The sequence below is a fragment of the Duganella callida genome (assembly GCF_004614165.1).
Lineage (GTDB): Bacteria > Pseudomonadota > Gammaproteobacteria > Burkholderiales > Burkholderiaceae_D > Rugamonas > Rugamonas callida.
In genome coordinates this window covers 1-57671 of record NZ_SPVG01000076.1, presented here as the reverse complement: position 1 = coordinate 57671, position 57671 = coordinate 1, and the positions used below count along the sequence as shown (strand labels likewise).

Here is a 57671-nt window from a genome sequence, read left to right as displayed (position 1 = left end):
GAGATCCGATGGCACGCCGCCTGCTGGCGGCTGGTCATCAGGTCACAGCGTGGAACCGGACGCATGCAAAGGCACAGGCGCTGACGGGCGCGGGAGCGCAGGCGGTGGCGGATCTGGCGGAGGCGGTGCGCGATGCGCAGATTGTGATCTCCATGCTGGAGGCGGGGCCGACGGTAGCCAGCGTGCTGCAGCAAGCCATGCCGTCGCTGGCGCCGCATGCGCTGTGGATAGACATGAGCTCTACCCAACAGGCCGAGGCGCAGACATTCCATCAGCAGCTGACGGCGCAGGGTTGCCGTTTCATCGATGCGCCGGTATCCGGCGGCGTCGGCGGCGCGGCGGCGGGAACGCTGGCCATCATGGCTGGCGGCAGCGCCGGAGATTTCTCCGAGGCCGAGCCGGTGTTGTCGGCCATGGGCCGAGCGACGCTGGTCGGGCCGGCCGGCAGCGGCCAGGTCGCCAAGCTGTGCAATCAGCTGATCGTCGGCGCGACCATCAATATCGTGGCGGAAGCGATGCTGCTGGCGCAGGCGGCCGGCGCCGATCCGGCGGCGATGCGCGCGGCCATCCGCGGCGGGTTTGCTGAATCGAAAATCCTGGAAGTACACGGGCAGCGCATGCTGGACCGGCAATTCGTCGCCGGCGGCAAGGTCAGTACGCAGCTCAAGGATCAGCGCAACATCCTGGCGGCGGCGGAAGCGGCCGGCATCGTGCTGCCGCTGACCGAGCTGGTGACGGCGCGCTATCAGACACTGGCGCAGACCATCCCGCAGGCCGACCATTCAGCGGCACTGATCGGGCTGGAGCAGCTGAATCCGGGGCAGCGTGTGGGCACTGTCCCGGACCGCTTCGATTAAACGCGCGGCAGGCTGGCTTCGACCAGCTTGACCCAGAAGCTGGCGCCGACCGGCAGCAGGTTGTCGTTGAAGTCGTAGCTGCCGTTGTGCAGCACGCACGGTCCGAGGCCGTGGCCCTGAGTCCGGTGGTCACCCTCGCCGTTGCCGATGAAGATGTAGCAGCCCGGTTTGGCCTGCAGGAAATAGGCGAAGTCTTCCGCGGCCATCGATGGCTCGGCCTGGTCGTCCACCTTGTCGGCGCCGATCACGGTTTTCATCACCTCCACCGCGAAACGGGTCTGTTCGGGATGATTGATCAGCGGCGGGTAGTTGCGGCGGAAGCGGAATTCGACTTCCGCGTCGAAGGCGGCAGCGGTCTGTACCGCCACCTGCTCCATCTGCTGCTCGATCCGGTCCAGCACTTGCCACGACAGGGTGCGCACGGTGCCGGCCATCTTCGCCTCATCGGGAATGACGTTGGTGGCGGTGCCGGCCTGGATCTGCGTCAGCGACAGCACGGCCGTGTCCAGCGGGCTGGTGCGGCGGCTGATGATGGTCTGCCAGCTCTGCGCGATCTGCACCGCGATCATCACCGGGTCGATGCATTTGTGCGGCTGCGCCGCATGGCCGCCCTTGCCTTTGACCGTGACATAGAACTCGTTGCTGGACGCCATCAGCGGCCCGGCGGCCACGCTCATGTGGCCGGCCGGGATGCCGGGCCAGTTGTGCATGCCGTAGATGGCGTCCATCGGGCATTGCTCGAACAGTCCGTCTTCGATCATGCGCTTGGCGCCAGCGCCGCCTTCCTCGGCCGGCTGGAATACCAGGTAGACGGTGCCGTCGAAATTGCGGTTGTCGGCCAGGTGCTTGGCCGCGCCGAGCAGCATGGCGGTATGGCCGTCGTGGCCGCAGGCGTGCATCTTGCCCGGGTGGCGCGAGGCGTGTTCGAAGGTGTTTACTTCGTGCATGGGCAGCGCGTCCATGTCGGCGCGCAGGCCGATCGAGCGGGCCGAGGTGCCGTTTTTGATGACGCCGACCACACCGGTCACGCCCAGGCCGCGGATTACGGGGATGCCCCATTCGGTGAGCTTGGCGGCAACGACGTCGGAGGTACGCTGTTCTTCGTAGCACAGCTCGGGATGGGCGTGCAGGTCGCGCCTGATCTGCTGCAGTTCGGATTGAAATGCAATAATGGGATCTACCAGTTTCATGCTGCTTCTCCAGTATCGGGTTCGCTTGCTTTTTAAGCATCGAGAACAGTCATTGTAGCCCTTGTCGGACAAGTTAAGCCAGCGCCCCCGCAATGGTTTACGATACTGCTTTGCACAAATGCTTTTTGGATTTTTGACATGACGATCACACAAGTTCGCGCGGCCTGTCCGCTCGACTGTCCCGACACTTGCGCGCTGCTGGTGACGGTGGAAGATGGCGTGGCCACCGCGGTTAAAGGCGATCCCGACCATCCCACCACGGCCGGCGCGTTGTGCACCAAGGTGTCGCGCTACGCTGAGCGCACCTACCATGAAGACCGGTTGTTGTACCCGCTCAAGCGCGTCGGCAAAAAGGGCGAGGGCAAGTTCGAGCGCATCAGCTGGGATGAGGCGCTGGACACCATTGCGGCGCGTCTGAAGCCGATCGCCGCGCGCGCGCCGGAAGCGATCCTGCCGTACAGCTATTGCGGCACCATGGGGCTGATCCAGGGCGAGTCGATGTCATCGCGCTTCTTCAATCAGATCGGCGCCTCGCTGCTGGACCGCACCATCTGCGCGATGGCCGGCGCCACCGGCTACAAGTACACCATCGGCGGCTCGGTCGGCACCGACATGGAGCAGTTTCAGCATTCAAAATTGCTGATCATCTGGGGCGGCAATCCGATCGCCTCCAATCTGCATTTCTGGATGCGCGCGCAGGAAGCCAAGCGCAACGGCGCGAAGCTGATCGCCATCGATCCCTACCGCTCGCTGACGGCGGAAAAATGCCATCAGCACATCGCCCTGCTGCCGGGCACCGACGCGGCGCTGGCGCTGGGCCTGATGCATGTGCTGATCAAGGAGGATCTGCTCGATCACGAGTACATCGCCAGCTACACGCTGGGCTTCGAGCAGCTGAAGGAACGCGCGGCGGAATGGACGCCGGAGCGTACCGCCGCGACCTGCGGCATCAGCGTCGATGAGGTGGTGGACCTGGCGCGCCTGTACGGCGGCATGGCCAAGGCCGGCGAGCCGGTGGCCATCCGCACCAACTACGGCGTGCAGCGCGTGCGCGGCGGCGGCATGGCGGTGCGCAACATCGCCTGTCTGCCGGCGCTGGTCGGCGCCTGGCGTCATCCTGCCGGCGGCGTGCAGCTGTCGTCCAGTGGCTCGTTCCCGACCAATAAGCTGAAGTTGCAGCGCACCGATCTGCTGAAAAAGCTGCCGCGCACCATCAACATGAGCACCATCGGCGACGACCTGCTGCGGCCGGCCTCGCCCGAGTTCGGGCCGGCCATCGAGGCGGTGATCGTCTACAACTCCAACCCGCTGGCGGTCGCGCCGGATTCGGACAAGGTGATGCGCGGCTTCCTGCGCGAAGACCTGTTCACCGTGGTGCTGGAGCATTTCCAGACCGATACCGCCGACTATGCCGACATCGTGCTGCCGGCCACCACGCAGCTGGAGCACCTCGACGCGCACACTTCGTACGGTCACCTGTACATGATGGCCAACAACCCGGCGATCGCGCCCATGGGCGAAGCCAAGGCCAACACGGAAATCTTCCGCCTGCTGGCGGCCAGGATGGGCTTCGACGATCCCTGCTTCAAGGAGAGCGACGACGCGCTGGCCGCCATCGCCTTCAATGCGCAGGACGCGCGCGCGGTCGGTTTCGACTGGGACGCGCTCAAGCGGAAGGGCTGGCAACGGTTGAACATGCCGGCCGCGCCGTTCGCGCATGGCGGCTTCCTGACGCCTTCGGGCAAATGCGAGTTTTACTCCGCGCGCATGAAGGAAGACGGCCTCGATCCGCTGCCGGCGTATCTGCCGCCCTACGAGTCCGTGGCCAGCAATCCGGAACTGGCGGCGCGCTATCCGCTGGCGATGATTTCTCCGCCTGCACGCAACTTCCTGAATTCGACTTTCGTCAACGTGAAAAGCCTGCGTGCGTCGGAGGGCGAGCCGCATCTGGACATCCATCCGCACGACTGCGCATCGCGCGGTATTGCCGACGGCGACATGGTGCGCATCTTCAACGATCGCGGGTCGTTCATCGCCAAGGCGCGGGTGACGGACAAGGCCCGCGCCGGGCTGGTGGTCGGCCTGTCGGTGTGGTGGAAGAAGCTGGCGAAAGATGGCAAGAACGCCAATGAGGTTACCAGCCAACAGCTGACAGATATGGGCCGCGCGCCGACTTTTTACGATACACTGGTACAGGTCGAAAGAGTCGCTGCTTGAAGGTAATGTATGCGCAATATTGCACGCCGAATTTTCCGCACCAGATACTGGCTGGCGGCGGCGTGCGTGTCGGCCATGCTGGCCGGTTGCGCGCAGTTCAAGTATTACATGCAGGCGGCGCAGGGACAGTATTCGCTGTGGTCGGATGCCCGTCCGATCGATGACTGGCTCGGCGATCCCGGCACCGATCCCCGCCTCAAGGCGCGCCTGGAAAAGGCGCTATTGATACGCAAGTTCGCCGTCAAGGAACTGAATCTTCCCGATAACGCCAGCTACAAGAACTATGCCGCATTGTCGCGGCCGTTCGTGCTGTGGAACGTGGTGGCGACGCCGGAACTGTCGCTGCGGCCGATCCAGTGGTGCTTCCCGATTGCCGGCTGTGTCAGCTATCGCGGCTACTACAGCAAGGAGGACGCCCAGGCCTACGCCGACGAGTTGCGCAAGGAAGGCAACGACGTGCAGGTCGGCGGCGTGCCGGCCTATTCGACCCTGGGCTGGTTCAGCGACCCGCTGCTGTCCACCTTCATCAACTATTCCGACGCCGAACTGGCGCGCATGGTGTTCCACGAACTGGCGCACCAGGTCGTGTACGTGCCGGGCGATACGCAATTCAACGAAAGCTTCGCCACCGCGGTGGAGGAAGCCGGCGTGGCGCGCTGGCTGGAGCTGTACGGCACCGATCCCATGCGCGAGGCCTACGAGCGCTACAATGTGCGCCGCCAGGACTTTCTGGCGCTGCTGGTGCGGCACCGCAAGATGCTGGCCGATCTGTACGCCAGCAAGACCAGCACCCGCCACAAGCGCGCCGAGAAAGCCCGCATCTTCGCCCACCTGAAATCGGACTATCTGAAACTCAAGGAAAGCTGGGGCGGCTATGCCGGTTATGACCGCTGGTTTGCCGAGCCCTTGACCAACGCTCACCTCAGCGCGGTGGGAACTTACCACGATTATCTGCCGGCCTTCCGGGCCCTGCTACAGCGAGAACGAACGTTCGTACGTTTTTATGCTGCGGTGCAAGGTATCGCTACTCTTGATGTAGTTCAACGCCGGCAGCAGCTGGACGTGTTAGGCCGGCCCGCAATGCTGAACGCGGAGCGCGACAAGGATGCGCTACCAACCATCCAAGGCACGCACTGATGTTGCGTTGCGTCATAAAAAGCCGTTAGAACCCTCGTTCTAATTATGGTTAAATGCGCTTGCGCACGGGCCTGCTGCCCGATAGCATCGCATCATCAAGACCTCCCACCGGCACTGTGCGCCGGCCTTACAACGATAATATTTCGAGACAAGAGGCACAGCATGGAGAAAATCTGGTTGCAATCGTATCCGCCCGGCATGCAGACCGAGGTCGACGCGAGTCAGTACCGTTCGCTGGTGCAGTTGCTGGAAGAATCCTTCCACAAGTTCGCCAGCCGCAATGCGTATGTCTGCATGGACAAGTTCCTCACCTATGCCGAGGTCGACGCGTATTCGAAGCGGCTGGGCGCATGGCTGCAGAGCCGCGGCATGAAGCCGGGCGCGCGCGTGGCCATCATGCTGCCGAACGTGCTGCAGTATCCGATCGCGATTGCCGCCATCCTGCGCGCCGGCTACACGGTGGTCAACGTCAATCCGCTGTACACGCCGCGCGAGCTCGAGCACCAGCTGAACGATGCCGGCGCCGAGGCCATCCTCGTCCTGGAAAACTTCGCCGCCACCCTGGAACAGGTGTTGGGCAAGACCCAGGTCAAGCACATCGTGGTGGCCAGCATGGGCGAGATGCTGGGCGGCCTGAAGGGTATGCTGGTCAACTTCGTGGTGCGCAGCGTCAAGAAAATGGTGCCGGCGTTTTCGCTGCCGAACGCGGTGCGCTTCAAGGATGCGCTGTCGCAGGGCGGCGGCATGAAGCTGACCCCGGTCGAGATCAAGGACAGCGATCCGGCCTTCCTGCAGTACACGGGCGGCACCACCGGCGTCTCGAAGGGCGCGACGCTGACGCACCGGAACATCGTCGCCAATCTGCTGCAGAGCGAGGCGTGGTCGCATCCGGCGTTGGGCGGATCGGACGAGCAGATCAGCATCGTCTGCGCGCTGCCGCTGTACCATATCTTCGCGCTGACCTGCTGCGCGATGTGGGGCACGCGTGTGGGCGCGCTGAACATCCTGATCCCGAACCCGCGCGACATCGGCGGCTTCATCAAGGAGCTGGCCAAGTACAAGTTCAACATGCTGCCGGCGGTGAACACGCTGTACAACGCGCTGCTGAACCATCCGGATTTCGCCCACCTGGATTTCTCGGGGCTGAAGATTTGCAACGGCGGCGGCATGGCGGTGCAGCAGGCCGTCAACGACCGCTGGCTGAAGGCGACCGGCGTGTCCATCATCGAGGGGTATGGCTTGTCCGAGACCTCGCCGGTGGCCACCTGCAACCGTGCCGACAGCACCGCCTTCACCGGCACCATCGGCTTGCCGGTGCCATCGACCGATATCGCCATTCTCGACGATGACGGCAAGGAGGTGGCGCTGGGCACGGCTGGCGAGATCGCCATCCGCGGCCCGCAGGTGATGGTCGGCTACTGGAACCGCCCGGACGAGACGGCCAAGGTGATGACGCCCGACGGCTATTTCAAATCGGGCGACGTCGGCGTGATGGACGAGCGCGGCTACGTGAAGATCGTCGACCGCAAGAAGGACATGATTCTGGTGTCCGGCTTCAACGTCTACCCGAACGAGCTGGAAGCGGTGATCGCCGCGCATCCGGGCGTGCTGGAGTGCGCTGTCATCGGTGTACCGGACGAGCATTCGGGCGAGGCGGTCAAGGTGTTCGTGGTGCGCAAGGACCCGAACCTGACCGAGCAGGCGCTGATGGCCTACTGCAAAGAACAATTAACCGGCTATAAAAAGCCGAAATACATTGAGTTCCGCCAGGAGCTACCCAAAACCAATGTCGGGAAAATTCTGCGCCGTGTCCTGCGCGATGAACAACCCGCCGACAAGAAGAAGGCTGCATGAAGATGGAAAAGATTTGGCTCAAGTCGTACCCCGAAGGCGTCCCCGCGGAAATTGATTACACCCAGTTCCGTTCGATCACGCACTTGATGGAAGACGCCTTCCGCAAGTACGCCGACCGTAACGCTTACGTGTGCATGGACAAGTTCATGACGTACGCCGAGCTGGATCAACTGTCGCAGAAGGTCGGCGCCTGGCTGCAGAGCAAGAAGCTGTCGCCCGGCGCGCGCGTGGCCATCATGCTGCCCAACGTGCTGCAATACCCGGTGGTGATGGCGGCCATCCTGCGCGCCGGCTACACCGTGGTCAACGTCAACCCGCTGTACACGCCGCGCGAGCTGCAGCATCAACTGGTCGACTCGGGCGCCGAAGCCATCTTCGTGCTGGAAAACTTTGCCACCACCGTGCAGCAGGTGGTGGCGCAGACGCGCGTCAAGCACGTGGTGGTGGCGGCCATGGGCGACCTGCTGGGCGGTCTGAAGGGCTACATCGTCAACTTCGTGGTGCGCAATGTGAAGAAAATGGTGCCGGCGTTCTCGTTGCCGGGCTCGACCACGTTCAAGCAGGTGCTGGCCGAAGGCGGACGGCTGTCGCTGCAGCCGGTCAAGCAGGGGCAGGACGACATCGCCTTCCTGCAGTACACGGGCGGCACTACCGGCGTCTCCAAGGGGGCGATCCTGCTGCACCGTAACATCATCGCCAACGTGCTGCAGAACGAAGCGTGGCTGCAGTTCAAGCCGCAGTCCGAGCAACTGGTGTTCGTGTGCGCGCTGCCGCTGTACCACATCTATTCGCTGACGGTCAGCGCCTTCATGGGCATGCGCCTGGGCGGGCTGAACCTGCTGGTGCCGAATCCGCGCGACATCCCGGGCTTTGTGAAAGAGCTGGCCAAATACCGCGTGGCGGTGTTCCCGGCCGTAAACACGCTGTACAACGCGCTGCTGAACAATCCCGATTTCGCCAAGCTGGACTTCTCGTCCTACTCGATCTGCAACGGCGGTGGCATGGCGGTGCAGAAATCGGTGGCAGACCGCTGGCTGAAGCTGACCGGCGCGCCCATCATCGAAGGTTACGGTTTGTCCGAAACCTCGCCGGTGGTGACCGTCAACCGCCTGGACATCAAGGAATTCACCGGCACCATCGGCCTGCCGATCTCCTCGACCGAAGTGCAGATCCTGGACGACGATGGCAAGCCGCTGCCGCTGGGCCAGACCGGCGAGATCGCGATTCGCGGCCCGCAAGTGATGGCCGGCTACTGGAACCGTCCGGACGACACCGCCAAATCGATGACCGCCGACGGCTTCTTCAAGACCGGCGACATCGGCGTGATGGACGAGCGCGGCTACACCAAGATCGTCGACCGCAAGAAGGACATGATCATCGTCTCCGGCTTCAACGTGTATCCGAACGAAGTGGAAGAAGTGGTGGCCGCGCATCCGGGCGTGATGGAAGTGGCGTGCATCGGCGTGCCGGACAAGAACTCGGGCGAGGCGGTGAAACTGTTCGTGGTGCGCAAGGATCCGAACCTGACGGCCGAGCAACTGCTGGACTTCTGCAAGCACGAACTGACCGCCTACAAAAAACCGAAATACATCGAATTCCGCGACGAGCTGCCGAAGACCAACGTCGGCAAAATCCTGCGCCGCCAGCTGCGCGACGAGAAAACCGAAAAAGCCGCCGCGTGAAGATCGGGGTCAGAGCCGACATTCGGACACGAGCCCAGCCGTAGCTGCCGCTACGGCTGGGCTCGTGTCCGAATATCGGCTCTGACCCCTCCTTGGTGGACGGTGAAGTTGGCGATGCGGGCGATCGGACTGGCGGCGTCGTGGACGTCGTCCAGCGCGAGGAAGGCTGCGCTGGTGGCGGCCGGGGTGATGGTCAGCAGCATGTAGCCGCGCTTGTCGCTGCGGCCGTATTTGATGCCGGGGTTCATGCGCACGTATTGTTCGGTGCGCGTCTGCGGCCGCGACGGCGAGGTGATGGAGGTGCCGCAGAATTCCGTCGCCAGCACCGGGTTGGTCGGCGAACGCGGGCGCGAGGGGTGGCGCGTCAGCTCGCAGGCGAAGAAGCTGTGCACGTCCCCCGACAGGATCAGCGGATTGCTGGCGCGGCTGGCGTGCAGGGTGTCGAACAGCTGCTGGCGCGCCATCGGGTAGCCATCCCAGCCGTCGGTCCAGAAGCGGCCGTCGCCCTCCTTCATGATCGGCAGCTGGCTGTTCTGCGCCATCAGCGTCTGCTGCGCCAGGATGTTCCAGCGCGCCTGCGAGCTGCTCAGCCCCTGCGCCAGCCATTGTTCCTGTTCCTTGCCCAGCATGCTGCGGCTGCGGTCCAGCAGCGCCGGGCAGTCGCGCGGCGATACCGAACTGGAGCCGCCGCGTCCCTTCGGCGGGCAGGCGTGGTAGGCGCGGTACTGGCGGTCGTCCAGCACGTGGAAGCGCGCCAGTCTGCCCCAGTCGTAGCGCTGGTAGATGCGCAGGTGGGCGTACGAGCGTCCCGGCGCCAGTTGCAGGCGCAGCGGCATGTGTTCGTAAAATGCCTGATACGCGGCGGCGCGGCGTTCAATGAAGCGCGGGTTCAGGCGCTCGTCGCGGTCGTTGCCATAGTCGTTGGCGACTTCGTGATCGTCCCAGGTGACGATCCACGGGGCGGCCAGGTGGGCCGCCTGCAAATCGCGGTCGGTCTTGTACTGCGCATAGCGGGCACGGTAGTCGGCCAGCGTGAAGCCTTCCGCGATCCTGACCGCGCCCTGCGGATGCTTGAGCTGGTATGGCCCCCATTCGTAGATGTAGTCGCCGAGGAAGGCCACCAGGTCGGGCGCGGCCGCCGCGATGTGGCGGTGCGCGGCGTAAGTGCCGAATTCCCAGTGCTGACAGGAGGCGACGGCCAGTTTCAATGCTTGGGGCATGGCGCCGGCGTCTGGCGCGGTGCGCGTGCGGCCGACCGGGCTGACGGCGTCGCCCAGCATGAAGCGGTACCAGTACCAGCGGTCGGGCCGCAGCCCGGTGACGTCGACGTGCACGCTGTGCGCCAGCGCGGGCGATGCGCTGGCCGTGCCTTTGGCGACGATGCGGCGGAAGCCTTCATCTTCCGCCATTTCCCAGCGCACGCTGTAGGCCAGGCGCGGCATGGCGGCGGCAGCGAGCGGGTCGTACAGGATGCGGGTCCAGATGACGACGGCGTCCGGCAGCGGCGAGCCGGAGGCGACGCCGAGGCTGAAGGGATAGGCGCCGCCGCCTTCGCGCACGGCGGCGCGGCTTTGCGCGGGGCTGGTGGTGCTGGCGCTGCTGAGCGCGGCCAGCGCGCCGATGCGGCCGGCGGTGGCGAGAAAGATGCGGCGCTGTTCGTCCATGCGGTGAGCGAGCGGGCCGCCGCGGCTCAGCCGGTGATCAGTGTTTCGATCGGCGGCACCTTGCGCGGCTTGCGATCGGAGTCGGTGGCCACGTAGGTCAGCGTCGCCTCGGTCACCTTGACGGTATCGGCCTGCAGGCGGTTGCGTTCGGCGTAAACCTCGACCTGCACGGTGATGGACGTATTGCCAACCTTGACAATATCAGCATAGAACGACAGCAGGTCGCCGACGAACACCGGGTTCTTGAATACGAAGGAATTCACGGCGATGGTGGCCACGCGGCCGTTGGCGCGACGGGTGGCCGGCAGCGAGCCGGCGATGTCCACCTGGGCCATGATCCAGCCGCCGAACACGTCGCCGTAGACATTGGCGTCGGACGGCGCCGGCATCATGCGCAGTTCCGGCATTTTCCCGGCGGGCAGGCCACGGTTGACGGTGTTGACGGCGAGCGGGGCGGAAGTTTCGGACGTGGTCATCTTAAATTCTCTTCAGGGGCTACAATGAACGGGATTGAACCATAAAACGCCATTATCCGCCATGCGCCGCTACGCCAACTCCCCGCCCGCCACCGCCAGCACGACCGCTCCCACCCGCAGCGACACCGCCACCCTGAAAACATTGCTGCCCTACTTGTGGGTCTACAAGTGGCGCGTGCTGCTGGCGCTGGGCTGCCTGGTCGGCGCCAAGCTGGCCAACGTCGGCGTGCCGGTGGTGATGAAGCGGCTGATCGATTCGCTGACCATCTCGCCTTCGCATCCGCAGGCGCTGCTGGTGCTGCCGGTGACCGCGCTGGTGGCGTATGGCGTGCTGCGCGTCTCGACCACGCTGTTCACCGAGCTGCGCGAGTTCCTGTTTGCGCGCGTGACGCAGCGGGCGGTGCGCACCATCGCGTTGCAGGTGTTCCGCCATCTGCATTCGCTGTCGCTGCGCTTCCACCTGAACCGCCAGACCGGCGGCATGACGCGCGATATCGAACGCGGCACACGCGCGGTCGGTTCGCTGATTTCGTACACGCTGTTCAATATCCTGCCGACGCTGGTGGAGATCACGCTGGTGCTGGGCTATCTGGTGACGCATTACGACATCTGGTTCTCGGTGATCACCTTCGTGGCGCTGGTCTCCTACATCACGTTCACGGTGCTGGTCACCAACTGGCGCACGCACTTCCGCCGAACCATGAACGAGCTGGATTCCAAGGCCAACACCAAGGCCATCGATTCGCTGATCAATTACGAGACGGTGAAGTACTTCGGCAACGAGGAATACGAGGCTAAGCGCTACGACGAAGGTCTGCAGCATTACGAGAGCGCGGCGGTGAAGTCGCAGACCTCACTGTCGCTGCTGAACACCGGCCAGTCGATGATCATCGCGGTCGCAGTGACGCTGATCCTGTGGCGCGCCACGCTGGGCGTCATCGACGGCAAGATGACGCTGGGCGATCTGGTGCTGGTCAATTCCTTCATGATCCAGCTGTACATTCCGCTCAACTTCCTCGGCGTGATCTACCGCGAGATCAAGCAAAGCCTGGCCGACATGGAGAAGCTGTTCTCGCTGCTGGATCAGAACCGCGAGATCGACGACGCGCCCGGCGCGCAGACGCTGCACACGCGCGGCGCCGAGGTGCGCTTCAAGCACGTGGAGTTCAGCTACGATCCGAAGCGGCAGATCCTGTTCGATGTCGATTTCACCATCGCGCCCGGCACCACCACGGCGGTGGTGGGACACAGCGGTTCCGGCAAGTCCACATTGTCGCGCCTGCTGTTCCGTTTTTACGAGGTCAACGCCGGCAGCATCACTATCGACGGCCAGGACCTGCGCGCGCTGACGCAGGATTCGGTGCGCCACGCGATCGGCATCGTGCCGCAGGATACGGTGCTGTTCAACGACACCATCGAATACAACATCGCCTACGGCAAGCCGGGTGCGACGCACGAGGAAATCGTCGCCGCCGCGCGGGCCGCCTCGATACACGATTTCATCGACAGTCTGCCGGATGGCTATCAGACCATGGTCGGCGAGCGCGGACTGAAACTCTCGGGCGGCGAGAAGCAGCGCGTGGCCATCGCGCGCACGCTGCTGAAGAATCCCGCGATCCTGATCTTCGACGAAGCCACGTCGGCGCTGGACTCGCGTGCCGAACAGGCGATCCAGGCGCAGCTCAAGGAGATCTCGCGCACGCGCACGACGATGGTGATCGCGCACCGCCTGTCGACGGTGGCCGATGCGCAGCAGATCATCGTGCTGGATCACGGCCGCATCGTCGAACGCGGAACGCACCAGTCGCTATTGGCAGCGGACGGACTGTATGCTCAAATGTGGGAACGCCAGCAGGCCAGGGCGGATGAGGAAGAAACGATCAATATAGTTTAACTTTTTAAGGACTCGACCATGAAGTCTCGTTTTGTACTGGGTGCTGTTACCGCCATGCTGGCATGCGTGCAAAGTGCTTACGCTGCCGATCCATCCGAACAGCAGTTCCGCGCCCTGTACAAGGAGCTGGTCGAAACCAACACCACGCTGTCGTCCGGCAGCTGCACGCTGGCGGCCGAGCGCATCGCCGCGCGCCTGAAGAGCGCCGGCTTCCCGGAGTCCGATCTGCATATCTTCACCGCGCCGGACCATCCGAAGGAAGGCGGGCTGGTGGCCGTGCTGCCGGGGCGCGATCCGAAGGCGAAAGCCATCCTGCTGCTGGCCCACATCGACGTGGTGGAAGCCAAGCGCGAAGACTGGATACGCGATCCGTTCACGTTGGTGGAGGAGGACGGCAAGTTCTACGCGCGTGGCGCCCTGGACGACAAGGCGCAGGCGGCCATCTGGGCCGATTCCCTGGTGCGCTTCAAGCAGGAAGGCTATAAGCCGCGTCATACGCTGAAGATGGCGCTGACCTGCGGCGAGGAGACTGCCGGCGCCTTCAACGGCGCCGAGTGGCTGAGCAAGAACCGCCGTGACCTGATCGACGCCGGCTTCGCGCTGAACGAAGGCGCGGGCGGCGAGCTGAATGCGGCCGGCAAGCGCGTCTCGATGACGGTGCAGGCCGGCGAGAAGGTGGCGCAAAACTACCGCCTGGAAGTGGTCAACAAGGGCGGCCACAGTTCGCGTCCCGTGAAGGACAACGCCATCTATCATCTGGCCGGCGCGCTGAGCAAAATCCAGGGTTACGAATTCCCGATCCAGCTGACCGACGGCAGCAAGGGTTATCTGAACGCGATGTCGAAGATCCAGCTGGCGGCGGGCCACAAGGATATCGCCTATGCCATGCAGGCGGTGGTCAAGAATCCGGCCGATGCGCGAGCGGTTGCCACCGTGTCCAATGCGGACTCCAGCTGGGCGGCCATGCTGCACACTACCTGCGTCGCCACCATGCTGGACGCCGGTCATGCCACCAACGCGCTGCCGCAGCGCGCCCGTGCCAACATCAACTGCCGCATCTTCCCGGGCGTGACGCAGGAGACGGTGCGCCAGGCGCTGGTGAAGGCCATCGATGATCCCGCGGTGAAGGTGGAGACGCTGGAAATCCGCGGCGAGAATTCAGCGCCGCCGGTGCTGACGGCCGCCATCATGGAGCCGGTCGAAAAGCTGACCGCGAAGATGTGGCCGGGCGTGCCGGTGCTGCCCATCCTGCAGTCGGGCGCCACCGACGGCCAGTTCCTGAACGCGGCCGGGATTCCGACCTACGGCATCAGCGGCATCTTCCTGACGCCGGACCTGGGCAATATCCACGGCCTGAACGAGTACATCGGCGTGCAGTCGCTGATGGAGGGCCGCACCTTCCTGCACGAGCTGGTGAAGGTGTACGCCGAGCAGAATTAAGCCAGCGCGCGATACTGGAAATCGCGCATGGTCACCGTGCCTGTGCCCGCGCTGTAGATACCGGGCTGCAGGCTGGCGAAGCCGCCGAACACGTTGTGGTGCAGGCCGGAGACTTCCATCTGCCACGGGTGCTGTATCCAGTTTTTGCCGTCCAGCGAGTAGTGGAAGGTAACGATGTGGCGATCGTTGCGTACGCGGATGCGCACGGTGGTCATGTCCATTTTCTCGCGCATCCAGCTTTGCTCCTGTGAGTGCCGGAAGGTTTTCATCTGCGTGGGCGTGAAGCCGATGCCGACGTAGGCACGCTGGTTGTAGTGCAGCAGCAGGCCGCCTTCGGCATCGCTCCCCACTTGGGCTCTGCCGCCGCGCCAGCCAGCAAAGTCTTTAGCGCAGTGCGCCGGGAAGCAGTCATAAAGTCTCCATCTAAGCATGATTATTCCCAGATGGTGCCTCAGCGGGCGTGCCATCGCAATTGCGAAAAACACCAAGCAGAATAACAATTCCGCACCACAGCCGCGCTTGCTTGATATGCGTCGCCGCAAGGCGCATGCTGTGTGAGAAGCCAACCGTTAGGGAGGCGATCGGCGCCGGACTTCGGGGCGAAAAGCTGGCCATCATCGGGGCAATGAGTGCTTCCTATTACGTTGGGGCGGTGATTGGTAGTATCGCCGTGGCGACAGGCCGCAACCTCGCCGGAGGAACCTCTCTTTCCGAGGTATTGCGGAATGCGCAGATGAATCATTTGCATCGTCCCTGGCTGCCGTCGCTTATGGTGCGCCATCCCGAATTTATAAGCGGAGAAGCCGATGAAAGATGGACTCATGCTGTTATTGACGGGAGTCGCTTGCGCAGCGGGCGCTGCATTGTTTTTCAGGTTATTCGGCAGCGATGCGCTGAACATCATCATTCTGATCAGCTTGATAGCGGCGATGATCGATAACTTCCGTTTGCGGCGCAGGCTGCGTGAGCTGGAGGTCAAGCCGGAAGGTAAGCGCATCTGATTGCGACGAAAAAAAAGCCACCGCGCAGGTGGCTTTCCTGGTTGCTGCTTACAGCGTCTCTTTCGGCGTTTCCATCTCGCCTTCCCATTTGGCGACGACCGCGGTGGCGATGCCGTTGCCGATGACGTTGGTGGCGGAGCGCGCCATGTCGAGGAAGTGGTCGATGCCCAGCAGCAGCAGCATGCCGGCTTCCGGGATGTTGAACTGGCCCAGCGTGGCGGCTATCACCACCAGCGAGGCGCGCGGCACGCCGGCCATGCCCTTGGAGGTCAGCATCAGCACCGCCATCATGGTCATCTGCTGGCCCAGCGACATTTCAATGCCGTAGGCCTGGGCGATGAACACGGTGGCGAAGGTGCAGTACATCATCGAACCATCGAGGTTGAACGAGTAGCCGATCGGCAGGACGAACGAGGCGATGCGGTTGCGCACGCCGAAACGCTCCAGGCCTTCCAGCGTTTTCGGATACGCCGCTTCGCTCGAAGCGGTCGAGAAGGCCAGCAGCGCCGGGCTGCGCATCTCGTTCATCAGCGCGAAGACGCGGCCCTTGAGGAACACGAAGCCGATGAAGATCAGCAACGCCCACAACAGCACGATGCCGAAGTAGAACTCGGCCATGAACACGCCGTAGGTGGACAGCACGCCCAGGCCGCTCTTGGCGATGGTGCCGGCCACCGCCGCGAACACGGCGAACGGCGCGAATTTCATCACGTAGCCGGTGACTTTCAGCATCACGTGCGCCACGCCGTCCAGCGCTTCGATCAGCACATTGGCCTTGCTGCCCACGGCCGCCGCGGCGGAACCGAAGAACAGCGAGAAGATCACGATCTGCAGGATTTCATTCTTGGCCATGCCTTCGACGATGGAAGCCGGCACCAGGTGGGTGATGAAGTCCTTCAGCGTCAGGCTGGAGGTGGCCAGGTCGGCCTTGGCGGCGGTGGCGGCCATGTGGCCCAGCAGCGCGTCGCCGGGACGGAACAGGTTGACCAGGACCAGGCCCAGGGTCAGCGACATCACCGAGGCGATGAAGAACCAGCCCAGGGTCTTGACGCCGATGCGGCCCACGGCCGTCGCATCGCCCATCTTGGCGATGCCGCACACCAGGGTCGAGAACACCAGCGGCGCAATGATCATTTTGATCAGACGCAGGAACAGCGTGGTGATCAGGGTCATGGTGTCGGCGAAGCTTTCCGGGTGCTCCATGTGGTCATGGGCGAAGTAGCCGGTGATAATGCCTAGCGCCAGTCCGATCAGGATGTACGTGGTCAATCGGCTTTGTTTATTCATCTTTATGGGTTTCCTGTGGTAGTGTCTCTCTGGACCCGGTAGCGGGCGGGGTGCCGCCGCTGCGTTCTTTATAGTGTGGCGAGCCGGTTTTTGGGTAGGCCGGCTGCTGAAACAATTGGCAAGTTCCGCAGTATCCTTGTGGGCAGGGGCGCTGTCAAGCGCACGCGCGGCCGTCCATGCGGCGGCGCAGGCCCGACAGAATAATGTATTTTCTTATGATCGAAATTAAAAATATCAGCAAGTGGTATGGCCAGTTCCAGGTGCTCAAGGATTGCAGCACCCAGGTGGCCAAGGGCGATGTGATGGTGATCTGCGGTCCTTCCGGCTCCGGCAAGTCGACCCTGATCAAGACCGTCAACGGCCTGGAGCCGTTCCAGCAGGGACAGATCGTGGTAGACGGCACCTCGGTCGGCGCCAAGGGCACCGACCTGCCGGCGCTGCGCGCGCGCATCGGCATGGTGTTCCAGAATTTCGAGCTGTTCCCGCACCTGTCGGTGCGCGAGAACCTGACGCTGGCGCAGATCAAGGTGCTGGGCCGCAGCGCCGACGAGGCGGCCGAGCGCGGCCTGCACTACCTGGACCGGGTCGGCCTGCTGGCGCATCAGGACAAGTATCCCGGCGCGCTGTCGGGCGGCCAGCAGCAGCGCGTGGCCATCGCGCGCGCGCTGGCGATGGACCCGATCGCCATGCTGTTCGACGAGCCGACGTCCGCGCTGGACCCGGAAATGATCAACGAGGTGCTGGATGTGATGGTCGGCCTGGCGCAGGAGGGCATGACCATGATGGTGGTGACCCACGAAATGGGCTTTGCGCGCAAGGTGGCGAACCGGGTGGTGTTCATGGACCAGGGCAGCATCCTGGAAGACAGCAGCAAGGAGGCTTTCTTCCACGCCCCGCAAACGGAACGCGCGCGCGACTTTTTGGCACGGATCATTCATTGATGAAAATTACTTTTAAACAATTAAGCGGCGCGCTCCTGGCGCTGGAGCTGTTGAGCGCGGCCCACGCGGCCGACAGAATCGCCGCCGACCTGGTGCTGACCAAGGCCACCTTGATCGATGTCGCGGCCGGCAAGACGGTGACCGGCAAGTCGCTGGTGCTCAAGGGCGACAAGATCCTGGCGGTGGTGGACGACGGGCAGCTGTCCGATTATGCGCCGAAAAAGACCCTCAGCCTGCCGGGCAAGTACGTGATGCCGGGCCTGTGGGACACGCACGTGCACTTCGGCGGCGGCCCCAAGCTGATCGACGAGAACAAGCATCTGCTGCAGCTGTATCTGGCTTACGGCATCACCGCCGTGCGCGATTGTTCGGGCGACCTGCCGGACACGGTGCTGGCGTGGCGCGACCAGGTCAACCAGGGACAGCTCGAAGGGCCGACCATCTTCACGTCGGCCGCCAAGCTGGAAGGCTACAAGCCGCTGTGGAAGGGCACCATTGAAGTCGGCACGCCGGAAGAGGTGACCCGCGCGCTGGACAAGCTGCAGGGCCAAAAGGTAGATTTCGTCAAGATCACCGAAAACACGCTGAAGCCGGAGATTTACCTGGAAGCGCTGCGCCAGGCCAGGGAGCGCGGCATGCGCACCTCCGGCCACATCCCGGTGCAACTGACCTTGCCCACCATGTTCGACGCGGGCCTGGGCACGGTCGAGCACCAGTCCTATCTGCTGCGCACGGCGACGCCGCTGGAGCGCGAGCTGACCGCGCAGGTGGCGGACGGCAAGCTGACCGGCAAGGAGGCCCTGAAGCGCAGCCTGGAAACCTACGACGAGCCGACCGCGCGCGCATCGTTCCGCTACATGGCGTCCAAGGGCACGGCGGTGGTGCCGACCTTGTCGGTGTCGCGCGTGGTGGCCTATCTGGACCGTGACGATCACGCGCATGACGAAGCCCTGCAATACATCGGCAAGGGCCTGCGCGCCACCTATGACTGGCGCGTGCAGCGCGCGGCGCAGGATGACGCGGCGGCGATCGCGCTGCGTCACGCGACGTTCGAGAAATCGGCGTCGCTGCTGCCGATCCTGCAACAGGAAGGCGTCAGCATCATCGCCGGCACCGACGCGGGTTTTCTGAATTCCTACGACTATCCGGGACAGGCGCTGCATGACGAGATCGGCCTGTACGTGCATTACGGCCTGACGCCGGCGCAGGCGCTGCAGAGTGCCGTCATCAACGGTCCGCGCTTCCTCGGCAAGCTGGATCGCTACGGCGCGCTGGAAGCCGGCAAGACGGCCGATGTGCTGGTGCTGGACGCCAATCCGCTGCGGGACATCGGCGCCACGCGGCAGATCCGCAGCGTGATCAGCCGCGGCCAGCTCTACGACCGCGCGCGCCTGGATGACATCCTTGCCGACACCAAGGCGTGGGCGGCGCAGACGGTGGCGGAGTAGTCAGTCATAGTGTGACCACATGCGCAGGATGCGCACGGTATGCTGATCCGGGAAGACTTCGTAGACCAGCCGGTGATGGATATTGATCCTGCGCGAATAGGTGCCGGCCAGGTCGCCGACCAGTTTTTCATAAGGCGGAGGACGGGCAAACGGATCATTGGCCAGCACGTCCAGTAGCGCCTGCGCCTGTTTCTTCAGATTGGCAGCGGCCAGTTTTTTCGCATCTTTCTGCGCCTGGCGCGAATACACCAGCTGCCAGCTCACCAGTTGAGCTCCTTGCTGCTGTCTGCCAGTGGTTCCGCGCGTGCCTCGAGTATCGACTCACGCATGCCCGGGACGGAGAGCAGATAGAGCGTTTCCTGTATCGCCGCCCAGTCTTCGGCGGACACCAGCACCGCATTGTTGCGCTTGCCGGTGATCTGGACCGGGGCGTGGTTGGCGGCCGTTTCGTCGATGAGGTTATAGAGCCGAGCGCGGGCCTCGCTGGCGGAAATGGTGTCCATGGCTGCTCCTTGATGTTATCGGCTTGAACGTACGCTTTTGCGTACGAGCTGTCAAGCAGGAGGCGCAACGAGGTAAAATGGCGGGTATTCGTTATTGTTAGCTGAAAGCGCGCCGCCATGTCCGACCTCGAACACACCCCCGACAGCATCACCATCATCCGTCCAGACGACTGGCATTTGCACCTGCGCGACGGCGCCACGCTGGCCAGCGTGCTGCCGCACAGCGCGCGCCAGTTCGGCCGCGCGATCGTGATGCCGAACCTGAAACCGCCGGTCACCACCACCGCCGCCGCCATCGCCTACCGCGAGCGCATCATGGCGGCGCTGCCGGAGGGCATGTCGTTCGAGCCGCTGATGACGCTGTACCTGACCGATAACACCCCTGCCGACGAAATCGTGCGCGCCCAGGAGAGCGGCATCGTGCAGGCGGTGAAGCTGTACCCGGCCGGCGCCACCACCAACTCGGACGCCGGCGTCACCGATCTGTCCAAGTGCTACAAGACGCTGGAAAAGATGCAGGAAGTCGGCATGCCCTTCCTGGTCCACGGCGAAGTCACCGACAACGAGATCGACCTGTTCGACCGCGAGGCGGTGTTCATCGAGCGCGTGATGCGTCCGCTGCGCCGCGATTTCCCGGCGCTGAACATCGTGTTCGAACACATCACCACCAAGCACGCCGCGCAGTACGTGGCGGAAGCGGAAGGTCCGATCGCCGCCACCATCACCGCGCATCACCTGCTGTACAACCGCAACGACATCTTCCGCGGCGGCATCCGTCCGCACTACTACTGCCTGCCGGTGCTGAAGCGCGAGGAACACCGGCTGGCGCTGGTCACCGCCGCCACCAGCGGCGACGAGCGCTTCTTCCTCGGCACCGACTCGGCGCCGCACGCCAAAGGCGCCAAGGAAGCCGCCTGCGGCTGCGCCGGCTGCTACACCGCGCTGCACGCGATGGAGCTGTACACCGAGGCGTTCGAACGCGCCGGCGCGCTGGACAAGCTGGAAGCCTTCGCCAGCCTGAATGGCCCGGCATTCTACGGCCTGCCGGTGAACCAGGGCACCATCACCCTCAAGCGCGAACAGTGGACGCTGCCGGAAACGCTGCCGCTGGCCGAGCAGACCGTGGTGCCGCTCAACGCCGGTGAAACCATCAACTGGAAAATGGTTTAAGCAGTGCTGAACACAATCGACTGGTCGCGTCCGTGGTACGAATCGGTGCGCGACGCGGCCGGCCGGTTGTCGGCGCAAGCGCATTTCCGCGACGGGTTCTGCCAGCTGGCCGCGGAACTGGGCCTGCGCAATCACCTCGACCTGCCGATATCGTTCGTGCCGCAGGAGGCGCTGCCTGAAGGCACGGCCTACGAGCAGCACATCGGCGCCACCGGCTGCGTGCCGACGCGCGACAATCTGCACGATTTCTTCAACGGCCTGGTATGGCTGACCTTCCCGCGCATCAAGGTGCAACTGAATGCCCTGCAGGCGGCGCAGATCGCGCAGGATGGCGTCGGCAAATCGCGCGGTCCCGCGCGCGACGGCGCCACCATCTTCGATGAAAACGCCGCGCTGCTGGTGGTGCGCGACGACGCCGACGGGCAGGCGCTGATCGCCGCGCTGCGCGGGCACCGCTGGCAGGAAGCCTTCCTCGAACGGCGCGGCCAGTGGGGCAGCGATGCGCAGGTCTGGCTGTTCGGCCACGCGCTGATGGAAAAGCTGGTGGCGCCGCGCAAGGCGATCACCGCGCACACGCGCATCGTGCTGGCGGACGATGCCTTCTTCACGCTCGATCACGCCGCGCGCCGCGCCTGGATCGATGCCACGGTGGCGCGCGAGCTGGCCGAACAGGGGCTGGACACCTCCGGCTTCACGCCCATGCAGGCCCTCGGCGTGCCGGGCTGGTGGCCGGAGCAGGACCAGGCTTTCTACGCCGACGCAAGCGTGTTCCGCCCCAAGCGCGTGGTCGCAGTAAAATAGCCATTCCGATACCAACATCACGCCGCCGACGCGGCAGAAAGACCACGCCATGACGCAGGTAATCCGCTGGGGTATTCTGGGCACGGGCAAGATCGCCAAGGCCTTCGCCACCGCTTTGCAGGACACGCCCGATGCAAAACTCGTCGCCGTTGCCTCGCGCACTGTAGATAGCGCTACCAAGTTCGGCCAGGAATATGGCGCCGAGCGTTTCCACGGCAGCTACCAGGCGCTGGCCGACGACCCCGAGGTGGATGTGATCTACATCGGCACGCCGCACCCCATGCACCATGAGAACGCACTGATGTGCCTCAACGGCGGCAAGGCGGTGCTGGTGGAGAAGTCGTTCACCATGAACCGCCGCGAGGCCGAGGACATCATCAATCTCGCGCGCGCGAAAAAGCTGTTCGTGATGGAAGCGATGTGGACCCGCTTCATGCCGGCCGTGGTGGAGGCCAAGCGCATCGTCGACAGCGGCGAGATCGGCAAGCCGGCCAACGTCACCGCCGATTTCGGCTTCACTTCGGACGCCGGCCCGGAGCACCGGCTGTTCGCGCCGGAGCTGGGCGGCGGCGCGCTGCTGGATCTGGGCATCTATCCGCTGTCGATGTCCTCGTTCTTCCTCGGTGCGGTGAGCGGTGTGACGGCGGTGGGCGAGATGACCGCGACCGGCGTGGACATGCAGACCGCGTTCACCCTGAAGCACGAAGGCGGTGGCGTATCGTCCTGCGCCTGCAGCCTGCGTTCGCGCACGCCGACCGAGCTGACCATCTCGGGCGAGAAGGGTTATGTGCGCCTGCACGACCGCTTCCACAATACCGACACGCTGAGCGTCACCATCGTCGATGGCGCCTCGCGCAGCGAGCGCACGCTGACGCTGCCGAAGAGCGGCAACGGCTACACCCACGAGGCGCAGGAAGTCGGCCGCTGCCTGCGCGCGGGCCTGATCGAAAGCCCGGTGATGCCGCACGATGAAACGCTGTCCATCATGGGCACGCTGGACGAGATCCGCCGCCAGATCGGCCTGCGCTACCCGGCCGACAAGTAATCCCGCCATCGGCGCGGCTGGCGCGAACTGGTTACAATCGACGGATAAGATCGATAACCGGAGACCCATCATGTTCGTCGCCTCCCACGCGCCATCCCTGAAAACCGTGCTGATCGCCAGCGGCGTCGTGCTGACGCTGGCGATGGGCGTGCGTCACGGCTTCGGCTTCTGGATGCAGCCTATCTCGCAGGCGCACGGCTGGACGCGTGAGACCTATTCGTTGGCGCAGGCCATGCAGAACCTGCTGTGGGGCGCCTTCGGCCCGTTCGCCGGCATGGCGGCCGACCGGTTCGGCACCATGCGCGTGGTGCTGGTGGGCGCCGTGTCCTACATGCTGGGGCTGGTGTGGATGGCCACCATCACCCAGCCGACGTTGTTTGTGCTGGGTTCCGGCGTGTTCATCGGCCTGGGGCTGGCATGCACTGCGTTCGGCGCGGTGAGCGGCATCATCGGCCGCGTCGCGCCGGCGGACAAACGCTCGCTGGCGTTTGGCATCTCCGGCGCGGCCAGCTCCTTCGGCCAGTTCGTGATGATGCCGGTCGAACAGCAACTGATCTCCGCCATCGGCTGGCAGCAGGCGTTTTATGTGCTAGGCGCGGCGGTGCTGCTGCTGATGGTGCCGATGGCGTTCTACCTGCGCGAGCCGACGGTCGAACATGCGCACGGGCCGCAGCAGAGCATACGCGAGGCGGCCGGCGAAGCGCTGAGCAACCGCTCCTTCCTGTTCCTGGTGGCCGGCTATTTCGTGTGCGGATTCCAGCTGGTGTTCATCGGTGTGCACTTGCCGGCCTACCTGAAGGACAAGGGCATCATGGAGCCTGGCGTGGCGGTGCTGGCGCTGGCACTGATCGGCCTGTTCAACATCTTTGGTTCCTACTACGCGGGCAAGCTGGGCGGGCGCTATCCCAAGCGCTACCTGCTGTCGGCGATCTACTTTGCGCGCGCGGCGGTAATCGCGCTGTTCCTGCTGGCGCCGTTGATGCCGCTGTCGGTGTATGTGTTCGCGGCGGCGATGGGCGCGCTGTGGCTGTCGACGGTGCCGCTCACCAACGGCATCATCGCCGGAGTGTTCGGCGTCAAATACATGTCCATGCTGGCGGGGATCGTGTTCTTCTCGCACCAGGTGGGCAGCTTCATCGGCGTGTGGCTGGGCGGTTACCTGTACGCGAGCACCGGCAGCTACGACATCGTCTGGGGCATCGCCATCGCGCTGGGCGTCATGGCCGGCCTGATCAACCTGCCGATCAACGAGCGCCCGCTGGCGCGGTTGCGGGCGGCGTGATGAAATCCTGGCTGCTGCGCGCCGCCATCGTCGTCGTGCTGGCGCTGGTGTTCGCCGCTTACCTCCAGCCGGACTTCATGCTGGACCTGGCCAACCGCATCTACCTCTGTTTTTAAGTCGGGATCTTAGACCTTGAGGAATTCTTCGCGGCCGCCCAGCCAGCGGGCCAGGTGGGCTTCGACGGTGGCGGCTTTTTCGGGGGTGTCGGCGTGCAGCAGGTCGTGGGCGACGTCGCGCGCCTGGTCGACCAGCCAGCCGTCGGTTTCCAGGTCGGCGAAGCGCAGCATGGCCTGGCCCGACTGGCGCGCGCCGAGGAATTCGCCGGGGCCGCGGATTTCGAGGTCGCGGCGGGCGATTTCGAAGCCGTCCGTGGTTTCGCGCATGGTCATCAGGCGCTGTTTGGCGATCTGGCCCAGCGGGCTTTGGTACAGCAGCAGGCAAACCGATGCCGCCGAGCCCCGGCCCACGCGCCCGCGCAGCTGGTGCAGCTGCGACAGGCCGAAGCGTTCGGCGTGTTCGATCACCATCAGCGAGGCATTCGGGACGTCGACACCCACTTCGATCACGGTGGTGGCCACCAGCACCTGCATGCGGTTGGCGATGAAGGCGTCCATCACTTCCTGCTTTTCCGCCGGTTTCATGCGGCCGTGCACCAGGCCGACATTGAGGTCGGGCAGGGCTTCGGCCAGCAGGGCGTGGGTTTCGGTGGCGGTCTGCAGTTGCAGGACTTCCGATTCTTCGATCAGCGGACAGACCCAGTAGACTTGCCGGCCTTCCTGCGCGGCGGCGTGCACGCGCTCAATCACTTCGTCGCGCCGGTTCTGGTCGATGGTGCGGGTGACGATGGGACTGCGGCCCGGCGGCAGTTCGTCGATCACGGACACTTCCAGGTCGGCGTAGTAGGTCATGGCCAGCGTGCGCGGGATCGGCGTGGCCGACATCATCAGTTGGTGCGGCACCGATCCTTCCATGCCTTTGTTGCGCAACACCAGGCGCTGGCCGACGCCGAAGCGGTGCTGTTCGTCCACGATCGATAAGCCGAGGTTGGCGAAAGTGACCACATCCTGCAGCAGCGCGTGGGTGCCGACCACCAGCCGGGCCTCGCCCGATTCGATGGCTTCGTAAGCGGCCTGTTTTTCCTTTTTCTTCAGGCTGCCCGTGAGCCAGGCGACTTTGACGCCCAGCGGTTCCAGCCAGGCGGCGATCTTGCGGAAGTGTTGTTCGGCCAGGATTTCGGTCGGCGCCATCAGCGCGGCCTGGTAGCCGCTGTCGATCGCTTGCGCCGCCGCCAGCGCGGAGACCACGGTCTTGCCGCTGCCGACGTCGCCCTGCAGCAGACGCTGCATCGGGTAAGGCTGTTTGAGGTCGGCGCGGATTTCCTTCAGCACGCGCTGCTGGGCCCCGGTCAGTTTGAAGGGCAGGGCGGCTTCCAGCTGTTTCGACAGCTCGCCGACCTTTTTCAGCGCCGGCGAGCCCTTGGCGCGGCGCGCGCGCTGGGCGCGTTTCAGTGACAGCTGCTGCGCCAGCAGTTCGTCGAACTTGACGCGGGTCCAGGCCGGATGCGAGCGGTCGGCCAGCGCGTGCTCGTCCACCTGCTGCGGCGGGTAGTGCAGCAGCTTGACGGCCGGCTCCAGCTCGGACAGTTGCAGCTGCCGGCGGATGTCGATCGGCACGGTGTCGGTCCAGTCGACGCGCTTCATGGCGTCGGTGATGGCGCGGCGCAGCACCAGCTGCGACAGCCCCTCGCCGGCCGGATATACCGGCGTCAGGGAGGTCGGCAGCGGCGCGCCCTCGTTGACGACTTTATATGCCGGGTGCACCATCTCGGCGCCGAAGAAGCCGTGCTTCAATTCGCCGCGCACGCGCACGCGCACGCCCTCGGACAGTTGCTTGACCTGGCTGCCGTAGAAATTCATGAAACGCAGCTGCAGTTCGCCGCTGCCGTCGCTGATGTGGACCAGCAGCTGGCGCCGCGGCTTGTAGGCGATCTCGTTTTTTGTGACCACGCCCTCAACTTGGGAGGTGTCGCCGCCGTGCAGGCGGGCTTCCTCGATGCTGATGACCTGGGTTTCGTCCTCGTAGCGCATGGGCAGGTGCAGCACCAGGTCCATGTCGGTGTGCAGGCCCAGTTTGGCCAGCTTGGCTTCGGCACTGACGGTTTTTTTAGCAGTTTTCGAGGGTGAAACAGGCATATGGCGTAAAATAGAGGGTTCGGCCGCCGGTATTGTAAGGCTTGCACCGGGGTAGGGCCTACCGTATTTTTGATAACAGAGTCCGCAAATGTATTCGCTTTCCGATTTCGATTTTAACTTGCCGCCAGAGCGTATCGCGCAATTTCCGCTGCCGGACCGCAGCGCATCGCGCCTGCTGCACCTGGATGGCGCGCAGATCGTCGACCGTCAGTTCGCCGATATCCTCGACCTGCTGCAGCCGGGCGATCTGCTGGTGATGAATAATACCCGTGTGCTGAAGGCGCGCTTCTTCGGCGCCAAGGAAAGCGGCGGCAAGGTGGAAGTGCTGGTCGAGCGCGTGCTGGACAACCGCACCGTGCTGGCCCAGGTGCGCGCCTCGCGCTCGCCGCTGGCCGGCACCAAAATGCGCCTGGCCGACGCTTTCGATGTCACCGTCGGCGAGCGCGCCGGCGAGTTCTTCACGCTGCATTTCGACGCCGATGTGTTCGACCTGATCGAAGCCCACGGCCGTCTGCCGCTGCCGCCGTACATCGAGCACGATGCCGATGCCTTCGACGAGAACCGCTATCAGACGGTGTTCAACAAGGTGCCGGGCGCGGTGGCCGCGCCGACCGCCGGCCTGCATTTCGACCAGCCGCTGCTGGACAAGCTGAAGGCCAAGGGCGTCAACTTCGCCTATGTTACGCTGCACGTCGGCGCCGGCACCTTCCAGCCGGTGCGCCATGAGAATCTGGCCGAGCACCAGATGCACACCGAGTGGTACACCATGCCGCAGGAAACCGTGGAGGCGGTGCGCGCTGCCCGCGCTGCCGGCCGCGATGTGGTGGCGGTCGGCACCACCAGCCTGCGCGCGCTGGAATCGGCCTCGCAGAGCGGCCAGCTGGAAGCCGGCAGCGCCGATACGTCGCTGTTCATCACGCCGGGCTACCGCTTCAAGACGGTGACCCGCCTGATCACCAATTTCCACCTGCCGAAGTCGACGCTGCTGATGCTGGTGTCGGCGTTTGCCGGTTTTGACGAGATACGCCAGGCCTACGCCCATGCTATCGCCAAGGAATACCGCTTCTTCAGCTATGGCGACGCCATGTTGCTGACGACGCAGAGCAGAGCTTAACCGCCTCCATGTCATCCGCCGTGCGCGAATCCATACTCGGCATGGGTCCCCGCGTTCGCGAGGACGACAGGGCAACAACAAGGATTAATATGCTGGAATTTAAGTTACACAAGACCGACACCACCGGCGTGACCAAGGCGCGCCGCGGCGAGGTCAAGCTGAACCACGGGGTGGTGCAGACGCCGATCTTCATGCCGGTCGGCACCTACGGTTCGGTGAAGGCGATGTCGCCGCTGGAGCTGAAGGAAATCAATGCCCAGATCATCCTCGGCAATACCTTCCACCTGTGGCTGCGTCCGGGCAATGACGTCATGGCCAAGTTCGGCGGCCTGCACGATTTCATGGGCTGGGACAAGCCGATCCTGACCGACTCCGGCGGTTTCCAGGTGTTTTCGCTGGGCGCGATGCGCAAGATCACCGAGGAGGGCGTGCATTTCAATTCGCCCATCAATGGCGACAAGCTGTTCCTGTCGCCGGAAGTGTCGATGCAGATCCAGCGCGTGCTGAACTCGGACATCGTGATGCAGTTCGACGAGTGCACGCCGTATGAAATCGACAACCGTCCGGCCACCCTGGACGAGGCGGCGAAGTCGATGCGCATGTCGCTGCGCTGGGCGCAGCGCTCCTACAACGAATTCCACCAGGGCGGCAATCCGAACGCGCTGTTCGGCATCGTCCAGGGCGGCATGTTCGAGAAGCTGCGCGACGAGTCGCTGGAAGGCCTGGAACAGATCGATTTCCCCGGCCTGGCCATCGGCGGCCTGTCGGTCGGCGAGCCAAAGGAAGACATGATGCGCATTTTGCAACACGTCGGCCCCAAGCTGCCGGCCAACAAGCCGCATTACCTGATGGGCGTGGGCACGCCGGAAGACCTGGTGGCCGGCGTTTCCAACGGCGTCGACATGTTCGACTGCGTGATGCCGACGCGGAACGCGCGCAACGGCTGGATCTTCACCCGCTACGGCGACATCAAGATCAAGAACGCCCGTTACAAGGATGACAAGGAGCCTTACGACAGCACCTGTTCCTGCTACGCCTGCAAGAACTTCTCGCGCGCCTACCTGCACCACTTGAACCGGACCCAGGAAATCCTCGGGGCGCGCCTGAACACCATCCACAACCTGCATTACTACCTGGACATCATGCAGCAGATGCGCGACGCCCTGGACCAAGACCGTTTCCCGGCCTGGGTGCAGCAATTCCACGCCGACCGCGCGCGCGGCGTGTAAAAGTCCTAACGCCGTGCGGCCAGTGCTAGAATACAGCGCTGTTTTTTAAACTATAGATATCGGAGTCACCTGTGTTCTTCATTTCCAATGCTTATGCCCAATCCAACCCACTCGAATCGCTCGGCGGTGGCGGCTTCCTGGGCCAGTATGGTTTCCTGATTCTGATGTTCGTGGCGATGTACTTCCTGATGATCCGTCCTCAGCAGAAGCGCGCCAAGGAACAAAAAGCCATGATGGAAGCACTGGCCAAGGGCGACGAAGTCGTGACCGTTGGCGGCGTGCTGGGCAAGATCACCAAGATCTCCGACCAGTACCTGACGCTGGAAATCTCCAGCGGCGCCGAAATGCTGGTGCAGAAGAACGCGGTGACCATGGTGCTGCCGAAAGGCACGATCAAGGCGCTGTAATCAGCTCTGGCGGCCCGCGTTTGCGCGGGCCGTTTGCATTCCGACCCTGAACGTTAGAACTCTATGAATCGTTATCCACTCTGGAAATACATCCTGATCGCCGTGGCCATCCTGTTGGGCGCGCTGTTCACGGCGCCGAACTTCTTCGGCCAGTCGCCAGCGGTGCAGGTCACCAGCGGCAAGTCGACCGTCAAGCTGACGTCCGACATGACGGCCAAGGTCGGCGAGGTGCTGACCAAGGCCGGCATCGCTTATGACGGCCTCAGCTTCGACGGCACCGGCACCTACGCCTCGGTGCGCGCGCGCTTTGCCACCCCGGACATCCAGTTCAAGGCCAAGTCCATCCTGGAAAAAGGCCTGAACACCAATACCGAAGACCCGACCTACCTGGTGGCGCTGAACCTGCAGGAAGACACGCCGAAATGGATGCAAAGCCTGCACGCGCTGCCGATGTACCTCGGCCTCGACCTGCGCGGCGGGGTGCACTTCCTGATGCAGGTCGATACCAAGGCGGTGCTGAACAAGCGCATCCAGGGTATCCAGGCGGCGGCGCGCGCTTCGCTGCGCGACAAGAATGTGCGCCATGCCGGCATCGACCGCGTCGGCGACAGCATCGAAATCAAGTTCCGCGACGACGCCACCCGCCAGAAAGCCAAGGATGTGCTGGCCGGCCAGATTTCCGACCTGATCTTCGTCGACGCCGGCGAAGGCAGCGAGCTGAAAACCGTGGTCACGCTGAAGCCGGCCGCGCTAAAGCAGACCATCGACGATGGCGTGAAGCAGAATATTTCGACCCTGTCCAAGCGCGTCAACGAGCTGGGCGTGGCCGAGCCGATCATCCAGCAGCAGGGGCCGGACCGCATCGTGGTGCAGCTGCCGGGCGTGCAGGACGTGGCGCGCGCGCGCGCCGTGATCGGCCGCACCGCGACGCTGGAAGTGCGCATGGTGGATGATTCGATCACCCCGGGCACCGAACTGTCGGCGGCGATTCCGTACAACTCGGAACTGTTCACCGTCGGCAAGGGCGTACCGGTGGTGCTGTCCAAGGACGTGGTGCTGAGCGGCGACTACATCTCCAGCGCCGTGGCCAGTTTCGACCAGAACCAGCAGGCCGCGGTCGGCATCGACCTGAACGGCGACGGCGGCCGCCGCATGCGCGACGCCACCCGCGACCGCGTGGGCAAGCGCATGGCCATCGTGCTGTTCGAGAAGAAGGGCTCGCCGGAAGTGCTGTCGGTGGCCACCATCCAGAGCGAACTGGGCAGCCGCTTCCAGATCACCGGCATGGGCAACGCGGAAAACGCCGCCGAACTGGCGCTGCTGCTGCGCTCGGGCGCGCTGGCCGCGCCGATGGACGTGATCGAGGAGCGCACCATCGGTCCGGCGCTAGGCGCCGAGAACATCAGCAAGGGTATCCACTCGACCATGTACGGCTTTGCCGCGATCGCCATCTTCATGATCGTGTATTACATGATCTTCGGCTTCTTCAGCGTGCTGGCGCTGGCGGTCAACCTGCTGTTGCTGCTGGCGCTGCTGTCGCAGATGCAGGTGACGCTGACCTTGCCTGGCATGGCCGCTATCGCGCTGGCGCTCGGTATGGCGATCGACTCGAACGTGCTGATCAACGAGCGCGTGCGTGAGGAACTGCGCGCCGGCGCCTCGCCGCAGGCGGCGATCGCCGCCGGCTTCGAGCGCGCCTGGGCCACCATCATCGACTCCAACGTGACCACCCTGATCGTCGGTGTGGCGCTGTGGGTGTTCGGTTCCGGCCCGATCCGCGGCTTCGCCGTGGTGCACACGCTGGGTATTCTGACCTCGATGTTCTCCGCCGTGTTCGTTTCGCGCGGTGTGGTCAACCTCTGGTATGGCCGCAAGAAGAAACTGCAATCGATCGCCATCGGTACCGTCTGGGTACCGGGTCAGAAATAATCAGGGGCTGCAAACATGGAATTTTTCCGCATCAAAAAAGACATTCCGTTCATGCGCCACGCGCTGGTGTTCAACGTCATTTCGGCGTTGACCTTCGTCGCGGCCGTGTTCTTCCTGATCCACAAGGGCCTGCATTTCTCGGTGGAGTTCACCGGCGGCACCGTGATGGAACTGCGCTACGACCAGCCGGCGAATCTGGAGAAGATCCGCCACACGCTGGAAACCATCGGCTACGAGCAGCCGGAAGCCACCGGCTTCGGCACCGCGCACGACGTGATGCTGCGTCTGCCGGTGGTGAAGAACATCACGCCGAAGGATGCTTCGGCCAAGGTGTTCGACGCGCTGTGCAAGGCTGAAAACGGCGGCCTGAAACAGATCGACACGGTCAGCGCCAAGGGCGAGCACGTGGTCAAGCAATCGTGCGCGGACGCTTCCGGCGCCACCGAGCTGGTGTCGCTGCAGAAGGTGGAGTTCGTCGGCCCGCAGGTGGGCGACGAGCTGGCGCAAAATGGTTTGAACGCGCTGGTGATGGTGGTGATCGGCGTGATGATCTACCTGGCCGTGCGCTTCGAGTGGAAATTCGCGGTGGCGGCGATCATCGCCAACCTGCACGACGTGGTGATCATCCTGGGCTTCTTCGCCTTCTTCCAGTGGGAATTCTCGCTGACGGTGCTGGCCGGCGTGCTGGCGGTGCTGGGTTACTCGGTGAACGAATCGGTGGTGATCTTCGACCGTATCCGCGAGAACTTCCGCAAGCAGCGCAAGGCGAGCGTGCATGAGGTCATCGACAACGCGATCACCTCGACCATCTCGCGTACCATCATCACCCACGGCTGTACGCAGATGATGGTGCTGTCCATGCTGTTCCTGGGCGGCCCGACCCTGCACTACTTCGCCATGGCGCTGACCATCGGTATCTGCTTCGGTATCTACTCGTCGGTGTTCGTGGCCGCCGCCGTGGCCATGTGGCTGGGCGTGAAGCGCGAAGACCTGATCAAGCCGGTCAAGCCGAAGGACGAAACCGACGGCGCAGTCGTCTAAACCAGAATCCCTCCCGCGCGGAGGGATTTTTTTTGTCAGTGTATGTCTTCCAGCATGTCGTATTTGCGGCGGTTCTTCGGCAGCCGGCGATCCAGGACGGTTGTGGTCTGATAGTCGACGTGCTCGATCAGCAGTACGGCGGCATTCAGTGCCTGACTCATGGCTTTTGCCGCAGAGGTGAGGGCGTCGGCCTGCGAGACAGGAAGTTTTTCCAGCTCTTTGTTTTGCTGGGCGCGCAGGCGCGCGGCGTTGATCCAGTATTGTTCGCCCGGCAGCAGCAGCCATAGATCACGCCAGGCGTTGCGGCCGTCGCCGGCGATGGCGATCGTCATCTCGCGTGGCGAAACGGCGTGCTGGCGCAACAGGATTTTGTCGCCGACCACTTTTGCATAGTGACTTTTGCCATCGCTGACCATGCGCACGTCCGTGCCCTCGGGCAGGAACAGCTGCTTCCATTGATAACCGCGGGGCGAGGTTTCAGCGGAGCGCTCGCGCTCGATCCACTCATTGATGGCGCGGGTCACCGCTTCCTGCGGCGACAAGGTGCTGCGGGTCTGACGCAAAAAAGTTCGCAGCAGGTGTATGGCATGGGGAGGTACGAAATCGTCCTGTCGTGCGTTCATTCCCATTCTCCTGTCTCGTTTTGTCTCGTTTTGGCGAGTCTTGTCTCCATTAGACAGCTGCACTGCACAAAAGTTCGAACGCGCACAAACGAGACGAAACGAGACAGTCAAACGGGACGGCATGCACGACGGGAGCGAGCACGCGCCTACCCATGAGTATTCTTGTGGCAATAGATCGCTTGCTCCGCTTTGGTGCGGAATCGTTGGCACAGGACTTGCATATTTGACCATCTCCTGAGGAGGCGATCATGCAAGCTACTTTACAGAAGACGCTGGGCACGTTTCAGTTGTGGGGCATCGCCGTCGGGCTGGTGATCTCGGGCGAGTATTTCGGCTGGAGCTATGGCTGGGCGTCGGCCGGGACGCTGGGGTTCGCCGTCACCGCGCTGTTTATCGCGGCGATGTACACGGCCTTCATCTTCAGCTTCACCGAACTGACCACGTCGATTCCGCACGCCGGCGGCCCGTTCGCCTACAGCAAGCGCGCCTTCGGGCCGCTGGGCGGCTATCTGGCCGGCGCGGCGACGCTGATCGAATTCGTGTTCGCGCCGCCGGCCATCGCGCTGGCGATCGGCGCCTATCTGAATGTGCAGTTTCCCGCGCTGGCGCCGAAGACGGCGGCGGTGGGCGCCTATCTGCTGTTCATGACGCTGAACATCCTCGGCGTGCAGATCGCCGCCACCTTCGAAGTGCTGGTGACGCTGCTGGCCATCTTTGAACTGCTGGTGTTCATGGGCGTGGTGGCGCCGGGTTTTGCGACGGCGAATTTCATCAGGGGCGGCTGGGCGGGGCAGGATGCCTTCAGCCTGGCGGCGATCCCCGGCATGTTCGCGGCGATACCGTTTGCGATCTGGTTTTTCCTGGCGATCGAAGGCGTGGCGATGGCGGCCGAGGAGGCGCGCGATCCGCAACGCTCGGTGCCGGTCGCCTACATCGCCGGCATCCTGACGCTGGTGCTGCTGGCGCTGGGCGTGATGGTGTTTGCCGGCGGCGCCGGCGACTGGACCCGGCTGGCCAATATCAACGATCCGCTGCCGCAGGCGATGAAGCTGGTCGTCGGCGCGGACAGCGGCTGGCTGCACATGCTGGTGTGGCTAGGCTTATTCGGCCTGGTAGCCTCGTTCCACGGCATCATTCTCGGCTATTCGCGGCAGATTTACGCGCTGGCGCGCGAGGCTTATCTGCCCACCTGTTTCGCCGGCGTGCACGCGCGTTTCCGGACGCCGCACCGCGCCATCGTCGCCGGCGGCGTGGTCGGCATCGCCGCCATTTACAGCGATGAACTGATCACCTTTGGCGGCCAGACGCTGACGGCGAATATCGTCACCATGTCGGTGTTCGGTGCGATCACCATGTACATCGTCAGCATGCTGGCGCTGTTCAAGCTGCGCCGCGCGGAACCGCAGATGGCGCGGCCGTTCCGTGCGCCTTGCTATCCGCTGTTCCCGGCCATCGCACTGGTGGGCGCGATGGTCTGCATGGGCACCATGATCTACTACAATGGGGTGATCTTCTGTGTGTTTGCGGCGTTTCTGGTGCTGGGTTATGGCTGCTTCCTGGCCACCGCGCCGCAGCGTAAGCGAAAGGGCGGCGATGAGCAGTTACTCGCACCAGGTGGGCAGTAGGACCTATCAGTTCCGCGACCTCAAGGAGTTGATGGCCAGGGCCACGCCCGCGCGTTCGGGCGACTATCTGGCCAGCCTGGGCGCGGCGGGCGCGGAGGAGCGGGTGGCGGCGCAGATGGCGCTGGCCGCGCTGCCCTTGTGCGTATTCCTCAGCGAGGCGCTGATACCGTATGAGGAAGACGAGGTTACGCGGCTGATCATCGATACCCACGACGTCGCGGCCTTCGCGCCGGTGGCGCATCTGACGGTGGGCGATTTCCGCGACTGGCTGCTCAGCGACCTGGCCGACACGACGGCGCTGACCGCCCTGGCGCCCGGCCTGACCCCGGAAATGGCGGCGGCGGTGTGCAAGATCATGCGGGTGCAGGATCTGGTGCTGGTGGCGCAGAAGTGCAGCGTGGTGACGCGCTTCCGCAACACCATCGGGCTGCCGGGCCGCATGGCCACCCGGCTGCAACCGAATCATCCCACCGACGACGCCGGCGGTATCGCGGCCAGCATGCTCGATGGCCTGTTGTACGGCAGCGGCGACGCGGTGATCGGCATCAATCCGGCCACCGACAATGTGCCGCAGGTGGTGCATCTCCTGAACATGCTGGACGAGGTGATCGCGCGCTATGCGATTCCGACCCAGTCCTGCGTGCTGACGCATGTGACCAATACCCTGGCGGCCATCGAGCGCGGCGCGCCGGTGGATCTGGTGTTTCAATCGATCGCGGGCACGCAGGCGGCCAACGCCGGTTTCGGCATCAGTTTGGCGCTGCTGGACGAGGCACGGCAGGCGGCGCTGTCTCTGGGGCGCGGCACGGTGGGCGACAACGTGATGTATTTCGAGACGGGGCAGGGCAGCGCGCTGTCGGCCAATGCGCACCATGGCGTCGACCAGCAGACCTGCGAGGCGCGCGCCTATGCGGTGGCGCGGCACTTCCAACCATTGCTGGTGAATTCGGTGGTGGGCTTCATCGGGCCGGAATATCTGTACGACGGCAAGCAGATCCTGCGCGCGGGACTGGAAGACCATTTCTGCGCCAAGCTGCTCGGCCTGCCCATGGGCTGCGATGTCTGCTACACCAATCATGCGGAGGCAGACCAGGACGACATGGATGTGCTGCTCACCATGCTGGGCGCGGCCGGCTGCACGTTTGTGATGGGCGTGCCGGGAGCGGACGACATCATGCTCAATTATCAGACCACCTCGTTCCACGACGCGCTGTATGTGCGGCGCGTGCTGGGCTTGCAACCGGCGCCGGAGTTTGCGGCATGGTTGCGCGACATGGAGATCGTCAGCGGCGATGCGCGCTTCACGCTGCGCGAGGGGCTGCCGCCGGCGTTCGGCAAGGTGCTGCGGCATGGCTAAGCCGGTGACCGCCAATCCGTGGCAGTCGTTGCGGCGGCTGACGGCGGCGCGCATCGCGCTGGGGCGCAGCGGCGTCAGTCAACCGACGGCGCAGCAGCTGGCGTTTCAGCTGGCGCACGCGCAGGCGCGCGATGCCGTGCACCGCGAGCTTGACCCGCAGGCGCTGGCCGTTAGCCTGTCCGATGCCTGCGGCCTGGCTTGCGTCAGCCTGCACAGCGCGGCCGCCGGACGCCCGGTCTACCTGCAGCGGCCCGACCTGGGCCGGCAGCTGGACGCGCCATCGCGCGCGGCGCTGGCCGCACCGGCCGATGGCTACGATCTGGCGCTGGTCGTCGCGGATGGTTTGTCGGCACTGGCGATCGAGCAGAACGCCGCGCCGGTGCTGCGGGCCTTGATGCCGCGCCTGGCGGCGGACGCGTGGCGCGTCGCGCCCATCGCCATCGTGCGGCAAGGCCGGGTGGCGGTCGGCGATGAAGTGGCGCATCTGCTGGGCGCAAAAGCCGTGGCGGTACTGATCGGCGAGCGCCCCGGCCTCAGCTCGCCGGACAGTCTGGGCATCTATCTGACCTGGGCGCCGCGCCCCGGTCTGTCGGACGCCAGCCGCAACTGCATCTCCAACGTGCGCGCGGCGGGACTCGGCCACACGGCGGCGGCGCACAAGCTGCACTACCTGCTGACCGAAGCGCGCCGCCGCCAGCTGTCCGGCGTGGCGCTCAAGGACGAAAGTGCCGACGGCCGCGCCAGCCTGCAGCCGACGCAGCGCAATTTTCTGCTTTAATGGATGGCCTGCAGGCTGTGGCGTTGCCCGGCAGAGCGGCAAAATGCGCGCATTGTCACTTGACCTGCGCGGCCGCTGGCGGCAAGCTGGCAGCGCTGCTGTGAGGAGACGATCGATGAGCCGTACCGGCCGACTATTTTTGCTGATGGATGCGATGCGCGGTTACCGCCGTCCGGTGACGGCCGCGCGCCTGGCCGAGCAACTGGGCGTGTCCGAGCGCACCATCTACCGCGACATCCAGACGTTGTCGGGCCTGGGCGCGCCGCTGGAAGGCGAGGCCGGCGTCGGCTACATGCTGAAGGCCGGCTTCTTTCTGCCGCCGCTGATGTTCGGCGCCGACGAGCTGGAAGCGCTGGTGCTGGGCGCGCGCTGGGTGCGGCGCCAGGGCGACGATGGCTTGGCCGCCGCCGCCAACAGCGCGCTGGCCAAGATCGCCGCGGCCACGCCGAAGGACCTGCGCGACGACATGGCCGAAACCAGCCTGTGGGTGCCGATGGGCGAAGACCGCCAAAACGCCAGCGATATCCACGTGCGTCCGGTGCGCGAGGCGATCCGCTATCAGCACCGCCTGCGCATGGCGTACCGCGACGAGCATGGCGCGCCGTCCGACCGCGTGGTGTGGCCGTTCGCGCTGGCTTTCCTGGAGGGCAAGCGGCTGCTGGCCGCCTGGTGCGAGATGCGCATGGCGTTCCGCCACTTCCGCATCGACCGCATCGCGGCGGTGGAGTCGCTGCGGCAGCGCTATCCGGCGCGCCGCCACGACCTGCTGAAGACCTGGCGCAAGGAACACCATATCCGCGAAGACTACTGACAGAAACTGTCGCCGCCCGGTTCTACGATGAAGGCCTCACTCATTCATCGGAGACCGCCATGCGCCTTTACTATCATCCTGCTTCCACCAGCGCGCGCCGCGTGATGCTGGCCGCCATCCACATGGGCACGCCGCTGGAGCTGACCGAAGTGAACCTGATGAGCGCCGAAGACCGGCGCCGCCTGGCCGCGCTCAATCCCAACAACAAGGTGCCGGTGCTGCAGGACGCCGACTTCATCCTGTGGGAGTCGGGCGCCATCATGCAGTACCTGGCCGACCGCACCCACGGCCAGACGCTTTACCCGGACCACATCATGACCCGCGCCGACATCAACCGCTGGATGCTGTGGACCGGCCAGCACTTCGCGCCGGCGCTGGGCGTGTACGTGTACGAGCACATCTGGAAAGGACTGACCGGCAACGGCGGCCCCGATCCTGCCGAACTGGACCGCGCCGGCCGCCAGATCGCCCAGTTCGCCGCGGTGCTGGAGCAGCATCTGGCCGGCCGCGACTGGCTGTGCGGCGACAGCCTGAGCCTGGCCGACATGGCGGTGGCGCCCTCGCTCACCTACGTCGAACAGGCCCATCTGCCGGTGACCCGGCATCCCAAGCTGATGGCATGGCTGGAGCGCATGCGCCAGCTGGACGCCTGGAGGCAAACCGAGCCGGTATGGTGATTTTGTACATATCCGCCGCATATGTGAAGTAGCGCACAGAGCTGCCAGGGGCATGCGGGTATTCTGGACGCGTCTCCTCTGGAGGAGATCCCTAGTTTTGGACTTTGGCCCGCTGCCCAGCGGGCTTTTTTTTTACAGCATCAGCACCGCGTACAGCGACTGCACCTCGTGCGCGGATTCCGTCATGATGGCGTGCAGGGTGCCGTCGCCGATCACGCAGTCGATGGTGCGCGCCGCCTGCAGCGTGGTGGCGCCCGGACGCTGGTGCAGCGGCGAAGCCACCGGTGCCAGGTCGTCGGCCAGCAGCAGGGTGTCGCCCAGGGTTTCCGGCGGCAGTGCGCGCAGGCCGCCCCACATCGCCTCGATGGCATGCACCACGGCGGCCGGCACGCAGAGGTGAGCCATCACTCCGCGCCCGATCGTGATTTCGCCATGCTCGATCCAGTCTTCGGGCGCGCCTTCCATCACCTGCGGGAACTCGCCGGCGCTGGCCAGCATGTAAAAGCCGGCCACTTCGTGCACGATGCCGGCGAACAGCGCGGTGTCGGGATCGACATGGGTGACGCGGCGCGCGATCACGTGGGCCAGCGCGGCCACGTGGGCGGTGTGTTCCCACAGCTGGGTAACCTTGGCCTGCAGGCCGGGGTCGGTGATCTGGGCGCCGATCTGGCGCACGATCAGCGCCGCCACCAGCGACTGCAGGGTGCGGATGCCGAGCCGCTGCACGGCCGCGCGCACGCTGGAAATTTCGGTGCCGGATCGGTTGTAGGCCACCGAGTTGGCGATGGCGACGCTGCGCGCCGCCAGCAGCGGATCGGCCTGGATCAGCCGCGCCGCCTGTTCGACGTGGCAGTCGGGATCATTGAGCGCCTGCTGCAGGCGCAGCGAGGCGTTGACGTTGGCGGGGAACGTCAGTTCGCCGCGGCTCGCCTGAGCGGCGATGGTCTTGAAGGCGTCGAGTCTGTCCATCACAAAAGTATATCGTCGGAATGTTGCCGTGTGGCACTTTTCCACAAATAGTTTTTGCGGCGATGCTCGCCCGCCACAGCCCGGCTTAGTCGGCCGGCGCGCTGAAGATGGCGTCGCAGCCTTCGACCGGTTCGTCGGTCTGTTCCAGCTCGTCGACCAGCTCGAGGTCGAACAATTCCTCCACCGCGTTCATGAAGCTGTTGTGCTTGGTGGCGCCGATCAGGCGGTAGATGTCGCCGGCCTCGTTGCGCACGCCGATGATCAGCGCCTGCTGGCGCACGTCGTCGGCGCTGGCGGTTTCCAGCAGCAGGTTGCCGGTGATGTCTTTATCGAATTTGGCAGGCTTTTTGCCTTCCAGCAGAGAAGTTTTCAGCATTGTATAGATGGGTAATTAATCGCAATCATGCTCGGGCGTACCGGGAAGGTGTCCCGCCATGATCACATTTTTAAGTTCGGACAGGGTTTTTTCAAGGGCGCTGAAATCATCCGGCGTGTAATGCGCAAACACCTTGCCGCTTTGCGAGATGACTTCCGGGAACACGTCGCAGAACACCCGTTCGCCCTCCTTGGTCAGGCGCACGAAGAACGAGCGCTTGTCGCAGTCGCTGCGCTGGCGTTCCACCAGACCCTTCTGCTCGAGCCGCTCGATCACGCCGGTCAGCGTGCCCTTGGTGATCAGGGTTTTCTCGCCGAGTTCCTTGTAGGACATGCCGGGCGTATTGCCCAGCGTGGCGATGATGTCGAATTGCGCGTGCGTCAGCCCGCTCCGGCGCACGTATTCGCCGGAGAGCCGTTCATAGCCTTGCATGCATTCGGCCAGCAGCCGGATACTTTTCAAGAATCGTGCACCCATAGCCCGTGATTATAGCCGCTTCGCATCCGGCTTTCCGGCGGGGTACACTATGCGCAATGCAAATCATAACAACAACGATGCCTTTACACCTGCGCGGCGTGTTCGCCCTGTTGCTTGTGACCCTGGTCTGGGGCACAACCTTTCCGGCAATGAAAGACATGACCGGCTACCTGTCGGCCGGCTGGATCGTGCTGTGCCGCTTCGCCCTGGCCAGCCTGCTGTTGCTGCCGTTCCTGTGGCGCGCGCGCTGGCGCGACCTGCGCTGGGGACTGCTGTCGGGCGCGCTGTTATTCCTGTGCTATGTGTGCCAGATCGCGGGGCTGGCGCTGACCAGCTCCAACCGCAACGCCTTCATCACCGGCCTGAACGTGCTGGTGCCGCCGCTGCTGGGCGTGCTGCTGGGCGCGCGGCTGGAGCGCCGCATCGCGGTCGCGCTGGCGCTGGCCGTGGCCGGCTTGTTCATACTGTGCTGGGAGGGCAGTTTCACCTGGGGCCTGGGCGACACGCTGGCGCTGCTGTGCGCGCTGTGCTTCGGCTTGTACATCAAGCTGATGGAGGCCACCACCCGCAAGGTCGACCAGTTGATGGCGCTGACCGCCTCGCAAATCCTGACCGTGGCGGTGTGCGCCGCGCTATGGCTGCTGGCGCGCGAGGTGCCGCTGGACTGGGCCGGGCGCAGCCAGGCGCTGCCCGACTATCTGGCCCATGTGGGCAAGGGCCTGCGGCTGTATGCGCCCAATCTGCTGTATCTGGGCGTGGTGGCCACCGCCGCCATCATTTCGCTGCAGACCTGGGGGCAGAGCCGCAGCTCGGCCAATGAGGCGGCCGTGATCTATGCCTTCGAGCCGGGCTGTGCCGCCATCTTCGCCTATTTCTGGCTGGGCGAGACGCTGGCCTGGAACGGCTTGCTGGGCGCGCTGCTGCTGATTTCCGGCATGATCGTCAGCCAGTGGAGCACCGCGCGCCCGGCGACGGCGCTGGCGCCGGAGTAGGGCCGTGTCCTTCGTCCCACTGTCCAGTCTGGCGCAGCAGCGGCCTTTGCGGCTGTTGCTGGTCAACGCCGGCGAGGCGGACGCCATCACCTGGGCCGGGCTGGTGCAGCCGTTGCGGCTGGCGGCGGCCCAATTGGGGCGCGAGGTGCTGCAGCTGGAAACCATGACGCCGGCGCAGGTGGTGCTGGCGCAGCCGGGCTGGCATATCGCGCTGCTGGTGGCCGATGAGCAGCAAGCGCCGTTGCCGGCCGAGCAGGCGCGCGCCGTGATCGAGCGCTGCCGTAGCGCCTCGTACTGGGGCGGCGTCGGCGCCGGCGTACTGTGGCTGGCCAAGGCCGGGCTGATGGCCGGCGTGCGGCTGGCGCTGCCGTGGGCGCTGTACGCCGACACCGAGGACATCACCGAGCGCGCCATCCTGACCCCGCATCTGTTCGAGCTGGACGGGCGGCACCTGAGCTGCTGCGGCGGCGCCGCCTCCATCGATTTCGCGCTGACCCTGATCGAGCAGTTGTTCGGCGCCACCGTGCAGGCGGCCATCAAGGAAAGCCTGTGCGTGGAGCGCGTGCGCGGGCCGGAGGAGCGCCAGCGCGTGGCGCTGCAGGCGCGCTTCGGCGCCCTGCAGCCGCGGCTGTCGGAAGCGGTGACGCTGATGGAAGCCAATATCGAGGAACCGCTGTCCACCGACGACATCGCCAACCTGGTCGGCCTGTCGCGGCGCCAGCTGGAGCGCCTGTTCAAGCAATATCTGGGCAGCCTGCCATCGCGCTACTACCTGGAGCTGCGCCTGCAACGGGCGCGACAGTTGCTGCTGGATACCAACCATTCCATCGTGCAGGTGGGCCTGATGTGCGGTTTTTCGTCCGGCTCGCACTTTTCCACCGCCTTTGGCGCATTGTTCGGCAATACGCCGCGCGAGGAACGCCAGCGCAAGCTCGCGCCACCGTGAGGCGGTTTGGGATGGCCATGGCGTTGTTGCAGCGCCTCGCCGTGCAGGCGCACTGTCTTCGTCGCTGCGCCTGGCCATGCCCATCCCAAACCACCTCATGATCAATCTGGCAATCTTAAATTTGCGGTCAAATCTAAAAATTCTTGTCGCCATTTGAAAAGAGTTTTAGCATCGCGCTTTTTATAATTGGGTCCAGGCGGCGCTGTGCCGTCCTCCCACCCACTATTGATAGGGAATGCCATGAACGCCAAGCTCGAAACGACCGCTTTTAACCGTCCTGTGACTCGTCAGACTTTCGATGAAGTCCTGGTGCCGACCTATGCACCGGCAGCGATGGTTCCGGTCCGAGGCGAGGGTCTGGATCTGTGGGACCAGGCCGGCAAGCACTATCTGGATTTCACCTCCGGCATCGCCGTGGCCGCGCTCGGCCATTGCAACCCGATCATCGTCGAGGCGCTGACCCGCCAGGCCAACACCCTGTGGCACCTGGGCAATGGCTACACCAACGAACCGGTGCTACGCCTGGGCCTGGCGCTGACCGAAGCCACCTTCGCCGACCGCGCCTTCTTCTGCAACTCCGGCGCGGAAGCCAACGAAGCGGCGCTGAAGCTGGCGCGCAAATACGCGCACACCAAGTTCGGCGCGCACAAGTCGCGCATCGTGTCGTGCTACCAGTCGTTCCACGGCCGCACGCTGTTCACCGTGTCGGTGGGCGGCCAGTCCAAGTACACCGAAGGCTTCGAGCCGCTGCCGCCGTCGATCGACCACATCGTGTATAACGACATCGCATCGGCGCGCGCCGCCATCGGCGACGACGTCTGCGCCGTGATCGTCGAGCCGCTGCAGGGCGAGGGCGGCGTGGTGCCGGGCGACAAGGCTTTCCTGCAGGAGCTGCGCGACCTGTGCAACAAGACCGGCGCGCTGCTGATCTTCGACGAAGTGCAGTCGGGCATGGGCCGCACCGGCCACCTGTTCCACTACATGAGCTACGGCATCGTGCCGGACATCCTGACCTCGGCCAAGGCGCTGGGCAACGGCTTCCCGATCGCCGCCATGCTGACCACCCACGAGCTGGCGGCCACGCTGAGCGTCGGTTCGCACGGCACCACCTACGGCGGCAACCCGCTGGCCACCACGGTGGCGCTGGCGGTGCTGGAAACCATCCGGCAGCCGGCCTTCCTGGCGCGCGTGCAGGAAGCCGGCGCCAAGCTGCGCTCGACCATGGAACAGCTGATCGGCGACTACCCGCAGGTGTTCAGCCAGGTGCGCGGCGCCGGCCTGCTGCTGGGCCTGGTGGTAACCGAGGCGTGGAAGGGCCGTTCCAAGGATATCCAGAAGGCGGTCGAGGCCAACGGCATGATGGTGCTGATCGCCGGCATGGACGTGGTGCGTCTGGCGCCGGCGCTGATCGTGTCGGACGCGCAGATCGCCGAAGCCGACCGCATCATCCGCCAGTCGCTGGATGAGCTGCTGAAGGCGGCGTAAAACGGCAGCACCGCGGCGGATACCGATCCGCCGCTTTTCCATGGCCCGGCGAGGTGTGTGCCGGGCCGGTTCGCTTTCCCTGAGGAGTTCCCATGTATGTAGTCCGTCCGGTCGAACTTGCGGATATCGCAGCCCTGGAAGCGCTGGCCGCGGTGCCCATGCCGGGCGTGCATACCTTGCCCAAGACGCGCGACAAGATCGTCGCCATGATCGAGCGCTCGATCGCGTCCTTTGCCGCGCACGTCGACATCCCCAGCGAGGAATCCTATCTGCTGGTGCTGGAATCGCCGCACGAACGGCAAATCGTCGGCACCGCCGCCATGTTCGCGGCGGCCGGCTCCAACGGCACCTATTTCTCCTTCCGCAACGACGTGATCCAGCAGGTGTCGCGCGACCTGAACATCAGCCACAGCGTGCACGCGCTGACGCTGTGCTCGGAGCTGACCGGCTATTCGCAGCTGTCCAGCTTTTACGTCGGCGAGCGCGAACACGGCTCGGCCGAGGCGGCGCTGCTGTCGCGCGCGCGGCTGATGTTCGCCGTGCTGGCGCCGCACCGCTTCGCCGACCGCTTCTTCGTGCCGCTGGCCGGCGTCACCAAGGACGACGGCAGCTCGCCGTTCTGGGACGCGCTGGGCCGTAAATTCTTCAAGATGGATTTCCTCGACGCCGAGCGCACCATCGGCGGTGCGCGCAACCGCACCCTGATCGTCGAACTGATGCCGCACTACCCGGTCTACGTGCCGCTGCTGCCGGGCGACGCGCAGGCGGCCATGGGCCAGATCCACCCGTCGGGCGAGCTGGCTTTCAACCTGCTGACGGCGGAGGGCTTCGAGGCCGACGACTACATCGACATCTTCGACGGCGGCCCGATCCTGCAGGCGCACAAGAATTCGCTGCGCACCTTCACCGGCGCGCTGCAGCGCCGCGTGGCGACCTCGGTGGAGCAGCCGGACCGCGGCCGCGAGCCGCAGCTGCGTTACGCCGTGGCCTCGGCCACCGAACATGACTTCCGCGCCGTGATCACGCACTGCCCGGCGCTGGATGCGCAACTCAGCGTGGCCCTGTCCGTCGAGGTACAGGAAGCGCTGCGCGTCGCCGAGGGCGACACCGTGATCTGCGTCCGAATATAAGAACAAAAGGAAAAGCTATGCTGGTAGTACGCGCAATCCAGGCCGGCGATCTCGACGCCCTGTACGTGATGGCCACCCAGGTCGGCAGCGGCATGACCACGCTCAAGCCGGACATGAAGATGATGGGCGACCGCGTGCAGATCGCCGTGGCCTCCTTCGCCGAAACCATCGCGCCAGAGAAGCGCGACTACATGTTCGTGATGGAGGACACCGACAGCGGCCGCATGGCCGGCGTGTGCGCCATCAAGGGCGCGGTCGGCCTGACCGAACCGTTCTACAACTACCGCATCGGCACCCTGGTGCACTCCAGCCGCGAGCTCGATGTGTTCACCCGCATGGACACGCTGTACCTGTCGAACGACCTGACCGGCAGCACCGAACTGTGCTCGCTGTTCCTGCATCCCGACTACCGCAGCGGCAACAACGGCAAGCTGCTGTCCAAGAGCCGCTTCCTGTTCATCGCCCAGTTCCCGCACCTGTTCACCGAAAAGCTGATCGCCGAAATGCGCGGCTACCAGGAGGAGAGCGGCCGCTCGCCGTTCTACGAGGGGCTAGGCCGCCACTTTTTCAAGATGGACTTCGACCACGTCGACGCGCTGACCGCGGTCGGCAAGAAGTCCTTCATCGCCGAACTGATGCCGCGCCAGCCGCTGTACGTCGACTACCTGCCGCAGGATGCGCAGGAGGTGATCGGCAAGGTGCACACCTCGACCGCGCCGGCGCGCCGCCTGCTGGAACAGGAAGGCATGTATTTCGAAGGCTACGTCGACATCTTCGACGCCGGCCCGGTGCTGCAGGCGCGCGTGTCGGAACTGCGGGCGCTGCGCGACAGCACGCTGGCCGAAATCGGCCCCGCCACCGACTGGGATTCGGCGTGCGCGCCGGAGTCGCTGGCGGCCGAGCCGATGCTGGTGTCGAACACCACGCTCAAAGATTTCCGCATGATTCTGTCGCACGCCATGCCGGTCAACGGCAGCATCGCGCTGCCGGAGGCCGAGCAAAAGCTTCTGCACTGCCACGGCGGCGACAGCGTGCGCACCCTGACTCTCAATCCGAGGAAGCACCATGGCTAACATCAGCAATTTCATTAACGGCGAATGGCTCGCCGGCAGCGGCGCCGAACTGGTGACCATCGATCCATCCACCGGCAGGCAGACCTGGGCCAGTTGCGAATCCACCTGCAAGGACGTGGAGCAGGCCGTGGCTGCCGCGCGCGCCGCCTTCGAGCCGTGGGCGCTGACGCCGGTCGAGGAGCGCATCGCCATCGCCACCCGCTTCCGCGACCTGCTCAAGCAGGATGCCGAGGCGCTGGCGCTGCTGATCGCCGAGGAAGTCGGCAAGCCGCTGTGGGAAGCGCGCACGGAAGTCACCACCATGGCCAACAAGATCGACATCTCGGTGCAGGCTTATAACGCCCGCACCGGCGAGAGCCACAACAAGGTCGCCGACGGCGAGGCCGTGCTGCGCCACCGTCCGCACGGCGTGTTCGGCGTATTCGGTCCGTACAACTTCCCCGGCCACCTGCCGAACGGCCACATCGTGCCGGCGCTGATCGCCGGGAACACGGTGGTGTTCAAGCCCAGCGAATACGCGCCGCGCACCGCCATCAAGACCGTGCAGCTGTGGGAACAGGCCGGCGTGCCGAAAGGCGTGATCAACCTGCTCAACGGCGGCCGCGAGACCGGCGTCGACCTGGGGCAGTGCAAGGACCTGGACGGCGTCCTGTTCACCGGCAGCTGCCCGACCGGCACCGCGCTGCACAAGCAGTTCGGCGGCCAGCCGGGCAAGATGCTGACGCTGGAGATGGGCGGCAACAACCCGCTGGTGATCTGGGACGCGAAGGAAATCGATGCCGCGGTGTTCATGGCGGTGTCCTCGGCCTTCATCTCGGCCGGTCAGCGCTGCACCTGCGCGCGCCGCCTGATCGTGCGCCAGGGCGCCGAGGGCGACGCCATCATCGCGCGTCTGGTGGATGTCGCCGGCCGCCTGACCGTGGGCGCTTCGAACGCCGAACCGGCGCCGTTCATGGGACCGGTGGTGTCGGCCAACGTCGCCAAGCGCCTGGTGCAGGCGCAGTCCGACCTGGTGGCCAAGGGCGGCAAGCTGCTGCTGGAAATGAAGCAGCTCGACCCCAACACCGGCTTCGTCACCGCCGGCATCGTCGATGTCACCGACGCCAAGGGCATTCCGGACGAAGAGTGGTTCGGTCCCCTGCTGCAGGTGATCCGCGTGGCCGATTTCGACAGCGCCATCAAGGCCGCCAACGCCACCGAGTTCGGTCTGGCGGCGGCGCTGATCTCCAACGACGAACAGCTGTGGAAGATCTTCCAGGTGCGCGCCCGCGCCGGCATCGTCAACTGGAACCGTCCCACCACGGGCGCCGCCAGCACCGCGCCGTTCGGCGGCGTCGGCAAATCGGGCAACCACCGTCCGAGCGCCTACTACGCTGCCGATTACTGCGCCTATCCGGTCGCCTCGATCGAAAACCCCGCTCTTGAAATGCCGGCCAAGCTGTCGCCGGGCATGCACTTCTGAAGGTCGCCTCCATGTCTGCACGCGAATTCAACTTTGACGGCCTGGTCGGCCCATCGCACAATTATGCCGGCCTGTCGTTCGGTAACGTCGCCTCGTTCAGCAACGTCAAAAGCGCATCGAACCCAAAGCTGGCCGCGCTGCAAGGGCTGGCCAAGATGCGCGCGTTGGCGGCGCGCGGCTTCGGCCAGGCGCTGTTGCCGCCGCAGGACCGTCCCAACTTCCGCCTGCTGCGCAGCGTCGGTTTCAGCGGCAGCGATGCCGAGGTGCTGGCCAAGGCAGCCAGGGAAGCGCCGGTGATCCTGGCCTGCGCCTATTCGGCGTCGCCGATGTGGACCGCCAACGCCGCCACCGTCAGCCCGTCGGCCGACAGCGCCGACGGCCGCACCCACTTCACCGCGGCGAACCTGAACAACAAGCTGCACCGCGCCTTCGAACACACGCAATCGACGCGCGCCCTGCGCGCCATCTTCAAGGATGACGAGCACTTCGCCGTGCACGACGCGCTGCCCGGCACGCCGGCCTTCGGCGACGAGGGCGCGGCCAACCACACGCGCCTGTGCCGCGATCACGGCAGCGCCGGCATCGAGATGTTCGTCTTCGGCCGCAGCGAATTCGATGTGTCGGTCGCCGCGCCGAAGAAGTATCCGGCGCGCCAGACGCTGGAAGCATCGCAGGCGGTGGCGCGCCTGCATGGCCTGGCGGCGCAACGCGCCGTGTACATCCAGCAGAATCCCGACGTGATCGATCAGGGCGTGTTCCACAACGACGTGATCGCGGTAGGTAACGCCAATGTGCTGTTCTACCACGAACAGGCATTCGCCGACGAAGCGGGCGCGCTCGATCAGCTGCGCCGCGCGATGGGCGCGGTGGGCGCGGACCTGAACGCGATCCGCGTCGACACCGCCAGGGTATCGGTCAACGACGCCGTCGCCAGCTATCTGTTCAACAGCCAGCTGCTGAGCAAGGACAACGGCAAGATGGCGCTGGTGATCCCGCACGAATGCCAGGAAGTGGGCGCGGTGGCTTCCTATCTGGAAGGCCTGGTCGCCGGCGGCGGCGCCATCGACGAATTGATCCACTTCGACCTGCGCCAGTCGATGCGCAACGGCGGCGGCCCGGCGTGCCTGCGCCTGCGCGTGGCGCTGACCGATGCCGAGGCGGCGGCCATGCACCAGGGCGTGGTGATGACCGAAGCGCTGTATCACACGCTGGTGGCGTGGGTGGAAAAACACTACCGCGACCGCCTGGAGCCTGCCGATCTGGCAGATCCCCAACTCGCCATTGAGGTACATACCGCGTTGGAGGAATTGAGCCTTATACTGGGACTGCCGGGGCTATACGACTTGTAATCCTGTTTTTCGTCCCACATCTAACCGGAATCGCGCAGCCACAAGCCGGCGCGGCCCCTGCAACACAAAATACCTATAACGTATTGGAGAAGCAAAGATGAAACAAATGCCACAAGACCTGCGTAAACAAACGCTGGAGCTGGTCAATGCAAGCAAGACGGCGGGCGACGACGAGCAGGTCGCCGCGCTGATCGCCGCCTGGCTGAAGTCTCTGGATGACGAGGACCTGGCGGGCACGGTGCCCGACAGCCTGGCGCCGGTCTTGTGGGGCGGTTTCACGCAGGTCGCCAAGCGTAGCGGCAGCGGCGCGCAGGTCGCGCGCCTGCGCCATTCCGACGGCCGCGGCGGCATGGCCACCGCGCTGCTGATCCTGAACGACGATATGCCGTATCTGGTCGATTCCATCGTCATGGCCATGCGCAAGCTGCGCGTGGCCGCCAACGGCGTGCTGAACGCGGTGCTGCCGGTGCAGCGCGACGCCGACGGTGCCATCACCGCCGTCGGCCAGGCCGGCGCCAAGCTGGAATCGTATGTGCTGGTGCTGCTGGCGGACGATCTGCCGGACGCGGAACTGGGCATGCTGGTCGAGCGCATCGAGATGGTGTCGCGCGACGCCGCCGTGGTGCACCGCGACCGTCCGGCCATGCTGGAACACTTCAGCCGCATCGGCGCCGAAGCGGCCACCCACGGCGAAGAGGGCAAGGAAGTCGCCGCCTTCCTCGAATGGGCGAAGACCGAAGGCTTCGAACCGTTCGGCTACGCCTACTATCAGGTCAAGCCCGGCGTGCCCGAACTGGAGCGCGATATCCCGAGCCGCATCGGCGTGCTGCAGGACACCTCGCACCCGGTCTACGGCACCTGCCTGGCCAACATCCCCGGCTTCTTCGACACCCTGTCCAAGCGCGCGCACACGCTGTCCATCGTCAAGGCCGACGTGGAAGGCACGCTGCACCGCGATGCGCAACTGGACTTCATCGGCGTGCGCCATGCGGATGCCGACGGCAAGATCCTCGGCGAATACTGCTTCGTCGGCCTGTTCACCCGCGCCGCCACCTCGACCCCGCTGGACCGCCTGCCGTTCGCGCGCGGCCGCGTGGCCAAGGTGCTGAGCATCGCCGGCGTGCGTCAGGAAGGCTTCCGCGCCGAGAAATTCGTCGAGATCCTCGAATCGCTGCCGCGCACCGAAGCGCTGGAAGCGGAACCGGAATGGCTGGCCGAAGTCTGCGGCGCCGTGGTCTCGCTGTACAAGCAGCCGCGCGCCAAGGTGTTCGCCCGCCGCGACGTCTATGCGCGTCACCTGAATGTGCTGGTCTACCTGCCGCGCGAGCGTTACAGCGCAAGCGTCGGCTCGGCCCTGGCCAAGGCGCTGCAGGCAAGCTCCGGCGCGCATCACGTCAGCTCGCAGACCCTGGTGGCGGACGGTCCGCTGGCTCGCGTCTACCTGATCGCCCACGGCGCGCGCTATCCGCTGGACCTGGCAACCGACATCCAGCAACCGCTGCTGGCGGTGCTGGACGGCTGGCATGACCAGTTCTCGGCGCTGGCCGACAAGGTGGAAGACGTGTCGCTGCGCGCCAGCCTGCGCCGCATGTGCGCCACGCTGCCGACCGATTACGTCGTCGCCACCAAGCCTGCCGCCGCCTTCCACGACCTGGAAGCGATCCTGCGCAACGGCGACCCGTCACGCGTGAGCGTGCGCGTGGATGCCGACAACGGCGCCAGCACCATCCGCCTGTATTCGGTCGATCGCGTGCCATCGCTGTCGACCATCCTGCCGGCGCTGCACAACGCCGGCGTCACCATCGACCGCGAACAGGCGCACTCGCTGCGCGTAAACGGCCAGCGTCACTACGTCACCAGCCTGTCGGTGGATGCCGACACCGCGGCCAAACTGGGCAAGCCGGAAATCGTCTCGGTGGCGGAAGACCTGTTCACCGCCCTGTTCAACAACGAAGCGGAAGACGGCCGCCTGAACGGCCTGGTGATCGAAGGTGGCCTGAGCGTGCGCGAAGTGCAACTGGTGCGCGCCTACATGAGCTACTGGCGCCAGACCGGCACCAACTTCTCGGTGCGCTACATGGCGGAGACGCTGCGTACCCAGCCGGCGCTGGTCAAGGATTTGGTCGACGCCTTCCTGCAGCGCTTCGATCCGGCCAACGACGACGCCACGCGCAACGCCGCGCTGGACAAGATCGCCGACATCAAGAGCCGCCTGCCGGCCATCAACCACGCCGACAGCGAGGCGGTGCTGGGCGCCATGGCGACCCTGATCGCCGCCACGCTGCGCACCAACTACTTCCAGAACGCCCAACAGGGCGACAAGATCATCTTCAAATTCGACACCAGCAACCTGTCGCTGGTGCCTGAGCCGCGTCCGTTCCGCGAGATCTTCGTGTTCTCGCGCCGCTTCGAGGGCGTGCACCTGCGCGGCGGCCCGGTGGCGCGTGGTGGCCTGCGCTGGTCGGACCGCATGGAAGACTACCGCACCGAAGTCCTGGGCCTGGTCAAGGCACAGATGGTGAAGAATGCCGTGATCGTGCCGGCCGGCGCCAAGGGCGGCTTCGTCTGCAAGCAGATGCCCAAGGACGCCGCGCGCGACGTCATTGCGGCGGAAGGCGAGGCAGTCTACCGCCTGTTCATTTCCAGCCTGCTGGAAGTGACCGACAACCGCGTGCTGGGCAAGATCGTGCCGCCGGCCGATACCGTGGTCTACGACCCGAATGATCCATACCTGGTGGTGGCGGCCGACAAGGGCACCGCGACCTTCTCCGACATCGCCAACGGCATCGCCGTGCAGCGCGGCTTCTGGCTGGGCGACGCGTTTGCATCGGGCGGCTCCAACGGCTATGACCACAAGAAGATGGGCATCACCGCCAAGGGCGCGTTCGAGGCGGTCAAGCGTCACTTCTACGAAATGGACCACGACATCCATGCCGCGCCGGTGACCATGGTGGGCGTGGGCGACATGTCGGGCGACGTGTTCGGCAACGGCGCGCTGCTTTCGCGCAAACTGAAGGTGCTGGCGGCGTTCGACCACCGCCACATCTTCCTCGACCCGAACCCGGACATGGAAGTCTCGTTCAAGGAACGCGAGCGCATGTTCGCGCTGCCGCGCTCCTCATGGGACGACTACAACAAGGAACTGATCTCGGCCGGCGGCGGCGTGTATCCGCGCAGCGCGCGTTCGATCGAACTGTCGCCGCAGATCCGCGCCGCGCTGGATATCGAAGAAACCGCGCTGGCGCCGGAAGAGCTGATGCACCGCATCCTGCTGGCACCGGTGGACCTGTTCTACAACGGCGGCATCGGCACCTATATCAAGGCGTCGACCGAGACCCACGCGCAGGTGAAGGACCGCGCCAACGACAACATCCGCGTCAACGGCAACGAGCTGCGCTGCAAGGTGGTGACCGAAGGCGGCAACCTGGGCGCGACCCAGGCCGGCCGCATCGAATTCGCGCTGAACGGCGGCCGCATCTTCACCGATGCGATCGACAACTCGGCCGGCGTGGACTGCTCGGACCACGAAGTGAACGCGAAGATGTGGCTGGACGTGGAAATGAACGCCGGCCAGTTGAGCGAAGCGGACCGCAACCGCACCCTGAACGAGATGACCAACGATATCGAACGCCTGGTCCTGCGCGACAACACGCTGCAAACGCAATTGCTGGTGCGCGAGCTGCAGGCGCAGGGCGATGCCGCCGTGCAGGATGGCTACGCCGCGCTGATCGCTTCGCTGGAAGAAGAGGGCGCGCTGTCGCGCGAGCTGGAACAGCTGCCGTCGGTGGCCGAACTGGCGCGCCGCAAGGCCGATGGCCGCGGCCTGACCACGCCCGAACTGGCGGTGGTGATCGCCAACGTCAAGAACCGCTACAAGCGCATCCTGTCGGCGCTGCCGCTGACGGATAACAGCTGGGCCGAGTCGGTGCTCAAGCCGTACTTCCCGGACCTGCTGGTGGCCACCCGTCCGGCGCTGGCGCACCCGCTGGCCAACGCGATTTTGGCCACCGTGCTGGCCAACGAGTCGGTGAACCGCTGCGGTCCGCTGATGCTGCGCCAGCTGGCCGGCGAACATGGCGTCGATGAGTCGGATGTGATCCTGGCCTGGGGCCAGGCCTGGTCGGCGCTGAATCTGGCGCCGGTGTTCGACGCGCTGGACGCCGATGCACTGAAGGTGCCGCGCGCGGTATCGGTGAAGGTTGATGCGCGTACCCGTTCGCTGCAGAAGTCCGTGATCGAAGGCGCGCTGTCGGTGCCCGCCGAACAGCTGCGCGCCGGCGCCGCCGAGCTGACACGCTTGTTCGCCAAGCCGGAGACGCTGGCGTCGCTGACTGGCGCCGATGGCCAGTCGGAAGCCGAACTGACCGCCGGCCTGCGCGCCGAGTTCGTGCGCGCCTGGAAGGCGGTCGATGCGATCGAATCGGTGGCGGCGTTCGTATTTGCCGCGCTGTCGGTACAGCGTCCGCAGGGCATGGACTTGCCGGCTTTCCTGCAGGTCGGCCTGGCGCTGCGCGCGCAGGTCGGCATCGATGTGCTGGAGCGTGGCCTGAAACTGCCGGCCACCAACCGTTCGCAGGAACAGCTGCGCAGCTACGCGCAGAATGCGCTGCGCCGCACGCAGCAGCGTTTGCTGACACAGGTGCTCAAGCATGCGACCGGCGGCCATAGCGCGGTGGAGGCGGTGGAAGTCGTCGCCAACACCCTCGGCCTGTCGGGCTACGCGCCGGCCGCCGATCTGGAACAGGCGATGCTGGACGTGTGGGCGCTGTCGGAAGCGGTCAACGCCAGCACGACCGCGGTGGCGGTGTAATGAGCGGCTTGCCGGAACCGGTGCGCGCGCTGGCGGAAGCCGATTTCCGCGCGGTTGCGCAGCGCTTCAGCGCGGCCGGTTTTGTGGTCACGGAACCGGCCGACGGCATCATCACCATCAAGGCGGCCGGGCATGCGCGTGCCGGCGGCGGCGACGCGCGTCCGGCGGTGCTGCTGTCGGTCGGCGTCCATGGCGACGAGACGGGGCCGATCGAAGTGGTGGCCTATCTGCTGGAAGCCTTGTCGCATCAGGCTTCCCTGCTGGCGGTGGACCTGATGCTCTGCGTCGGCAACATCGGCGCCATCCGCGCCGGCAAGCGCTTCATCGACGCTGACCTGAACCGCATGTTCCGCGCCGAACGCGGTTCGCTGGAAGGCACGGCGGAAGCGGCGCGCGCCGACGTGATGATCGCCGCCACCGACAGCTTCTTCGCCGGCGCGGGGCCGCTGCGCTGGCACCTGGACCTGCACACGGCGATCCGGCCATCGGTGTATCCCACCTTTGCCATCGTGCCGGAGCTGATTGCCGATATCCCGCGTCATGAGCTGATTGAATGGCTGGGGCTTGCCGGCATCGGCGCCGTGATCATGAACCCTGCCTCGGTGGGCACGTACAGCTACTACTCGGCCGAGCATCACGCGGCGGCCGGCACCACGGTGGAACTGGGCCGCATCGGCACGCTGGGGCAGAACGACCTGGCGCAGTTTGCCGACGCCTCGCAGGCGCTGGACGACCTGCTGCGCGGCGCCGCCAGGCGTAGCGCGAAGCAGAAGCCGCACATCTTCAACACCGCGCGCCAGATCGTCAAACTGAGCGACCGCTTCCAGATGGCCTTTGGCAAGGACACGCACAACTTCACGCCGATGAAACAGGGTGAGGAGATCGCGCGCGATGGCGACACGGTCTACACGGTGCAGCATCCGGAAGAGTATGTGGTGTTCCCGAATCCCGACGTGCGGGTGGGCTTGCGGGCGGGCGTGATGGTGGTGCGCGTGGAGTAGGCCTTTACCTGCCTTTACACTTTGCAGGCTCATAGATACATGGTTTGGTTCGTTAACAGGAACAGCATTGTCCTTAACGATACGGAGTAAGAACCATGACCTCAGCAATCAGCAGCCTGTCCGGCAGCGGCACCACCCAAGCCACTTCCTTCGACCCATCGAAAGGCGCGGCGCGCTTCGCCTCCAAAGTCTTCGGCGACATGGACGCCGACAAGGATGGCAGCGTCACCAAAGACGAATTCGTCAAAGGCCTGGAATCCAAGGGCGTCTCGGCCGACGACGCAGCCAAGCAGTTCGACGCCATCGACACCCAGAAAAGCGGTGCGATCACCAGGGACGACCTGGAAGGCGCCATCAAGAGCGGCACCTTCCAGCCACCGCGTCCGCAGGGCGGCGCGCACGGTGGCGGCCGTTCCGAAGGCGCCGGTGGTGCGCAAGCGGCCGGTGGCGCCGGCAGCGTCAGTACATCATCCAGTTCGACCAAAACCTACGAAGCGGCCGACAGCAACCAAGACGGCTCCGTCTCGCAGCAAGAGCAGCTGATCTACGACCTCTCCCACGGCAGCGGCAGCACCTCCGATGCCAGCAAGATCGGCACCAACTTCAACGCGGTAGCATAAACTCCGGGGTCAGGTCTTTCATTGCCTCACGAGCCCAGCCGTAGCGGTCGCTACGGCTGGGCTCGTGAGGCAATGAAAGACCTGACCCCGGATTCGCGGCTATACTTCCTGTACCTCATTCAAGGAGTGGATTATGCCGCTATCGATGTATCAAGTGTCCGTGCCGGTGTTCGTGCGCGGCTTGCAGGTGTTGTCGGATTTGTTGAAAAAGGCCGAGGCCCACGCGCAGCAGCACGGCGCGGTAGAGGGGGCGATGATTTCGGCGCGGCTGGCCGATGATATGTTGCCGCTGTCGGGACAGGTGCAGCGCGCCAGCGATACGTCCAAGATGACCATCGCCCGCATCGCCGGCGTGGAGGCGCCCAGGTTCGAGGACGATGAAACTTCTTTCGATCAGCTCCAGCAGCGCATCGCGAAAACCATCGCTTATCTGGAAAGCGTTGGCGCCGAACAGTTCGAGGGCAGCGAGGACCGCGTCATCAAGCTCAATTTCGGCGGTTTCCCGGATTTCAAGGGCAGCGAGTATCTGTTGACGTTCGCGCTGCCGAACTTCTACTTCCACATCGCCACCGCTCACGACATCCTGCGCAATCAGGGCGTCGCGATCGGCAAGCGCGATTATCTGGGACCGTTTTAAGCGCGCACGATCAGCGCAGTCAGGGTGATGGCCAGTCCGACCAGCACCATGGCTGCGCCGGTGACGGCGGCCGGATGCATGCGGCGCGAGACGGTCGGGATTTTCTGGATCGGCATGGCTGGCTCCTTCTTGGCTTTGAGTAATACTTGACGCAAGAGTAACCGGACGCGAGTTGACGATCTAGACATGCGCCTGTATCAAAAGTAAGCACTTGTAACGCAGGGTTGTATTTCTGGCACAAAAATCCGTTAGGGCCGCAGACGCGGAAAGCCCTATAATCGCTGTGTTTTTGCCCGAATATTTCTCCCACAAGGATTAACCTGTGAACCAAACGCTGGTCCAGAAACTGACCCGTACCAAGCCGGTCAACAATAAAAACGAAGAGCAAGCAGCAAGCAGCAACGGCCTCCACCGCTCCATAGGCCTGTTTCCCCTGACGATGATCGGCGTCGGCGCCACCATCGGCACCGGTATCTTCTTCACAATGGTCGAAGCCGTACCCAAGGCTGGTCCGTCGGTCATCCTGTCCTTCCTGATCGCGGCCATCACCGCCGGCCTGACGGCGCTGTGTTATGCCGAACTGTCGTTCCGCATTCCCGCTTCCGGCTCGTCTTACTCGTTCGCCTATGCGACGGTGGGCGAGTTCCTGGCCTTCGTCATGGCCGCCTGCCTGCTGCTGGAATATGGACTGGCCGCCAGCGCCACCGCCATCGGCTGGTCGGATTACCTGAATAACTTCCTCAACAACGCCTTCGGCTGGCATATCCCCGAGCTGCTGCGCTCGCCGATGATCGTCTCTACCGCGCACGGCATCGAGTTCCATCCCGGCCGCATCAACCTGCCGCCTATCCTGCTGGTGGTACTGTGCTGCGTGCTGCTGGTGCGCGGCGCCAAGGAGTCGGCCACCACCAACGCCATCATGGTGCTGATCAAGCTGGCCATCCTGATCTTCTTCGTCGTGATCGCGTTCACCGGATTCGATATAAACAATTTCCATCCTTTCTACAGCCCGGATGGCGTGCATCACACCGGCCTGGGTGGGGTGACGGCGGCTGCCGCCACCGTGTTCTTCTCGTTCATCGGCCTGGATACGGTGGCCACCGCCGGCGAAGAGGTGCGCAATCCGACCCGCAATGTTCCGATCGGCATTCTGGCCGCACTGGGCATCGTCACGGTGTTTTACATGCTGGTGGCGGTGGCGGCGATGGGCGCGCAGCCGGCGTCGAAATTCGCCGGCCAGGAAGCCGGCCTGGCGGTGATCCTGCAAAATGTGACGGGCCAGACCTGGCCGGCGCTGGTGCTGGCGGCCGGCGCCGTGATCTCGGTATTCAGCGTGACGCTGGTGACCATCTACGGCCAGACCCGCATTCTGTACGCGATCTCCAAGGACGGTCTGATTTCGCCGGCCTTTCGCAAAGTCAGCCCGCGCACCGGTTCGCCGGTGCAGAATACGCTGATCGTCTGTATCGTGGTGGGCGTGGTGGCCGGCTTTGTCGATGCGACCTTCCTGTGGGACATGGTCAGCATGGGCACGCTGACGGCGTTCATCGTGGTGTCGCTGGCGGTGCCGGTGATGCGCGCCAAGGAAGGCCCGTCGGCGGTGAAGGGCTTCCGCGTGCCGGGCGGCCCCTATTTCGTGCCGGGTCTGAGCATCGCGGCCTGCCTGTACCTGATGTTCGGCCTGTCGATGACCACCTACACGGTGTTCGTGATCTGGATGGCGGCGGCGATCCTGACTTACTTCTTCTACGGTCTGCGCAACTCGCGCCTGAACTGATTAAAAAGCCCCGGCCGCTTGCGCGCGCCGGGGCTTTTTCCCAATGACGTCGGTGAGGCTTATTCTGCGTCCTTGCTTTCCGGCTTGGCGCCCAGGTAGAGGCGCAGTACCAGACCGGACAGGGCGATGGCGGCAGGCAGGTTTTCGATGATGGTCAGCATAATTTTCTCCTTGATGTGAATTCGGTAATCGATCAGCCGCGCGATGCGAAGTAGCGCAGTTCGGCGGACAGGTTGGGCGAGTGCAGTTCGCAGTCATTCGCCAGGCGGTTCAGCCACCAGATGGTTTCTTCTTTGTTGCGCTGCGACACAACCGGCTGTACGGCAAACAGGGCGTTGAACAGCTGGCGTGCAGCGGCAGCAACGTTGCTGAAATAGCCTTCGGTAGCGGTGGTGGTGAAGGTAGCGGCGCTCATCGGAAGATCCTTTAAATATTCGTTTGTTGCGTTGCAGTATGCGCCGACTGCAGTAATAAATAAACTTTTGATTTGTGATAAGTGCGATAAATTATTCGTATAACTGTGCAGAGGCGCGCTGCCTTTGGGTATTATTGCTGTCCGTTTGGCAATAATCGAAGGGGTGACATGTCGCTGCGCACGAAACTGATGTTGGCCTTGCTCTTGACCGGATTGGCGGCGGTGGCCATGGTCGGCGGACTGGCCTATGGCGGCATGACCAGCAAGGTCGACAGCATCCGCCGCGCGCGCGCCGCCGAACATTTCCGTGCGGCCGTCACCGCGTATCTGCAGCCTTACGGCAGTTGGGAGGCAAGTCCGGGCAAGCAGGGTTTCGACGCCTTTATGCACGACAACGCGCAGTCCGGGGCGCGCCGCCCGCCGCCCGACGATGAGCGCGCCCCGCCGCACGACCAGCCGCCGCCACGCGGCGACGAAGGC

At 64.6% G+C, this 57671-nt stretch carries 49 protein-coding genes and 1 pseudogene (1 of these 50 running past the window's edge); 37 read left to right on the top strand and 13 right to left on the bottom strand.

Annotation, left to right across the window (positions count from 1 at the left end; all coding sequences use genetic code 11):
• Positions 1 to 857: the 3' portion of an NAD(P)-dependent oxidoreductase gene (locus E4L98_RS08335; RefSeq protein ID WP_135201099.1), read on the top strand. The gene continues 34 nt to the left of window position 1, outside the view; only the last 857 of its 891 coding nucleotides appear in the window; the start codon falls outside the window, past its left edge; it ends in the stop codon at positions 855 to 857.
• Here the strand turns inward: E4L98_RS08335 and E4L98_RS08330 are convergent.
• Positions 854 to 2047: a M20 aminoacylase family protein gene (locus E4L98_RS08330; RefSeq protein WP_135201098.1), complete on the bottom strand. Its 1194-nt coding sequence runs from the start codon at positions 2045 to 2047 to the stop codon at positions 854 to 856. The two genes, E4L98_RS08335 and E4L98_RS08330, sit on opposite strands and share 4 nt — an antisense overlap.
• Positions 2048 to 2185: 138 nt before the next feature.
• On the opposite strand from E4L98_RS08330, the gene E4L98_RS08325 reads away from it, so the two are divergent.
• The 4 genes from E4L98_RS08325 to E4L98_RS08310 all read left to right on the top strand — a co-directional run bounded on the left by E4L98_RS08325 (position 2186) and on the right by E4L98_RS08310 (position 8937).
• Positions 2186 to 4264 (top strand): molybdopterin-containing oxidoreductase family protein, encoded by a 2079-nt coding sequence (locus E4L98_RS08325; RefSeq protein ID WP_135201097.1) that lies wholly within the window; start codon positions 2186 to 2188, stop codon positions 4262 to 4264.
• A gap of 9 nt (positions 4265 to 4273) precedes the next feature.
• Positions 4274 to 5401 carry an aminopeptidase gene (locus E4L98_RS08320; RefSeq protein ID WP_135201096.1) on the top strand — a complete coding sequence of 376 codons (1128 nt, stop codon included), beginning with the start codon at positions 4274 to 4276 and terminating at the stop codon, positions 5399 to 5401.
• Between the two features lie 162 nt (positions 5402 to 5563).
• Complete coding sequence (locus tag E4L98_RS08315) at positions 5564 to 7255, top strand: long-chain-fatty-acid--CoA ligase (RefSeq protein ID WP_135201095.1); 1692 nt, start codon at positions 5564 to 5566, stop codon at positions 7253 to 7255.
• Positions 7256 to 7257: 2 nt separating this feature from the next.
• Complete coding sequence (locus E4L98_RS08310) at positions 7258 to 8937, top strand: long-chain-fatty-acid--CoA ligase (protein ID WP_135201094.1); 1680 nt, start codon at positions 7258 to 7260, stop codon at positions 8935 to 8937.
• A gap of 50 nt (positions 8938 to 8987) precedes the next feature.
• Here E4L98_RS08310 and E4L98_RS08305 read toward each other — a convergent pair whose 3' ends face one another.
• Both E4L98_RS08305 and E4L98_RS08300 read right to left on the bottom strand, forming a co-directional pair.
• The gene (locus E4L98_RS08305; RefSeq protein ID WP_135201093.1) at positions 8988 to 10601 is read right to left on the bottom strand and encodes an alkaline phosphatase D family protein; all 1614 of its coding nucleotides are present in this window, start codon (positions 10599 to 10601) and stop codon (positions 8988 to 8990) included.
• A gap of 26 nt (positions 10602 to 10627) precedes the next feature.
• Positions 10628 to 11077: an acyl-CoA thioesterase gene (locus E4L98_RS08300; protein ID WP_135201092.1), complete on the bottom strand. Its 450-nt coding sequence runs from the start codon at positions 11075 to 11077 to the stop codon at positions 10628 to 10630.
• 61 nt (positions 11078 to 11138) lie between these two features.
• On the opposite strand from E4L98_RS08300, the gene E4L98_RS08295 reads away from it, so the two are divergent.
• Together E4L98_RS08295 and E4L98_RS08290 are read left to right on the top strand one after the other, a co-directional pair.
• Positions 11139 to 12971 (top strand): ABCB family ABC transporter ATP-binding protein/permease, encoded by a 1833-nt coding sequence (locus E4L98_RS08295; protein WP_135201104.1) that lies wholly within the window; start codon positions 11139 to 11141, stop codon positions 12969 to 12971.
• 18 nt (positions 12972 to 12989) lie between these two features.
• Entirely contained in the window at positions 12990 to 14411 is a 1422-nt protein-coding gene (locus tag E4L98_RS08290) for a M20/M25/M40 family metallo-hydrolase (RefSeq protein WP_135201091.1), read from the top strand.
• On the opposite strand, the gene E4L98_RS08285 is transcribed toward E4L98_RS08290, so the two are convergent.
• A complete protein-coding gene (locus tag E4L98_RS08285) occupies positions 14408 to 14761 on the bottom strand; it encodes a beta-xylosidase family glycoside hydrolase (protein WP_229257311.1) in 354 nt (117 codons plus the stop codon). The two genes, E4L98_RS08290 and E4L98_RS08285, sit on opposite strands and share 4 nt — an antisense overlap.
• Positions 14762 to 15217: 456 nt before the next feature.
• Here E4L98_RS08285 and E4L98_RS08280 point away from each other — a divergent pair, with 456 nt between their 5' ends.
• Positions 15218 to 15412: a hypothetical protein gene (locus E4L98_RS08280; protein ID WP_135201090.1), complete on the top strand. Its 195-nt coding sequence runs from the start codon at positions 15218 to 15220 to the stop codon at positions 15410 to 15412.
• Positions 15413 to 15460: 48 nt separating this feature from the next.
• Here the strand turns inward: E4L98_RS08280 and E4L98_RS08275 are convergent, their stop codons facing one another.
• Positions 15461 to 16699: a dicarboxylate/amino acid:cation symporter gene (locus tag E4L98_RS08275; protein ID WP_135201089.1), complete on the bottom strand. Its 1239-nt coding sequence runs from the start codon at positions 16697 to 16699 to the stop codon at positions 15461 to 15463.
• 215 nt (positions 16700 to 16914) lie between these two features.
• Between E4L98_RS08275 and E4L98_RS08270 the strand changes: the two genes are divergently transcribed.
• A complete protein-coding gene (locus E4L98_RS08270; RefSeq protein ID WP_135201088.1) occupies positions 16915 to 17640 on the top strand; it encodes an amino acid ABC transporter ATP-binding protein in 726 nt (241 codons plus the stop codon).
• Positions 17640 to 19088 carry an amidohydrolase family protein gene (locus tag E4L98_RS08265; protein WP_135201087.1) on the top strand — a complete coding sequence of 483 codons (1449 nt, stop codon included), beginning with the start codon at positions 17640 to 17642 and terminating at the stop codon, positions 19086 to 19088. Before E4L98_RS08270 ends, E4L98_RS08265 begins: the two co-directional genes overlap by 1 nt.
• On the opposite strand, the gene E4L98_RS08260 is transcribed toward E4L98_RS08265, so the two are convergent.
• Both E4L98_RS08260 and E4L98_RS08255 read right to left on the bottom strand, forming a co-directional pair.
• Positions 19089 to 19352: a Txe/YoeB family addiction module toxin gene (locus E4L98_RS08260; protein ID WP_135201086.1), complete on the bottom strand. Its 264-nt coding sequence runs from the start codon at positions 19350 to 19352 to the stop codon at positions 19089 to 19091.
• A complete protein-coding gene (locus E4L98_RS08255; protein WP_135201085.1) occupies positions 19349 to 19591 on the bottom strand; it encodes a type II toxin-antitoxin system Phd/YefM family antitoxin in 243 nt (80 codons plus the stop codon). The genes E4L98_RS08260 and E4L98_RS08255 overlap by 4 nt, the downstream gene beginning before the upstream one ends.
• A 117-nt stretch (positions 19592 to 19708) precedes the next feature.
• Here E4L98_RS08255 and pyrC point away from each other — a divergent pair, with 117 nt between their 5' ends.
• From pyrC to E4L98_RS08235, 4 genes are all read left to right on the top strand, one after another.
• Entirely contained in the window at positions 19709 to 20761 is a 1053-nt protein-coding gene (gene pyrC, locus E4L98_RS08250) for a dihydroorotase (RefSeq protein ID WP_135201084.1), read from the top strand.
• 3 nt (positions 20762 to 20764) lie between these two features.
• Complete coding sequence (locus E4L98_RS08245) at positions 20765 to 21562, top strand: DUF3025 domain-containing protein (RefSeq protein WP_135201083.1); 798 nt, start codon at positions 20765 to 20767, stop codon at positions 21560 to 21562.
• Positions 21563 to 21611: 49 nt separating this feature from the next.
• Positions 21612 to 22607, top strand: a complete 996-nt coding sequence (locus E4L98_RS08240) for a Gfo/Idh/MocA family protein (RefSeq protein WP_135201082.1) — start codon at positions 21612 to 21614, stop codon at positions 22605 to 22607.
• Positions 22608 to 22677: 70 nt separating this feature from the next.
• Positions 22678 to 23889: an MFS transporter gene (locus E4L98_RS08235; RefSeq protein WP_135201081.1), complete on the top strand. Its 1212-nt coding sequence runs from the start codon at positions 22678 to 22680 to the stop codon at positions 23887 to 23889.
• 125 nt (positions 23890 to 24014) lie between these two features.
• Here E4L98_RS08235 and recG read toward each other — a convergent pair whose 3' ends face one another.
• The gene (gene recG / locus E4L98_RS08230) at positions 24015 to 26081 is read right to left on the bottom strand and encodes an ATP-dependent DNA helicase RecG (RefSeq protein WP_135201080.1); all 2067 of its coding nucleotides are present in this window, start codon (positions 26079 to 26081) and stop codon (positions 24015 to 24017) included.
• An 88-nt stretch (positions 26082 to 26169) separates the two neighbouring features.
• Here recG and queA point away from each other — a divergent pair, with 88 nt between their 5' ends.
• From queA to secF, 5 genes are all read left to right on the top strand, one after another.
• The gene (queA, locus tag E4L98_RS08225) at positions 26170 to 27195 is read left to right on the top strand and encodes a tRNA preQ1(34) S-adenosylmethionine ribosyltransferase-isomerase QueA (RefSeq protein ID WP_135201079.1); all 1026 of its coding nucleotides are present in this window, start codon (positions 26170 to 26172) and stop codon (positions 27193 to 27195) included.
• 89 nt (positions 27196 to 27284) lie between these two features.
• Positions 27285 to 28424 (top strand): tRNA guanosine(34) transglycosylase Tgt, encoded by a 1140-nt coding sequence (tgt, locus tag E4L98_RS08220; RefSeq protein WP_135201078.1) that lies wholly within the window; start codon positions 27285 to 27287, stop codon positions 28422 to 28424.
• 71 nt (positions 28425 to 28495) lie between these two features.
• Positions 28496 to 28831, top strand: a complete 336-nt coding sequence (gene yajC, locus E4L98_RS08215) for a preprotein translocase subunit YajC (RefSeq protein WP_135201077.1) — start codon at positions 28496 to 28498, stop codon at positions 28829 to 28831.
• A gap of 63 nt (positions 28832 to 28894) precedes the next feature.
• Complete coding sequence (secD, locus tag E4L98_RS08210) at positions 28895 to 30760, top strand: protein translocase subunit SecD (protein WP_135201076.1); 1866 nt, start codon at positions 28895 to 28897, stop codon at positions 30758 to 30760.
• A gap of 15 nt (positions 30761 to 30775) precedes the next feature.
• Positions 30776 to 31801 carry a protein translocase subunit SecF gene (secF, locus tag E4L98_RS08205; protein ID WP_135201075.1) on the top strand — a complete coding sequence of 342 codons (1026 nt, stop codon included), beginning with the start codon at positions 30776 to 30778 and terminating at the stop codon, positions 31799 to 31801.
• Between the two features lie 35 nt (positions 31802 to 31836).
• Here secF and E4L98_RS08200 read toward each other — a convergent pair whose 3' ends face one another.
• Positions 31837 to 32430 (bottom strand): hypothetical protein, encoded by a 594-nt coding sequence (locus E4L98_RS08200; RefSeq protein ID WP_229257310.1) that lies wholly within the window; start codon positions 32428 to 32430, stop codon positions 31837 to 31839.
• 242 nt (positions 32431 to 32672) lie between these two features.
• On the opposite strand from E4L98_RS08200, the gene eat reads away from it, so the two are divergent.
• The 5 genes from eat to E4L98_RS08175 all read left to right on the top strand — a co-directional run bounded on the left by eat (position 32673) and on the right by E4L98_RS08175 (position 37672).
• Positions 32673 to 34049 carry an ethanolamine permease gene (gene eat / locus E4L98_RS08195; protein ID WP_135201074.1) on the top strand — a complete coding sequence of 459 codons (1377 nt, stop codon included), beginning with the start codon at positions 32673 to 32675 and terminating at the stop codon, positions 34047 to 34049.
• Entirely contained in the window at positions 34018 to 35406 is a 1389-nt protein-coding gene (locus tag E4L98_RS08190; protein WP_135201073.1) for an ethanolamine ammonia-lyase subunit EutB, read from the top strand. Before eat ends, E4L98_RS08190 begins: the two co-directional genes overlap by 32 nt.
• Positions 35399 to 36184: an ethanolamine ammonia-lyase subunit EutC gene (eutC, locus tag E4L98_RS08185; RefSeq protein WP_135201072.1), complete on the top strand. Its 786-nt coding sequence runs from the start codon at positions 35399 to 35401 to the stop codon at positions 36182 to 36184. The genes E4L98_RS08190 and eutC overlap by 8 nt, the downstream gene beginning before the upstream one ends.
• A gap of 115 nt (positions 36185 to 36299) precedes the next feature.
• Positions 36300 to 36995 (top strand): helix-turn-helix transcriptional regulator, encoded by a 696-nt coding sequence (locus E4L98_RS08180; RefSeq protein ID WP_167761297.1) that lies wholly within the window; start codon positions 36300 to 36302, stop codon positions 36993 to 36995.
• A 59-nt stretch (positions 36996 to 37054) separates the two neighbouring features.
• Entirely contained in the window at positions 37055 to 37672 is a 618-nt protein-coding gene (locus tag E4L98_RS08175; protein WP_135201071.1) for a glutathione S-transferase family protein, read from the top strand.
• Between the two features lie 132 nt (positions 37673 to 37804).
• Here the strand turns inward: E4L98_RS08175 and E4L98_RS08170 are convergent, their stop codons facing one another.
• From E4L98_RS08170 to E4L98_RS08160, 3 genes are all read right to left on the bottom strand, one after another.
• A complete protein-coding gene (locus tag E4L98_RS08170; RefSeq protein ID WP_135201101.1) occupies positions 37805 to 38641 on the bottom strand; it encodes an HDOD domain-containing protein in 837 nt (278 codons plus the stop codon).
• A gap of 85 nt (positions 38642 to 38726) precedes the next feature.
• Entirely contained in the window at positions 38727 to 39014 is a 288-nt protein-coding gene (locus E4L98_RS08165) for a hypothetical protein (RefSeq protein ID WP_135201100.1), read from the bottom strand.
• 18 nt (positions 39015 to 39032) lie between these two features.
• The gene (locus E4L98_RS08160; protein ID WP_135201070.1) at positions 39033 to 39494 is read right to left on the bottom strand and encodes a MarR family winged helix-turn-helix transcriptional regulator; all 462 of its coding nucleotides are present in this window, start codon (positions 39492 to 39494) and stop codon (positions 39033 to 39035) included.
• Between the two features lie 77 nt (positions 39495 to 39571).
• Here E4L98_RS08160 and E4L98_RS08155 point away from each other — a divergent pair, with 77 nt between their 5' ends.
• The 12 genes from E4L98_RS08155 (at position 39572) to E4L98_RS08100 (ending at position 56776) form a co-directional block, all read left to right on the top strand.
• On the top strand, positions 39572 to 40486 hold the full coding sequence (locus tag E4L98_RS08155) for a DMT family transporter (RefSeq protein ID WP_135201069.1): 915 nt from the start codon (positions 39572 to 39574) through the stop codon (positions 40484 to 40486).
• A gap of 4 nt (positions 40487 to 40490) precedes the next feature.
• Positions 40491 to 41432 (top strand): GlxA family transcriptional regulator, encoded by a 942-nt coding sequence (locus E4L98_RS08150; RefSeq protein ID WP_135201068.1) that lies wholly within the window; start codon positions 40491 to 40493, stop codon positions 41430 to 41432.
• Between the two features lie 240 nt (positions 41433 to 41672).
• On the top strand, positions 41673 to 42917 hold the full coding sequence (locus E4L98_RS08145; protein ID WP_135201067.1) for an acetylornithine/succinyldiaminopimelate transaminase: 1245 nt from the start codon (positions 41673 to 41675) through the stop codon (positions 42915 to 42917).
• A gap of 92 nt (positions 42918 to 43009) precedes the next feature.
• Positions 43010 to 44047, top strand: coding sequence for an arginine N-succinyltransferase (locus E4L98_RS08140; protein WP_135201066.1), 1038 nt, complete (start codon positions 43010 to 43012; stop codon positions 44045 to 44047).
• Between the two features lie 17 nt (positions 44048 to 44064).
• Complete coding sequence (gene astA / locus E4L98_RS08135; protein WP_135201065.1) at positions 44065 to 45120, top strand: arginine N-succinyltransferase; 1056 nt, start codon at positions 44065 to 44067, stop codon at positions 45118 to 45120.
• Entirely contained in the window at positions 45113 to 46582 is a 1470-nt protein-coding gene (gene astD / locus E4L98_RS08130; protein ID WP_135201064.1) for a succinylglutamate-semialdehyde dehydrogenase, read from the top strand. Before astA ends, astD begins: the two co-directional genes overlap by 8 nt.
• Before the next feature lie 11 nt (positions 46583 to 46593).
• Positions 46594 to 47931, top strand: a complete 1338-nt coding sequence (gene astB, locus E4L98_RS08125) for an N-succinylarginine dihydrolase (RefSeq protein WP_135201063.1) — start codon at positions 46594 to 46596, stop codon at positions 47929 to 47931.
• Between the two features lie 97 nt (positions 47932 to 48028).
• On the top strand, positions 48029 to 52741 hold the full coding sequence (locus E4L98_RS08120; protein WP_135201062.1) for an NAD-glutamate dehydrogenase domain-containing protein: 4713 nt from the start codon (positions 48029 to 48031) through the stop codon (positions 52739 to 52741).
• Entirely contained in the window at positions 52741 to 53742 is a 1002-nt protein-coding gene (locus E4L98_RS08115) for a succinylglutamate desuccinylase (RefSeq protein WP_135201061.1), read from the top strand. Before E4L98_RS08120 ends, E4L98_RS08115 begins: the two co-directional genes overlap by 1 nt.
• A gap of 95 nt (positions 53743 to 53837) precedes the next feature.
• Positions 53838 to 54362, top strand: coding sequence for an EF-hand domain-containing protein (locus E4L98_RS08110; RefSeq protein ID WP_135201060.1), 525 nt, complete (start codon positions 53838 to 53840; stop codon positions 54360 to 54362).
• Positions 54363 to 54495: 133 nt separating this feature from the next.
• Complete coding sequence (locus E4L98_RS08105) at positions 54496 to 54999, top strand: DUF1993 domain-containing protein (RefSeq protein WP_135201059.1); 504 nt, start codon at positions 54496 to 54498, stop codon at positions 54997 to 54999.
• Between the two features lie 322 nt (positions 55000 to 55321).
• Positions 55322 to 56776, top strand: coding sequence for an APC family permease (locus E4L98_RS08100; protein ID WP_135201058.1), 1455 nt, complete (start codon positions 55322 to 55324; stop codon positions 56774 to 56776).
• 193 nt (positions 56777 to 56969) lie between these two features.
• On the opposite strand, the gene E4L98_RS08095 is transcribed toward E4L98_RS08100, so the two are convergent.
• Entirely contained in the window at positions 56970 to 57191 is a 222-nt protein-coding gene (locus E4L98_RS08095) for a hypothetical protein (RefSeq protein WP_135201057.1), read from the bottom strand.
• A 189-nt stretch (positions 57192 to 57380) separates the two neighbouring features.
• Here E4L98_RS08095 and E4L98_RS08090 point away from each other — a divergent pair.
• A pseudogene (locus E4L98_RS08090) lies at positions 57381 to 57671 on the top strand (diguanylate cyclase); the annotation flags it as partial.

Excerpts from the sequence above, each read along its gene's own strand:
- E4L98_RS08155 (WP_135201069.1), top strand. The coding sequence starts at position 39,572 with ATGCCTTTACACCTGCGCGGCGTGTTCGCCCTGTTGCTTGTGACCCTG.
- E4L98_RS08315 (WP_135201095.1), top strand. The coding sequence starts at position 5,564 with ATGGAGAAAATCTGGTTGCAATCGTATCCGCCCGGCATGCAGACCGAG.
- astB (WP_135201063.1), top strand. The coding sequence starts at position 46,594 with ATGTCTGCACGCGAATTCAACTTTGACGGCCTGGTCGGCCCATCGCAC.
- E4L98_RS08275 (WP_135201089.1), bottom strand. The coding sequence starts at position 16,699 with ATGAATAAACAAAGCCGATTGACCACGTACATCCTGATCGGACTGGCG.
- E4L98_RS08300 (WP_135201092.1), bottom strand. The coding sequence starts at position 11,077 with ATGACCACGTCCGAAACTTCCGCCCCGCTCGCCGTCAACACCGTCAAC.
- tgt (WP_135201078.1), top strand. The coding sequence starts at position 27,285 with ATGCTGGAATTTAAGTTACACAAGACCGACACCACCGGCGTGACCAAG.
- E4L98_RS08270 (WP_135201088.1), top strand. The coding sequence starts at position 16,915 with ATGATCGAAATTAAAAATATCAGCAAGTGGTATGGCCAGTTCCAGGTG.
- eutC (WP_135201072.1), top strand. The coding sequence starts at position 35,399 with ATGGCTAAGCCGGTGACCGCCAATCCGTGGCAGTCGTTGCGGCGGCTG.
- E4L98_RS08295 (WP_135201104.1), top strand. The coding sequence starts at position 11,139 with ATGCGCCGCTACGCCAACTCCCCGCCCGCCACCGCCAGCACGACCGCT.
- E4L98_RS08190 (WP_135201073.1), top strand. The coding sequence starts at position 34,018 with ATGAGCAGTTACTCGCACCAGGTGGGCAGTAGGACCTATCAGTTCCGC.
- astD (WP_135201064.1), top strand. The coding sequence starts at position 45,113 with ATGGCTAACATCAGCAATTTCATTAACGGCGAATGGCTCGCCGGCAGC.
- E4L98_RS08170 (WP_135201101.1), bottom strand. The coding sequence starts at position 38,641 with ATGGACAGACTCGACGCCTTCAAGACCATCGCCGCTCAGGCGAGCCGC.
- E4L98_RS08120 (WP_135201062.1), top strand. The coding sequence starts at position 48,029 with ATGAAACAAATGCCACAAGACCTGCGTAAACAAACGCTGGAGCTGGTC.
- E4L98_RS08240 (WP_135201082.1), top strand. The coding sequence starts at position 21,612 with ATGACGCAGGTAATCCGCTGGGGTATTCTGGGCACGGGCAAGATCGCC.
- E4L98_RS08115 (WP_135201061.1), top strand. The coding sequence starts at position 52,741 with ATGAGCGGCTTGCCGGAACCGGTGCGCGCGCTGGCGGAAGCCGATTTC.
- secD (WP_135201076.1), top strand. The coding sequence starts at position 28,895 with ATGAATCGTTATCCACTCTGGAAATACATCCTGATCGCCGTGGCCATC.
- pyrC (WP_135201084.1), top strand. The coding sequence starts at position 19,709 with ATGTCCGACCTCGAACACACCCCCGACAGCATCACCATCATCCGTCCA.
- E4L98_RS08290 (WP_135201091.1), top strand. The coding sequence starts at position 12,990 with ATGAAGTCTCGTTTTGTACTGGGTGCTGTTACCGCCATGCTGGCATGC.
- E4L98_RS08320 (WP_135201096.1), top strand. The coding sequence starts at position 4,274 with ATGCGCAATATTGCACGCCGAATTTTCCGCACCAGATACTGGCTGGCG.
- astA (WP_135201065.1), top strand. The coding sequence starts at position 44,065 with ATGCTGGTAGTACGCGCAATCCAGGCCGGCGATCTCGACGCCCTGTAC.
- E4L98_RS08255 (WP_135201085.1), bottom strand. The coding sequence starts at position 19,591 with ATGGACACCATTTCCGCCAGCGAGGCCCGCGCTCGGCTCTATAACCTC.
- E4L98_RS08105 (WP_135201059.1), top strand. The coding sequence starts at position 54,496 with ATGCCGCTATCGATGTATCAAGTGTCCGTGCCGGTGTTCGTGCGCGGC.
- E4L98_RS08095 (WP_135201057.1), bottom strand. The coding sequence starts at position 57,191 with ATGAGCGCCGCTACCTTCACCACCACCGCTACCGAAGGCTATTTCAGC.
- E4L98_RS08280 (WP_135201090.1), top strand. The coding sequence starts at position 15,218 with ATGAAAGATGGACTCATGCTGTTATTGACGGGAGTCGCTTGCGCAGCG.
- E4L98_RS08145 (WP_135201067.1), top strand. The coding sequence starts at position 41,673 with ATGAACGCCAAGCTCGAAACGACCGCTTTTAACCGTCCTGTGACTCGT.
- recG (WP_135201080.1), bottom strand. The coding sequence starts at position 26,081 with ATGCCTGTTTCACCCTCGAAAACTGCTAAAAAAACCGTCAGTGCCGAA.
- E4L98_RS08140 (WP_135201066.1), top strand. The coding sequence starts at position 43,010 with ATGTATGTAGTCCGTCCGGTCGAACTTGCGGATATCGCAGCCCTGGAA.
- E4L98_RS08330 (WP_135201098.1), bottom strand. The coding sequence starts at position 2,047 with ATGAAACTGGTAGATCCCATTATTGCATTTCAATCCGAACTGCAGCAG.
- E4L98_RS08180 (WP_167761297.1), top strand. The coding sequence starts at position 36,300 with ATGAGCCGTACCGGCCGACTATTTTTGCTGATGGATGCGATGCGCGGT.
- queA (WP_135201079.1), top strand. The coding sequence starts at position 26,170 with ATGTATTCGCTTTCCGATTTCGATTTTAACTTGCCGCCAGAGCGTATC.
- secF (WP_135201075.1), top strand. The coding sequence starts at position 30,776 with ATGGAATTTTTCCGCATCAAAAAAGACATTCCGTTCATGCGCCACGCG.
- E4L98_RS08175 (WP_135201071.1), top strand. The coding sequence starts at position 37,055 with ATGCGCCTTTACTATCATCCTGCTTCCACCAGCGCGCGCCGCGTGATG.
- E4L98_RS08265 (WP_135201087.1), top strand. The coding sequence starts at position 17,640 with ATGAAAATTACTTTTAAACAATTAAGCGGCGCGCTCCTGGCGCTGGAG.
- E4L98_RS08305 (WP_135201093.1), bottom strand. The coding sequence starts at position 10,601 with ATGGACGAACAGCGCCGCATCTTTCTCGCCACCGCCGGCCGCATCGGC.
- E4L98_RS08325 (WP_135201097.1), top strand. The coding sequence starts at position 2,186 with ATGACGATCACACAAGTTCGCGCGGCCTGTCCGCTCGACTGTCCCGAC.
- E4L98_RS08160 (WP_135201070.1), bottom strand. The coding sequence starts at position 39,494 with ATGGGTGCACGATTCTTGAAAAGTATCCGGCTGCTGGCCGAATGCATG.
- E4L98_RS08110 (WP_135201060.1), top strand. The coding sequence starts at position 53,838 with ATGACCTCAGCAATCAGCAGCCTGTCCGGCAGCGGCACCACCCAAGCC.
- E4L98_RS08235 (WP_135201081.1), top strand. The coding sequence starts at position 22,678 with ATGTTCGTCGCCTCCCACGCGCCATCCCTGAAAACCGTGCTGATCGCC.
- E4L98_RS08200 (WP_229257310.1), bottom strand. The coding sequence starts at position 32,430 with ATGGGAATGAACGCACGACAGGACGATTTCGTACCTCCCCATGCCATA.
- E4L98_RS08310 (WP_135201094.1), top strand. The coding sequence starts at position 7,258 with ATGGAAAAGATTTGGCTCAAGTCGTACCCCGAAGGCGTCCCCGCGGAA.
- eat (WP_135201074.1), top strand. The coding sequence starts at position 32,673 with ATGCAAGCTACTTTACAGAAGACGCTGGGCACGTTTCAGTTGTGGGGC.